A 54,803-nucleotide genomic window follows, 5' to 3' on the forward strand; every position below is an offset into this window, starting at 1 on the left:
CCATCACCTGGGCGCATCACGCGATGCTGCTGAACGACCGGCGCTCCGTCACCTTCGCGCTGATCCTGACGGTGCTGCTGGGGCTGCTGTTCACCAGCGTGCAGGTCTTCGAATACAGCGACGCGCCCTTCGCCTTCAAGAACAGCATCTACGGCTCGACCTTCTTCATGGCGACCGGCTTCCACGGTTTCCACGTGGTCATCGGCACGATATTCCTGGCGATCTGCCTGGTTCGGGCGTCCAACGGACAATACACGTCGCGCCGCCACCTCGGCTTCGAGTTCGCCGCCTGGTACTGGCACTTCGTGGACGTGGTGTGGCTGTTCCTGTTCGTGGCCATCTACGTTTGGGGCTCGTGGGGCGTGGCGACGACCGGCGCGGCGGGCTGAGCCCATCATCGTCGACGGGGCGGCCGCTCGGCCGCCCTGCCCGTATCCGGGGATCGATCACCATGGCGCTCGCCGACCATCCCGCCGTGTCCCCCGGGCCCGCCGGGCTGCGCGGGCGCTGCCCGCACTGCGGCCGCGGCAAGCTGTTCCGCGGCTTCATCGACGTCGCCGAGCGCTGCACCGTGTGCGGGCTGGGCTACGGCTTCGCGGATGCGGGCGACGGGCCGGCGTTCTTCGTGTCCTTCGCGGCGCTGATCGTGGTGGTGGGGCTGGCGCTCGTCATCGACGCCGCCTACGAGCCTCCGACATGGCTGCTGATGCTCATCCTCCTGCCGCTGGCGCTGGCGCTCTGCCTGGGGACGCTGCGCCCCGTCAAGGGCCTGATGATCGGCCTGCAGTACCGCAACAAGGCCGAGCAGGGCCGGATCGCGAAGTGACGCGGGTCGCCGTCGCGCGGCGCCCGGCCGCGCGTTGGACGAGCCTGATCCCGCCCGCCATCGTGACGCTGGCCGTGGCGGCGGGGCTGGTCGGGCTCGGCGTCTGGCAGCTGCAGCGCCTCGCCTGGAAGGACGCGCTGGTCCGCACCGTCGAGCAGCGCACCGTGGCGCCCCCCGTCCCCCTGCCCCCGCGCGCCGAGTGGGCCGCGCTGAAGCCCGACGCCTACGAGTACTGCCGCGTCGCCGCCACCGGCACCTTCGACCACGCGCGGGAGGTCCACGTCTACCGCCCGCTCGTCAGCGCGCGCGGTCCCCAGCACGGCCTGGGCGACATCGTCCTGACGCCGTTCCACCTGGCGTCCGGCGGCACCGTGATCGTGAACCGGGGCTTCGTGCCGAGCGAGCGGCTCGACCCCGCGACGCGCGCCGCCGGGCAGGTCGCCGGCCCGGTGACGATCACCGGGCTGATGCGCTCGCCCCAGGAGCGCAACGCCTTCACGCCCGCCGACGACACGGCCCGAAACCAGTGGTTCACCGCCGACCCGGCCGCCGTGGCGCGGTTCCACGGCATCGGCGACGCCGCGCCCTTCACCGTCGACGAGGACGCCGGCCAAGCCCCGGGCGGCCTGCCGCAGGGCGGCGAAACCGTGCTCGATTTCCCCAACAGCCACCTCCAATACGCGCTGACGTGGTTCGGGTCGGCGCTCGCCCTGCTCGGGGCCTTCGGCGCCTGGGCGTGGCGGCAGGTGAAGGGCACCTGAAGGCTTCCGGCTCCGGCGGCGCCCGTTCTCGACCGACCGGGCGCCCCGCCGCCGCGCGATGCCGGGCCCACCCCGCCCGCATCGGTCCACACGTTCCATCTTGACGAAAATTCGGAAGATGTGTTTCATCTCGGCATGAACGGGACTGCCGGGCTCGCGCCCGGCGCCACCCGTCGCGCATCCCGGGAGGGCCGCCATGGCGCAGCCGACACTCGACGTCATCACCATCGGCCGTTCCTCCGTCGACCTCTACGGCGCCCAGGTCGGCGGCCGGCTGGAGGACATGGCGAGCTTTTCCAAGGCGGTCGGCGGCTGCCCGGCCAACATCGCTATCGGCACCGCCCGGCTCGGCCTGCGCTCCGGCCTCGTCACCCGCGTCGGCGACGAGCACATGGGCCGTTTCGTCCGCGAACAGTTGGCCCGCGAGGGCGTCGACACCGCGGGCGTCCACACCGACCCCGAGCGGCTGACGTCGCTGGTGCTGCTCGGCATTCGCGACGAGAAGCGCTTCCCGCTGATCTTCTACCGCGAGAACTGCGCCGATTCCGCCCTGTCCCCCGAGGACATCGACGAGGCCCACATCGCTTCCGCGGCCGCGATCGTGGTGACGGGCACGCATTTCGCCAAGGCTTCCACCGCCGCGGCGCAGAGCCTCGCGATCCGCCACGCCAGGGCGCACGGCCGCAAGGTCGTGTTCGACGTCGACTACCGCCCGAACCTGTGGGGCTTGGCCGGCCACGGCGCCGGCGAAGAGCGCTTCATCGCTTCCGACGCGGTGTCGGCCCACCTGGCCCCCGTGCTGGCGGACTGCGACGTCATCATCGGCACCGAGGAGGAGCTGATGATCGCCGGCGGCACCGAAGAGCCGCTCGACGCCATCCGCGCCATCCGGGCGCTCAGCCCCGGCGCCCTGATCGTGTGCAAGCGCGGCCCGATGGGCTGCGTCGCCTTCGACGGCGCCATCCCGGACGCGATCGACGCCGGCATCCGGGGGCCCGGGTTCCCGGTCGAGGTCTACAACGTGCTCGGCGCCGGCGACGCCTTCATGTCGGGCTTCCTGCGCGGCTACCTCCGCGGCGAGCCGATCGAGACCGCGCTGGCCTTCGCCAATGCCTGCGGTGCCTTCGCGGTGTCGCGGCTGCTGTGTTCGGCCGAATATCCCACCTGGGACGAGCTGCAGCACTTCCTGCGCCACGGGCCCGCGACCCGGCAGCTGCGGTTCGACCGCGCGTTGAACGACCTCCACTGGGCGACGACGCGCGACGCCCGCACCCCCGAGGCCGCGCATCCCCGCTCCGTCATGGCCTTCGCCATCGACCACCGCATGCAGCTCGAAGCCATGGCGGACGAGGCCGGCGTCCCCCGCGACCGCATCCGCCACCTCAAGGTGCTGGCCGTCGAGGCCGCGGCGCGCGTGGCGGCGGGGCGGCCGGGCTTCGGCATGCTGATCGACGGCACCTACGGCCGCGAAGCCCTGTTCCGCGCCGCCGACCACGGGTTCTGGATCGGCCGCCCCGTGGAACAGCCGGGATCGCGCCCGCTCGACATCGACGGCGGCGGCTCCCTGGCGGCGAAGCTGATCGAGTGGCCGGTCGACCATTGCGTCAAGTGCCTGTGCTTCATGCACCCGGACGATCCCGCCGAGCTCCAGGCGCGCCAGGAACGCGAGCTCGCCCGCCTTCAGGACGCGGCCCGCACGGTCGGCCGCGAACTGCTCGTCGAGATCATCGCGGGCAAGCACGGCCCCCTCGCCGACGACACTGTGGCCCGCGTGATCGCCCGCCTCTACGCCGTTGGCATCCGCCCGGACTGGTGGAAGCTCGAAGGCCAGCCTTCCGCCGCCGCCTGGGCGGGGGTGGCGGCGACGATCCGCGAACACGACCCGCGCTGCCGCGGCATCATGCTGCTCGGGCTCGACGCGCCGTCCGACGCCCTGCGCGACCAGTTCCGGCTGGCGGCGGACTGCGACCTCGTGCGCGGCTTCGCGGTGGGCCGCACGATCTTCGGCGAACCCGCGCGGGCGTGGCTCGGCGGAAAGCTGGACGACCGCGACGTGGTCGCCCGCATGGCGGAGCGCTTCGCCGGGCTCGTCGACGGCTGGACGGCGCTCCGCCCGGACGCGACGGCCTGATCCCGGCCGGACGAAGCCACCGAGGGGAGGACAGCATGGGTACGATCCGCTTGACGGCCGCGCAGGCCCTGGTGCGCTTCCTCGCCGCGCAGGCGACGGAGGTGGACGGGGAACGCCTGCCGCTCTTCGCCGGCTGCTGGGCCATCTTCGGCCACGGCAACGTGTCGGGGATGGGGGAAGCGCTTCACGGCGCGCGCGACAGCTTCCCCACCTTCCGCGCCCACAACGAACAGGGCATGGCCCACGCCGCCATCGCCTTCGCCAAGGCGAGCCGGCGGCGGCGCATGATGGCCTGCACGACGTCGATCGGCCCCGGCGCCACCAACATGGTCACGGCCTGCGCGCTGGCCCACGTCAACCGCCTGCCGGTGCTGTTCATCCCCGGCGACGTCTTCGCGTCCCGCCGCCCCGACCCCGTGCTGCAGCAGGTCGAAAGCTTCGCCGACGGCACCGTGACGGCTTCGGACTGCTTCCGCCCCGTGTCGCGCTATTTCGACCGCATCACGCGGCCCGAGCAGATCATGCCGGCGCTGGAGCGGGCGATGGCGGTCCTCACCGACCCGGCGGAGTGCGGCCCCGTCACGCTGTCCTTCTGCCAGGACGTCCAGGCGGAAGCCTGCGACTATCCGGAAGCGTTCTTCGCGCCGCGCCTGCGCCGCATCCGCCGCCCCGCCCCCGACGCCGGGGAGCTGGAAGCCGCCGCCGAGGCGCTCCGCCGGGCCCGGCGCCCGGTGGTGGTGTCGGGGGGCGGCGTGCTCTACGCCGGGGCCGAAGATCTCCTCGGCGGCTTCGCGCAACGGCACGGCCTGCCCGTGGTGGAAACCCAGGCCGGCAAGTCGGCGCTGCCGGACGACCACCCCCATTGCATGGGGGCCGTGGGCGTCACCGGCACGGGGGCCTCCAACGCGCTGGTGGCCGAGGCCGACCTCATCCTCGCGGTCGGCACCCGGCTCGCCGACTTCACCACGGGCTCGGCGGCGCTGATCGGCGGCACGCCCGCCGACATCGTGATGCTCAACGCGGCGGGCTTCGACGCGGGCAAGTTCGGCGCCCTGCCGCTCGTCGCCGACGCCCTCGTGGGGCTCGAAGCGCTCGACGCCGCGCTCGGCCAGCACCGCGCCCCCGCGGCCTGGACCGACCGCATGGCCCAGGAGAAGGCCGCCTGGGCCGGAACGGCCGCCGGCTTCACGGCCCCGACGGACGCCGCCCTGCCCTCGGACGCCCAGGTGATCGGCGCCGTGCAGCGCGCCGGGCGCCCGTCCGACGTCGTGGTCTGCGCCGCGGGCGGGCTGCCGGGCGAACTGCACAAGCTGTGGAAGACGGGAAACGCGCTCGGCTACCACGTCGAATACGGCTACTCCTGCATGGGATACGAGATCGCCGGCGGCCTCGGCGTCAAGATGGCGCTGCCGGACCGCGAGGTGGTCGTGATGGTGGGCGACGGCTCCTACCTGATGATGAACTCCGAGATCGCCACCTCGGTGATGCTGGGGCTGAAGCTGACGATCGTGCTGCTCGACAACGGCGGCTACGGCTGCATCAACCGCCTGCAGGCGGCGTGCGGCGGTGCGCCGTTCAACAACATGCTGGCGGACAGCCGCCACGTCGCCCTGCCCGCCATCGATTTCGTCGCCCACGCCCGCAGCCTCGGCGCGGAAGCCCGCAAGGTGTCGGGGGTGGCGGAGCTGGAAGACGCCCTGGCGGAGGCGCGCCCGCGCGCCGTCACGCAGCTGATCCTCGTCGACACCGACGCCGGGCCGTCCACGGGCGCGGGCGGCCATTGGTGGGACGTGGCGGTGCCGGAAGTTTCGGTGCGGCGCGACGTCGACGCCGCGCGCGAGCGCCGCGAAGCGCAGCTGCGCTTCCAGCGCTTCGCCAACTGACACGGGCGGTCGAAAGCCTCGGCCGCCGGCCATCGCGAACCCGCGCCGCCGCCCGTGCGGCGCGACCCGACAGGAAGACCCTGAGATGACGATCCGCATCGGCGCCAACCCCATCGGCTGGACCAACGACGACCTGCAGCACATCGGCGGCGACACGCCGCTGGAAACCTGCCTCGCCGAAGCCCGGCAGGCGGGCATCGAGGGCATGGAGCTCGGCCACAAGTTCCCGCGCGAGCCCGAAGCCCTGAAGGCCGCGCTGGCGCCCTTCGGCCTCGCCTGCGTGGCGGGCTGGCACTCGATCGAGCTGCTGAACCGCTCCGCCGAGGAGGAGTTCGCGCTGGCCAAGCCCCATCGCGACCTGCTGCGCGCCATGGGGACGGACGTGTTCATCGTCGCGGAAACGTCGAACTGCATCCACGGCCTGAGGGACGTGCCGCTGTCGCGCCGCCCGAAGCTCGCGCCGGGCGACTGGGCCGGCTACGGGGCGCGGATCACGCGGCTCGCGGAGCTGCTGGCCGCCGAAGGGCTGCGGCTGTGCTACCACCACCACATGGGCACGATCGTTGAGACCGAGGCCGACATCGACGCCTTCATGGCGCACACGCGGGCGCCGGCGCAGCTGCTGCTCGACACCGGCCACGCCACCTGGGGCGGCGCCGACCCCGCGGCGCTGGCTGCGCGCTACCGCGACCGAATCGGCCACGTCCACGTCAAGGACGTGCGCCGTGACGTGATGACCCGCGCGCGCGCCGAGGACTGGAGCTTCCTCGACGCCGTGCTGGGCCCGGGGGCGGAGATCGGCATCTACACGGTGCCGGGCGACGGCATGGTGGACTACCCGGCGGTGTTCCGGGCCCTGCCGGATTACGCGGGCTGGGTGGTGATCGAGGCGGAGCAGGACCCCGCGAAGGCGGATCCGCTGCGCTACGCCACGATGGGGGTCGAGAACCTGAAGCGCTTCCTCGCCGAAGCGGGGCTGCGCTGACGCCTTTGGCGCCCGCCTCGGCGCGCGTCACCACCCCTGGGTTTGTGCCTCCGCGGGCACGTCACGCGATCGTGTGACGCGATCCGATCGCGATCTCCCCCGAGTGCACCGAGCCGGGCAGACGGTCCACCGTCTGTCCGGCTCGCGCCGGTGCACCGCCCATGGGCCGATGGGCCGACGTGTCCGGACGGACGGATCACCCGTTCGGGGCGGATCGCCGGCGGCGCCGCGCCCGCGGGGCCGGGGCGGCCCGCAAAGCAAACCCGGTCTTCGAAAATACGCCTCGGCGCCTCCGCGGCCGCATTGACCGCGCCTTCGGATCCGTGACACCCTTCCGCCAACGCCGCGCCGGAACCGCCCCATCGAGAGGCGGGCGGGACGGGGGAGGACAGGGCCGACGCCGCTCCGACGGGGCGATGCGCGCGGCCGCGCGGGGGCGGGATGTGCTCTTCTTCCAGCAGGTCTTGAACGGGCTCACGATCGGCTGCGTCTACGCCCTCGTGGCGCTGGGCCTGACGCTCGTCTACGGCATCCTGCGCATCCCCAACTTCGCCCACGGCGCGCTCTACACCGTGGGCGCCTACGCGGCCTTCGCGCTGATCGGCCGGCTGGGCGCCAACTTCTGGCTGGCGCTCGCCGGCGCCGCCGCCGTGTCGGCCGGCCTCGCGGTGCTGAGCGAACGGCTCGTCTTCGCGCGCCTGCGCGCCGCCCCCCCGCTGCACGACATGATCGCCGCCATCGCGCTGCTGCTCTTCTTCGAGGCCGGCGTGCAGGCGGTGTTCGGCGCCGGGTTCTTCCGCATCGCCCCGCTCTTCCCGCAGATCCTGCGCTTCGCGGGCCTGACCGCGCCGGCGCAGCGCATCCTCATCGTCGGGGCGGCCTTCGCCCTGATGGCCGGGCTGCACCTGTTCCTCGACCGCACCTGGACGGGCGCCACCATCGTGGCCTCGGCGCAGAACCGCACCGGCGCGGCGCTGGTCGGCATCGATGCCGACCGCGTGTCGATGCTCACCTTCGCGATCTCGGGCGCGCTGGCCGCCGTGGCGGCGGTGCTGTTCGCCCCGATCGCGCTGCTGTCGCCCGCGATGGGCGAACTCGTCATCACCAAGGCCTTCGTGATCATCATCCTCGGCGGCATGGGCAGCGTGGCGGGCGCCATCGCGGGCGGCCTCGTCATCGGCTTCGCGGAAAGCTTCGGCGCCTTCTACGTGTCGACCGACTTCAAGGACATCATCGCCTTCGGCCTGCTCACCCTCATCCTGTCGGTGCGGCCGCAGGGCCTGTTCGGGAGGATCGCGCGGTGAGCGCCCGCCCTTCCCCCTTCGCGCTGGCGAGCTTCGCCCTGCTGGCCTCCGCGGCGCTGTTCCCGGTGCTGACGCCGAACCCCTACTACCTCGGCGTCATGGCGCTGGCCTTCGTGGGCGCGCTGTCGGCGCTGGGGCTGAACCTCGTCGCCGGCTACGCGGGCCAGCTCAACCTCGCCCACGCGGGCTTCGTCGCCATCGGGGCCTACACGGTCGGCATCCTCACGGTGGACCACGGCGTGCCGTTCTGGATCGCCTTCGCGCTGGCGGGCGTCGTGTCGGCCGCCGCCGGCGCCGCCGTCGGCCTCGTGTCGCTCAGGCTGCGGGGCGACACGTTCGCCATCTTCACGCTCTGCGTCGGCTTCATCCTCTACCTCGGGATCGAGAAGTGGGACGGGCTGACGCGCGGCGTCGTCGGCCTGATGGACATCCCGGCCCCGCCCGGCATCGGCCCCGTCTCCTTCGCGACGGACCGGGGGCAATATTACCTCGCCCTCGGGGTGCTGGCCGTGGGCGTGTGGCTGATGCGCCGCATCACGGCCTCGCTGGTCGGCCGCTCGTTCCTGGCCATCCGCAACGGCGAAGCGCTGGCGCAGGCGCTGGGGCTGAACCCGATGCGGACCAAGCTCACCGCCTTCGTGATCTCGACCTTCTACGCCGGCATCGCGGGCGCGCTCTACGCCGGCCAGGTGCGGTTCCTCGGGCCCGACATCGCGCGCGAAACGCGCACCTTCGACGCGCTGATCTTCGCCGTGGTGGGCGGCATGGGCACGCTGCTCGGGCCCGTCGTCGGCGCGGTGGGGATGAGCTGGGCCATCCAGGCGCTGCAGGGCCTGCAGGACTACCGCATGGTGGTGTTCGGGCCGCTGCTGGTCCTGTGCATCATGTTCTTCCCGGCCGGGATCGTCGGCGCCCTCGAGGCGCGCTTCGCCCGCCGCCGCGCGGCGCTCGCCGAAAAGCGCCTCGCCGAGGCCGCGCCGGTGCCGGGCGCCGCGCCGCGGGGCTCCCATGCTTGAGGTCCGCGGCCTCACCAAGCGCTTCGGCGGGCTCGTCGCCATGCGGGGGGTCGACGCCGCCTTCCCACCCGGCAAGATCAGCGCCGTCATCGGCCCCAACGGCGCCGGCAAGACCACCTTCTTCAACCTCGTGTCCGGCACCTACGCGCCGACCGCGGGGCGCGTGCTGCTCGGCGGGCGCGACGTGACGGGGCTCCGCGCCGACGCGATGGCGCGGCTCGGGGTGGCGCGCACCTTCCAGGCCACGGCGCTGTTCGACGGCGCCAGCGTGCGCGACAACCTGATCATCGGCCATCGCCTGCGCACGCGCGCGACGCTGTGGGACGCGCTGGTCGGCTCGCGGCGCCTCGCCGCCGAGGAGCGGGCCTGCCGCGACAAGGCCGAAGCGGTGCTCGACCTCGTCGGCCTGTCGCGGATCGGGCACCGCCTCGCGGGCGGCATCACCCAGGAGGAGCGCAAGCGCGTCGCCTTCGCGCTGGCGCTCGCCACCGAGCCCCGCATCCTGCTCGCCGACGAGCCGGCGGGCGGCGTCAACCCGGGCGAAACGGCGGGGCTCGCCGAGCTGATGCGCAGGATCGTCGCCTCGGGCGTGACGCTCTGCCTGATCGAGCACAAGATGGACATGGTCATGCGGCTCGCCGACCACGTCGTGGTGCTCGACCACGGCGAAAGGATCGCGGCGGGGACGCCGGCCGAGATCCGGGCGGACCCCAGGGTGATCGAGTCCTACCTCGGCGTCGACGCCGCGGGGATGCCGCCATGAGGGGCGCCATGCTCACGCTCGATGAGGTGTGCCTCGACTACGGCGCCTTCCGGGCGCTCGACCGCCTGAGCCTCGCCGCCGCCGAAGGGGCGCTCGTGGTGCTGCTCGGCGCCAACGGGGCCGGCAAGAGCTCGATCTTCCGCGCCGTGTCGGGCCTCCACCGCCTGGCGGCGGGCCGCATCAGCCTCGGCGGGCGCGACCTCGCCGGCGTGTCGCCCGCGGGCGTGGTGCGGGCAGGGCTCGTCCACTGCCCCGAGGGGCGCATGCTGTTCCCCGCCATGACGGTGGAGAAGAACGTCCGGCTCGGCGCCTACGTGCACCGGCGCGACCGCGCCGGGGTGAAGCGCGGCCTCGACGAGGTGATGGCGATGTTTCCCGTGCTGGCCGAGAAGCGGCACCAGCCGGCGGGGTCGCTGTCGGGCGGCCAGCAGCAGATGGTGGCGCTGGGCCGGGCCCTGATGGGCCGGCCGAAGGTGCTGCTGCTCGACGAACCGAGCCTGGGGCTCGCGCCGCTCGTGGTGCGGCAGATGTTCGACGCCGTCGCGGCCGTCAACCGCCGCGGCACCACGGTGCTGCTGGCCGAGCAGAACGCCCATGCGGCGCTCGGCATCGCGTCCCACGCCTACGTGGTGGAGGGCGGCCGCATCGTGCTCGACGGGCCGCCCGACGCGCTGCGCAACGACGACCGCGTGCGGCGCGCCTACCTGGGCGGCTGACACCGAGACCGGACGTCCCGAGGACCGTCGGTCTTCGGGATCCGGACCAGAACCGAGACGGCAACGGGGGGAAGACGCGATGATCACGAGACGCACGTTCGGCGCCGGCGCGGCGGCGCTCGTCCTGGCCGGCCCGGCCCGCGCGGCCGACGGCGACACGGTCAGGCTCGGCTACACCGGCCCGCTCAGCGGCGGCGCGGCACTGTACGGCAAGAACTGCCTGTCCGGCCTGCAGATGGCGGTGGCCGAGATCAACGCGGCGGGCGGCCTCGCCGTCGGCGGCAAGGCGCTGAAGGTCGAGCTCGTCGTGCTGGACGACCGCTATTCGCCGCCCGAGGCCGCCGTCAACGCCAAGCGCCTCGTGCAGCAGTCCGGCGCGCCGGTGGTGTTCACCTCGCATTCGGGCGGCGCGCTCGCCATCGAGGCCTTCAACGGGGACGAGGGCTTCCTGCTCGGCGCCTACACGAGCTCGCCCGCCGTGACGGAGCGCGGCGACCCGCTGGTGCTGCGCATCCCGCCCTCCTTCGCGTCCTACATCGCGCCCTTCGTGGCCTACGAGATGAAGCGCTTCGGCGGCAAGCTGGCCCTGGCGGGCGGCGACCACGAATACGCCAAGGCCTGGGCCGCCCTGTTCGGCCCGGCCTGGACGAAGCACGGCGGCACGATCGTGGCCGACAACCCGATGAGCTACAACAAGGACGCGGACTTCTATTCCGGCGTCGGCAAGGTGCTATCCGCCGGGCCGGACGTGCTGTTCGTCGGCGGCGCGTCGGAGCCGACCGGCCTCGTCATCCGCCAGGCCCGCGAACAAGGGTTCGCCGGCGGCTTCGCCATCATGGACCAAGCCAAGATCGACGAGATCGCCAAGGTCACGGACGGGCTCGACATGCTCGACGGCGCGGTCGGCATCCTGCCGCTGGCCTACGACGAGCGCCCCGCCGCGGCGGATTTCGCCGCCCGCTACCGCGCCATGTTCAAGGCCGACGCGGGCTCCGACGCGGCGCTGAACTTCACCGGGTTCAACGTGGTGGCGGAAGCCATGCGCCTCGCCGGCACCGTCACCGACGCCAGGGCGATCCGGGCCCAGGCCGAGGCCGCCGCGAAGGCCCTGACGCCGAAGCAGAACCCCACCGCCCTGACGGGCATCGACGTGCGGGGCGGCTTCCTGCAGGCGGCGCCCATCTGCGCGGTCGAGAAGGGCAAGATCGTGCCCCTCGACGCCGCGGCGCTCGGCGGCTGACGGCGCGGGGGGCGACCACGCCGCTTCCCGGTCCGCCGGGCGCGGCGCGTGGGGGCACGCCGCGGCGGGATTGACGCTCGCCATCGCGACGGCCGACCATGGCGGGCGCCCTCCTCCCGGGCGCGCGCCGAGGTGAACCCGCCGTGCCCGACCTCCAAGCCGTCGTCCAGGAGATCGCCGCCGAGATGGCGCAGCGGCCCGACCGGGGCGAGGTCGCCCACTACATCCCCGAGCTCGCCCGCGTCGACCCGCAGCTCTTCGGCATCGCCGTGATCGACGCCGACGGGCGGGCGGCCGTCGGGGGTGACGCCGACGTCCCCTTCTCCATCCAAAGCATCTCCAAGGTGTTCACGCTCACGCTGGCGCTCGGCATGATCGGCGACCGGCTGTGGCAGCGGGTCGGGCGCGAGCCCTCCGGCAACCCGTTCAACTCCATCGTGCAGCTCGAACGCGAGCGCGGCGTGCCCCGCAACCCCTTCATCAACGCCGGCGCCATCGCGGTCACCGACGTCATCGCTTCCGGGCACCAGCCGCGGGAATCGCTGGGCGAGATCCTGCGCTTCATGCAGTCGCTGGCCCGCGACCCGACGATCACGATCGACGGCGCCGTGGCGGCCTCCGAAAAGCGCACCGGCTTTCGCAACACCGCGCTCGCCAACTACATGAAGTCCTTCGGCGTCGTGGAAGGCCCCGTGGACTACACGCTCGGCGTGTACTTCCACCATTGCGCCATCGCGATGACGTGCCGGCAGCTCGCCACCGCGGGGCGCTACCTCGCCCATTCGGGGCGCGACCCCGCCACCGGCTATTCGGTGGTGCCGGCCGAGCGCGCCAAGCGCATCAACGCGCTGATGCTCACCTGCGGCCACTACGACGGCTCCGGCGAGTTCGCCTACCGGGTGGGCCTGCCGGGCAAGAGCGGCGTGGGCGGCGGCATCCTGGCGGTGGCGCCGGGCAAGGCGTCGATCGCCGTGTGGGCGCCGGGCCTGGACGCGGCGGGCAATTCCCATCTGGGCCGCATCGCGCTCGAGCGCCTGACGAAGCGCATGAGCTGGTCCATCTTCGGCGATTGATCGGGCAGATCGCCTATTTCGTGTGCAGCTGCTTCACCGCGTGCCGCCCGTCGGCGATGCAGCCGCCGCAGGGCGATCCGGCGTGGCCGCGGGCGCCCGGCGGCGGGCCGCCGCGGTGGCATGGGAGATGCTTCGGCGCCTGCGCCCGAAAGAGGCTGAGCGCCTCGGTGGGCCGCCTCGGGCCCCACCGCGTCGCACCGAATGAGAGGAACGCGAATGACGAAATACAAGCTGGAATACCTCTGGCTCGACGGTTACACGCCGGTCCCGAACCTCCGCGGCAAGACGCAGCTCAAGGAATTCGACGCCTACCCGACGCTGGATCAGCTCCCGCTGTGGGGCTTCGACGGCTCGTCCACCAAGCAGGCCCCGGGCGGCAGCTCCGACTGCGTGCTGAAGCCGGTCCGCCATTTCCCCGACAGCACCCGCAAGAACGGCATCCTCGTCATGTGCGAGGTCATGATGCCGGACGGGTCGCCGCACGAATCCAACAAGCGCGCCACCATCCTCGACGACGAGGGCGCGTGGTTCGGCTTCGAGCAGGAATACTTCTTCTACGAGAACGGCCGCCCGCTCGGCTTCCCCGAAAGCGGCTATCCGGCGCCGCAGGGCCCCTACTACACGGGCGTGGGCTATTCCAACGTCGGCCCGGTCGCGCGCGAGATCGTCGAGAAGCACCTCGACCTGTGCCTCGACGCCGGCATCAACCACGAGGGCATCAACGCCGAGGTGGCGAAGGGCCAGTGGGAGTTCCAGATCTTCGGCAAGGGCTCCAAGCGCGCCGCCGACGAGATGTGGGTCGCCCGCTACCTGCTGCAGCGCCTGTGCGAGGGCTACGGCATCGACGTCGAGTATCACTGCAAGCCGCTCGGCGACACCGATTGGAACGGGTCGGGCATGCATGCCAACTTCTCGACCGAACACATGCGCACGGTCGGCGGCAAGGACTACTTCGAAGCCCTGATGAAGGCCTTCGACAAGAACCTGCAGGACCACATCGCGGTCTACGGGCCCGACAACGACAAGCGCCTCACGGGCAAGCACGAGACGGCGCCCTGGAACAAGTTCTCCTACGGCGTGGCGGACCGCGGCGCCTCGATCCGCGTGCCGCATTCCTTCGTGAACAACGGCTACAAGGGCTACCTGGAGGATCGCCGCCCGAACTCGCAAGGGGACCCCTACCAGATCGCTTCGCAGATCCTGAAGACGATCTCCGAGGTGCCCACCGAGGGCAGCGCGATGAAGCAGGCGGCCGAGTAACCTCGGCCGATCCCCGTCCACACGCGACCGGCGCCGGCGAACCATCGCCGGCGTTTCGCGTCGTGGCGGGGACGGGATCGGACGCGAATTCCCGGCGGCTCCCCGATGCCGCGACGAAAACGCGACGGACGACGCGAAGCACCGGAACGACGGAGCCGACCGGGCGTTCAATCACCAGTGCCGCGGGCGTCCGTCGCCGCGCTTTCCCGGGCCGCGCCGCCATGATCACCCTCATCGACATCGAGCGCGCCGCGAAGGCCCTGGCTGAAGCGCGCGTGCCGGGCAGCACCCGCCCCGGCGGCCATTACCACCTCAGCGAAGCGTGGCGCGCATTGATCCAGCGGCAGGCCCGCGCCGACCTCGAACGGGCGGCGTCGCCCCCGCCGGCCGACGCGTCCTGGGCGGCCTGACCTCCCCGCCCTCGCCGTCCAGCAGGGACGCCACGGCGTCCACCACCGCATCCGGGTGGGCGTGGTGCAGCATGTGGCCCGCTCCCGCCAGCCATCCGATCCGCGCCGTGGGGATCAGCGCCGCCGCCGGCCCTCCCTGGGTGAACCCGTTCACCACGATGTCGGCCGTGCCGCACAGGATCCGCACCGGCGCGCGGCATCCCGCGTAGCCCATCGCGCTGCGAAGGAGGTCGGGCCACAGCGCCATGGCGTTCTCGCCCGCCGACACGGTCTGGCCCGGGCGCGCCGCCTGGGCGAAGGGGAAGGCCGCCGCGAAGTCGCGGGGCATCGCCTGCGGCAGGAACATGGCCCGGCACAGAGCCCGAAGCAGCGCGGGATCGAGCGTGGCGCCCATCGCGCGGGACAGGAGGTCGCCCGCGACCGGGACGGCCCGGGGGCCGAACAGCACCTGTTCCAGCCGGGGCTCGGGGAAGCAGATGGGCGCCAGGGCGACGGCGCCCGCGATCTCGTCCGGATGCGCCATGGCATAGGCCAGCGCCACGGCACCCCCGAACGAATGGCCGCAGATCACCGGCCGTTCGAGCCCGAGCGCCCGGACGGCGCCGCGCAGGGTCTCCATCTGTCCCCACAGCGACTCGTCGGCGCCGCGGCGGTGGTCGCTCCAGCCGTGACCCGGGCGGTCGAAGGCGACGCAGCGGGACGAGCGGGCCAGCGCCGGCATCGGGCCGAGGCGCATGTCGTCGGCCGTCAACAGGGCGCCGTGGACCAGCACGACGTCGCGGCCCGCCCCGCCTTCGACGTAGGCGAGGCGGCGCCCCTGCGCGGTGTGGACGAAGCGGCGGTCGGCCGGAACGGGCCTTTCCGGGCGCGGCAGCGCGGCGCGGGGGAACGGCACCGAGGCCGCGGCGGCCGTCACGGCGTCAGCGCCGGCGACCGAGCAGCACCGCCGCCGCCAGCGAGGCGCCCGTCGCCAGCAGCGTCGTGGTGACGGGGTTGAGCCCGGCGCGGGTGTAGGCGCTGCGCAGCACGGGGCCGGGATAGTCGCCCCGCACCTGGCCGGCGTTCTTGGGCCCGTGCAGCGCGCCCGCGGGGTCGCGGGGCTTCTCGCCCTTCCGCTCGAAGGCCGAGATGGCGGGGGCGAGCAGGTCGTAGGCGCCGGGCGCCACCGTCTTCAGGCTCGACAGCGCCGACGCGGCACCGCCGACGTAGATCTCGCGCCGCGGGTGAACGGCGGCGTGGAGCACGGCTTCCGCCACCTCCTCGGGCCGGTACAGGGGCGGCGGCAGGGTCGGCTCGCGGTCCATGTAGTTGCGGGCGCGGTGCGGCAGCGGCGTGTCGATCGAGGCCGGCTTGACCAGCGTGACGCCGATCGGCGCGCCGTCCTGCAGCAGCTCCATCCGCAGCGCGTCCGTGAACCCCTTCACGGCGTGTTTGGAGGCGCAGTACATGCCCTGCAGCGGGAAGGCGAGGTCGGACGCGACGCTGCCGACGTTGACCAGGGCGCCGCCCTTGCCGCGCAGGTGCTCGACGGCCACCAGCGACCCGTTGACCGTGCCCCAGAAATTGGTCCGCATCAGCCGCTCGTGGTCGCGCTCCTCGACCCGCCACAACTCGCCGTAGATCGTGATGCCGGCGACGTTGATCCAGGTGTCGAAGCCGCCGAAGCTGTCCACGGCGGTCTGCGCCGCGGCCGCGACGGCGGCCCGGTCGCCGACGTCCGCCACCGCCACGGCGACCCTGCCGCCTTCCGCCGACAGGCGGGCCGCCTCGGCTTCCAGCGCGGCCTCGTCGCGCGCCACCATGACGACGCGCGCCCCGCGCCCGACGGCCATGCGGACGGTGGCGAGGCCGATGCCGGAGGACGCGCCGGTCACGACGATCGTCTGCTGGGCCAGGGGTTTCAGGGACGCGGTCATGGGCACCTCGGCGGGCGCCGCGGAGAAAAGTGGGCGCCGTCTCGAGGGCACAACGATGCACCCCGGCAAAGCGCGCTGCGGCCGAACCGCGCGAAACGCGAAACCCGGCGGCGCGCCGCCCGCCCGGGCCGCCCGTCCCGGCTCGGACGAGCTCGCCCGCGGCGGAACGGGGGCGGGATTCCCCCCCGAGCAAGTGCCTGCAATTGGTTGAGAATGCAGGCTCGCCTTTCGGCGGATTTCCTGCCACAGGTCGGTCGCGGTCGCGGCTTCGCCGGGCTCCCCCGGACGACGGCGACCTCGCCGGCCCGGCGCGGGACGGGGAAGGTGGAGCGCACCTGCACGCGGCCTCCCCGGAGGGGGGCGCTCGATCTCGGACGTGAGGGCCTTCCCATGACGACCCAGCAGCCCGGCGCGGCTCTTCCCGCCGCCGCCCAGCCCGACGACGACCTGCGCACGGGCAACAGCGTCGAAGCGCTGCGCGGCGCCGTGATGGCCAAGCTCGCCTACGCGGTCGGCAAGGTGCAGGCGGACGCCAGCGACCGCGACTGGTTCCTGGCCACGGCCTTGGCGGTGCGGGACCGCGTCGTGCAGGGCTGGCAGCGGTCCTACCACACGACCAACACGGGCGGGACCAAGCGCGTCTACTACATGTCGCTGGAGTTCCTGATCGGCCGGCTGATGTTCGACGCGCTGACCAACCTCGGCCTGACGGACACGATGCGCGAAGCCCTGTCGGGCCTCGGCGTCGACCTCGACAAGCTGCGCGAGGTCGAGCCCGACGCGGCGCTGGGCAACGGCGGCCTCGGCCGCCTCGCCGCCTGCTTCATGGAAAGCATGGCGACCCTGGCGGTGCCGGCCTACGGCTACGGCATCCGCTACGAGAACGGCCTGTTCCGGCAGGTCGTCAAGGACGGCTGGCAGCAGGAATACCCGGAAAACTGGCTCAGCTTCGGCAACCCGTGGGAGTTCGCCCGGCCGGAGATCGCCTACGACATCGGCTTCGGCGGCCATGTCGAGACGCACCAGGTCGACGGCGCCCCGCGCTACGAGTGGTTCCCGTCCGAAACCGTCGAGGCCGTGGCCTACGACACCCCGGTGGTCGGCTGGCGGGGCCACCACGTCAACACCCTGCGGCTGTGGTCGGCGCGCGCCGGCGACCCGCTGCGGCTCGACGCCTTCAACGAGGGCGACCACGTCGGCGCCATGGCGGACCGCGTCAAGGCCGAGGCCATCTCCAAGGTGCTGTACCCGTCGGACGCGACGCCGGCCGGCCAGGAGCTGCGGCTGCGCCAGGAATACTTCTTCGCCGCCGCGTCGCTGCAGGACCTCGTGCGCCGGCACCTGAAGAAGTACCCCGACCTGTCCAACCTCGCCGACCAGGCCGCCATCCAGCTCAACGACACCCACCCCGCCATCGCGGTGGTCGAGCTGATGCGCCTCCTCGTCGACCTGCACGGCATGGCCTGGGACGATGCGTGGCGCATCACGCAGGCGACCTTCGGCTACACCAACCACACGCTGCTGCCCGAAGCGCTGGAAACCTGGCCGGTGCCGCTGATGGAGCGGATGCTGCCGCGCCACATGCAGATCATCTACCTCGTCAACGCGCTCCACCTCGACAAGCTGCGCGCCGAAGGCCACAGCGACGTCGACGTGATGCGGTCCGTGTCGATCATCGCGGAAGGCTGGGGTCAGCAGCGGGTCAAGATGGGCACGCTGGCCTTCATCGGCTCGCACCGCATCAACGGCGTGTCGGCGCTGCACACCGACCTGATGCGGCAAACCGTGTTCCGCGACCTCAATGCCATCTACCCGGACCGCATCAACAACAAGACCAACGGCATCACCTTCCGCCGCTGGCTGATGGAGGCCAACCCGGCGCTGACCGCCATCCTGGTCGACGTGCTGGGCAAGGCGGTGCTCGACGACCCGTCCCACCTGGAAAAGCTCGCCCAGCACGCCGGCGACCCCGCCCTGCAGGCGCGCCTCAAGGCCGCCAAGCGCGACAACAAGGCCACGCTGGGCGGGATCATCGCGGCGCGCACCGGCATCCAGGTCGATCCGGACGCGATGTTCGACATCCAGATCAAGCGCATCCACGAATACAAGCGCCAGCACCTGAACCTGCTGGAAACCATCGCGCTCTACAACGCCATCCGGGCCGAGCCCTGGCGCGACTGGGCCCCGCGGGTGAAGGTGTTCGCCGGCAAGGCGGCGGCGAGCTACCACACCGCGAAGCTGATCATCAAGCTCGCCAACGACGTGGCGCGCGTGGTCAACGACGACCCGACGGTGCGGGGCAAGCTGAAGGTCGTGTTCCTGCCGAACTACAACGTCAGCCTGGCCGAGCGCATCATCCCGGCCGCGGATCTCAGCGAGCAGATCTCCACCGCCGGTATGGAAGCGTCGGGCACCGGCAACATGAAGCTGGCGCTGAACGGCGCGCTCACCATCGGCACGCTCGACGGCGCCAACGTCGAGATCAAGGAGCGGGTGGGCGACGACAACATCTTCATCTTCGGCCTCACCGCCGAGGAGGTCGCGGCGCGCCACCGCTCGGGGCTGTCGGCCCGCGAAACGATCGCGAACTCGCCGCGCCTCGCCGAGGTGATGGAAGCGGTGTCGTCGGGCGTCTTCTCGCCGGACGACACGGACCGCTACCGCGATTTCGCGAACGCGTTGCGCGATCACGATCATTTCCTCGTCACCGCGGATTTCGACGACTATTATGCGGCGCAAAGGCGAGTCGACGCGTTGTGGCGGGACCAGGCGGCGTGGTGGCGCGCGTCGATCATGAACACGGCCCGCGTCGGATGGTTCTCGTCCGACCGGACCATCGGCGAATACGCCCGGGACATCTGGGACGTCCCGGTCCGGGCGGCGGAATGAAACCAGCCGTCGGGCGGCGCGGACGGGCCGTCGTCGCCGGCCCCCGGGGCCGGGACGGGGATCACGAGCCCGCGCGGCGGATGGGGGGAGGCGGGTTTCCGGGTCGCGGCGCGATCGGGCGGGAACCGTGAGCGAGGGAGACACCATGGCGGGCAGCGGCTGGCAGGCGAGCGACGGTGATGTCGCCGCCATCTTGGCCGCGCGCCATGGCGACCCCTTTGCGATCCTCGGGCAGCACGCCACGCCCGACGGGACCGTGGTGCGGGCCTTCGTGCCCTACGCCGAAACCCTCCACGCGCTCGACGCCGACGGCCGCGAAACCGAGCTCGCGCCCCGGCCCGGCGCCGAAGGCTTCTTCGAAGGGCTGGTGGCGGACGGGCACCGGCGCCACCGCCTGCGCGCCGGCAACGCCGGCGGCACCTGGGACTTCGAGAACCCGTACGGCTTCGGCCCCGTGCTGGGCGCGCTCGACGACCACCTCTTCGTCGAAGGGACCCATCGGGAGCTGTACCGCCAGCTCGGCGCCCACCCGCGCCGCCACGAGGGCGTCGACGGGGTGCATTTCGCCGTGTGGGCACCCAACGCCAGCCGCGTTTCCGTGGTCGGCGACTTCAACGACTGGGACGGCCGCCGCCTCGCCATGCGCCGCCGCATCGAAAGCGGCCTGTGGGAAATCTTCGCGCCCGGCGTCGCGCCCGGCACGCGCTACAAATACGAGGTGGTGAGCCGCGACGGCGCCCTGCTGCCGCTCAAGGCCGACCCGGTCGGCTTCCAGGGCGAGTTGCGCCCCTCGACGGCGTCCGAGGTGGTGGACCCGACGCCCCACGCCTGGACGGACGCGGCCTTCCTGGCCGAGCGGGGGCGCGGCGACAAGCGCCGGCTGCCCATGTCGACCTACGAGGTCCACCTCGGCTCGTGGAAGCGCCCCGACGGCGGCGGCTTCCCCACCTACGACGCGCTCGCCGACGAGCTCATCCCCTACGCGGTCGACCTGGGCTTCACCCATCTCGAGCTGATGCCCGTGTCCGAGCACCCGCTCGACGCCTCCTGGGGCTACCAGCCCGTGGGGCTCTACGCCCCCACCCGCCGCTTCGGCGACGCCGCCGGCTTCGCCCGCTTCGTCGACCGGGCGCACGCGGCCGGCCTCGGCGTCATCGTCGACTGGGTGCCGGCGCATTTCCCCGTCGACGTCCACGGCCTCGCCAAGTTCGACGGCACGTCGCTCTACGACGACGCCGACCCGCGCCGCGGCTTCCACCCGGACTGGAACACCGCCATCTACGACTTCGGGCGGCCGGAGGTGGCGGGCTTCCTCGCCGCCAACGCGGTCTACTGGCTCGACGAGTTCCACGTCGACGGGCTGCGCGTCGACGCGGTGGCGTCGATGCTCTACCTCGATTATTCGCGCAAGGCCGGGGAATGGGTCCCCAACGTGGACGGCGGCAACGACAACCGCGAAGCCGTCGACTTCCTGAAGCGCGTCAACGCGCTCGTCTACGCCACCCACCCCGGCGCCGTGACGATCGCGGAAGAATCCACCTCCTGGCCCGGCGTGTCGCGCCCCGTCCACGCGGGCGGGCTCGGCTTCGGCTTCAAGTGGAACATGGGGTGGATGCACGACACGCTGGAGTTCATGGCGCAGGACCCGGTGCATCGGCGCTGGCACTACGATCGCATGACCTTCGGCCTGCTCTACGCCTTCTCGGAGAACTTCGTCCTGCCGCTGAGCCACGACGAGGTCGTGCACGGCAAGAAGTCCATCGCGTCCAAGATGCCGGGCGACGAATGGCAGAAGTTCGCCAACCTCCGCGCCTATTACGGCTTCATGTGGGGCCACCCGGGCAAGAAGCTGCTGTTCATGGGTTCGGAGTTCGGCCAGACCGCCGAATGGAACTTCGACGGGAGCCTCGACTGGCACCTGCTGCGATACGACGTCCACCGCGGCGTGCAGGACCTGGTCCGCGACCTCAACGGGATCTACCGGGACACGCCGTCGCTCCACGCGCGGGACTGCGAGCCCGAGGGCTTCCGCTGGGTGGTGGCGGACGACCACGCCAACTCGGTGCTGGCCTGGCTGCGCTTCGGCGAGCCCGGGGACGCCCCGGTGCTGGTCGTGTGCAACTTCACGCCGGTGCCGCGCACCGGCTACCGCCTGGGCCTGCCGTTGGCGGGCCGGTGGCGGGAACTGCTCAACACCGACGCGGGGCGCTACGGGGGATCGAACCTCGGGAACCTCGGGGGCGTTACCGCCAAGGCCGAGCCGTCGCACGGGCTGCCGGCCTCCGCCGAGGTGGTGCTGCCGCCGCTCGCCACGGTGTTCTTCACATTCGCGGGTGACGGGGCGCGTTGAACGCCCCGCATCCTGCGAAGGTTCGATAAACAAGGGGCCGCGGCGGCGATCGGCGCAGCGGCAATCCGCGAGTCCGGGGGGAAGACGATGTACGACAGACCGACGGGACAGGCTCCGATCTCCCGCACCGCCATGGCCTACGTGCTGGCCGGGGGGCGGGGCTCGCGCCTCCTGGAGCTGACCGACCGGCGCGCCAAGCCCGCCGTGTATTTCGGCGGCAAGACCCGCATCATCGACTTCGCGCTGTCCAACGCGCTGAACTCCGGCATCCGCCGCATCGCGGTGGCGACGCAGTACAAGGCCCACAGCCTCATCCGCCATCTCGGCCGCGGCTGGAATTTCCTGCGCCCCGAGCGCAACGAAAGCTTCGACGTGCTCCCCGCCTCGCAGCGCGTCGACGAGAACATGTGGTACCTCGGCACCGCCGACGCCGTGTACCAGAACATCGACATCATCGAGTCCTACGACCCGAAATACATGGTCATCCTGGCGGGCGACCACGTCTACAAGATGGACTACGAGAAGATGCTGCAGCAGCACGTCGACTCGGGGGCCGACGTGACGGTGGGCTGCCTCGAGGTGCCGCGGCTGGAAGCCGTGGCGTTCGGCGTGATGCACGTCGACGCGTCGAACAGGATCATCTCGTTCCTCGAGAAGCCCAAGGACCCGCCCGCCATGCCGGGCAAGCCCGACGTGGCGCTGGCCTCCATGGGCATCTACGTCTTCGAAACCAAGTTCCTGATCGAGGCGCTGAAGCGGGACGCCGCCAAGCCCGACTCGCAGCGCGACTTCGGCAAGGACATCATCCCCGAGATCGTGGCGCAGGGGAAAGCGGTGGCGCACCACTTCTCCCAGTCCTGCGTGCGCTCGACGCACGAGAACGAGGCCTATTGGCGCGACGTCGGCACGCTCGACGCCTATTGGGAAGCCAACATCGACCTCACCGCGGTGGTGCCGAGCCTCGACCTGTTCGACCAGGACTGGCCCATCTGGACCTACAACGAGCTCACCGCGCCGGCGAAGTTCGTCCACGACGCCGACAACCGCCGCGGCGTCGCGATCTCGTCGCTGGTGTCGGGCGGGTGCCTCGTGTCGGGCGCCGGCATCCACAATTCGCTGCTGTTCACCGGGGTGCGGGTGAACTCCTACAGCCACGTCGACCGGGCCGTGATCCTGCCCTACGTCAACGTCGGCCGCGGCGCGCGCCTGCGCAACTGCGTGGTCGACAGCGGCGTGCAGATCCCGGACGGCATGGTGATCGGCGACGACCCCGAACTCGACGGCCGCCGCTTCCGCCGCACCGAGAAGGGCATCTCCCTCGTCACGCAGTCGATGCTCGACCGCATGAACACCTGAGAGCCGGTCCCGGCGCGCCCCGGCCTTCCGCGGGGCCCCGGGCCCGCCTCCCGGGCCCCGCCCCGGACCCCGCCGAAGGCCGGTGGCCTTCGGAACCCGATCCCCCGAGTGATCCCCCATGTCCATGGCGAGCACCACACCAGCGACGACGGACCGCCGGCCGACGGCCGGGCTCGACGCGGAGCGCGACGACGGCGTCGCCGAGCTGACGCGCACGCTGACGATCCGCGTGCTGTCGGTCGCCTCCGAGGTCCATCCGCTGGTCCGCACGGGCGGCGCGGCGGGCGGCCTGGCAGACGTCGTCGGCGCGCTGCCGGCCGCGCTCGCGCGCGAAGGCGTGGCGGTCCGCACCTTGGTGCCGGGCTACCCCGCCGTGGTTGAGGCGCTCGGCGGTGCCGAAACCGTGGCCGAGATCCCCGACCTGTTCGGCGGCCCCGCGCGCGTGCTGGCCGGGGTGGCGGCCGGGCTCGACCTCCTCGCCATCGACGCCCCCCACCTCTATGATCGCCCCGGCAACCCGTATCTCGCGCCGGACGGGACGGACTGGCCCGACAACGCCGCCCGCTTCGGCGCGCTCGGCCTCGTGGCGGCGCGGATCGGCACGGGCCTGATCCCGGATTACCGCCCCGACATCGTCCACGGCCACGATTGGCAGGCCGGCCTCGCCCCGGCCTACCTGCATTTCGCGCAATACCCCAAGCCCCGCACCGTGGCGACGGTCCACGGCCTCGCCTTCGCGGGCCAGTTCCCGGCCCCGACCCTGGCGGCGCTCGGCCTGCCGGAGGAAGCGTTCCGCACCGAGGGCGTCGAATACCACGGCACGCTGAGCTTCCTGAAGGCGGCCCTGTTCTACGCGGACCGCGTCACCGCCGTGTCGCCCGGCTACGCCGCCGAGATCATGACGCACGAGAGCGGCATGGGCTTCGACGGGCTGCTGCGCGCCCGCGCCGCCACCGTGACGGGGATCCGCAACGGCATCGACGACGCCGTGTGGGACCCGGCGAACGACCCCGACATCGCGGCGCCCTTCGGCGTCGGCGACATGGCGGGCCGCGCCGCCAACAAGGCCGCCCTGCAGGAGCGGTTCGGGCTCGACCCGTCGCCCGACGCGCCCTTGTTCGGCGTGGTGAGCCGGTTGAGCGGCCAGAAGGGCCTCGACCTCGTGCTCGACGCGCTGCCGCTCCTGGTGGCGCTCGGCGGCCAGCTCGCCCTGGTCGGCGAGGGCGACCGCTGGTTCGAGGATTCGTTCCGCGCCGCCGCCGAGCGCCACCCCGGCACCGTCGGGGTGGTGATCGGCGAGGACGAGCGGCTCGCCCACCTCCTGCAGGCCGGCGCCGACGCCGTGCTGGTGCCGTCGCGGTTCGAGCCCTGCGGCGTCGCGCAGCTGTGCGCCCTGCGCTACGGCGCCGTGCCGGTGGTGGCGCGCGTGGGCGGCCTCGCCGACACGGTGGTGGACGCCAACGAGATGGCGCTGGCGGCGGGCGCCGCCACGGGCGTGATGTTCGCGCCCGCCACCCTGCCGGCGCTGGAAACGGCGCTGCGCCGCACCGTCGAGATCTTCCGCGACCCGGAGGACTGGGCCGGCATGGTGGTGGCCGGCATGGCCACCGACGTGTCCTGGCGCCGCCCCGCCCGCAAGCTCGCCGCCCTGTACCGCGACCTCCTCGTCTCCGACGCCGGAACCCTGCCATGACCGCCGCCATGACCGCCGCAACGATCACCACCGTCGCCACCACGCCCTTCGCCGACCAGAAGCCCGGCACCTCGGGCCTGCGCAAGAAGGTGCCGCACTTCCGCCAGCCGCATTACGTCGAGAACTTCGTGCAATCGATCTTCGACGCGCTCGACGGCTTCGCGGGGGCGGACCTGGTGATCGGCGGCGACGGCCGCTTCTTCAACCGCGAAACGATCCAGACCGCGATGAAGATGGCCGCCGCCAACGGCTTCGGCCGCGCCATCGTGGGGCGCGGCGGCATCCTGTCGACGCCCGCGGCCTCGAACCTCATCCGCGTCCGCGGCGCCTTCGGCGGCATCATCCTGTCGGCCTCCCACAACCCCGGCGGGCCGGACGGCGACTTCGGCATCAAGTACAACGCGTCGAACGGCGGCCCCGCGCCGGAGAAGACCACCGACGCCATCTTCGCCCGCACGAAGAGCATCTCGGACTACAGGATCCTCGACGCGCCGGACGTCGACCTCGATGCCGTCGGAGAAACCAGGCTCGGCGACATGGTGGTCGAGGTCGTCGACCCCGTGGCCGAATACCAGGCCCTGATGGAGAAGCTGTTCGACTTCCCCCGCATCCGGGTCCTGTTCGCCGGCGGCTTCCGCATGACCTTCGACGCCATGTCGGCGGTGACGGGCCCCTACGCGACCGCGATCCTGGAAGGCGCGCTCGGCGCCGCCCCCGGCACGGTGATCAACGGCACGCCCCTGCCCGACTTCGGCGGCCACCACCCAGACCCGAACCTCGTCCATGCGAAGTTCATCTACGACCTCGCCATGGGGCCGGACGCGCCCGACCTCTGCGCCGCCTCGGACGGCGACGGCGACCGCAACCTCATCATCGGCCGCGGCATCTTCGTCACACCCTCGGACAGCCTCGCGGCGCTGGCCGCCAACGCCCACCTGGCGCCCGGCTACGCGGCGGGCCTGAAGGGCATCGCCCGCTCCATGCCGACGAGCGCCGCCGCCGACCGCGTGGCGGAAGCCAAGGGGCTGAAGGCCTACGAGACCCCCACGGGCTGGAAGTTCTTCGGCAACCTGCTCGACGCCGGCCTCGCCACCATCTGCGGCGAGGAAAGCGCCGGCACCGGCTCCGACCACGTCCGCGAGAAGGACGGGCTGTGGGCCGTGCTGCTGTGGCTCGACATCCTGTCGGCGCGCAAGCAATCCGTGCTCGACATCATGCGGGACCATTGGCGCACCTACGGCCGCAACTACTACGCCCGCCACGACTACGAGGAGGTGGCAGCCGAGGGCGCCAACGCCCTGATGGCGGGGCTGCGCGGCCAGCTGAGTACCCTGCCCGGCCGGAGTTTTGGGGCGCTGACGGTGAAGAGCGCCGACGACTTCAGCTACCACGACCCCGTGGACGGCTCGGACTCGGCCCACCAGGGCGTGCGGGTGCTCTTCGAAGACGGGTCGCGCATCGTGTACCGGCTGTCGGGGACCGGCACCGCGGGGGCGACGCTGCGCGTCTACATCGAGCGCTACGAAGGGGACAGGCTCGACCTGGAGACGGGGGAGGCGCTGAAGGACCTGATCGCGCTGTCGCGGGAGCTGGCGGGGATCGAGCGGCATACGGGGCGGACGGAGCCGTCGGTCATCACCTGAGGGGGTGGGGCGCCCGGCTCGGGGGAAAGGGCCGGGCGGAAGGGCTGGGTTGTGCCAGGAGCGGACGATGGTTGGTCACCTGATTCCGGACATTCAGGCCTGATCGTCAAACCGGCCGCAGTCGACCCAACTCGGTAGGTTCAGCAATCGACGACCTCGCTTCGAGGCAGACGTTCGGGGCGCATCGCTCTGAGTGTCCGTGCGATAAGGGCAAGGTACGTTGAAAACCGATGTGTATCGACGCCGAGCGCAGCAACCGTTGCGCCCGGCGCGAGCACGCTGATGTCGTCGATCGGCCCCAAAAGCTTGGGTTTAACGGAACCCTTCGAACTTAGGCTCAGAACACGTCACATGTGACTTTACGCTCAAATTAGGTACTTGCTCGGCAGTCCTGAGGTATCTAAATTGGTGCAGTCTGCGAGAGCGTGCGTGGCTGATGGATTCGTACCTAGAGATCGCACAGCACGTCCTTCGAGCTTCCCGGCGCCCGATGACGGCTCTCGGCATACTCGAAGCTGCCTATGCAGCATCCATCGTTCCCCGCCACCTGTTTGGCCATACGCAGGAAAAAACGCTGCAGGCTCGTCTAAGCGAGGACATCTTGAGAAGCGCGCACTCCGCTTTTTTCAGAACGGAGCCGGGCTACTTCTTCCTTTATGAGTTGATGACCGACCCTGCGATCCCCGTCCAGTATAAGGAGAAATTTGAAGCACGGCGGCGTACCCGCGATTTGCATATTTCACCATTCCTAGCAGTAGACCAAGACTACTTTGCCAAGTGCGACCACAAGCTTCGGCATGACTGGCACGAGTTTGTCCGTGCTGCGGAGACGTGCAACGCCATCCACTACCTTCAGCACAAGAAGGATAATGAAGCGGCTCTCGTTGTCTGGACTTTCTCGATCGTCAGGCGAGGCACAGAGGTGCTATCATACAGAACCGGCCGCTATCGCAATGATACTGACACGTTTGCCAATAAACGCACAATAGGCTTTCCAGGCGTTGTCAACTTCTTCGACTGCACGCTGTTTTCAGATGGCGACTACGGCGCCAAGGAAAACGCTTTGGGAGCGATCATCGCCGATCTCGACATCTCTGCCATAGCTATGCATGGCGAGAAGCTCCCGGAACCAGAGCCGCGCTGCACTCTGCGAGTGAAGAGAGACGGCGATCAGGAAGTTCTACTGTTGGTTATGGAATGGAAGTGCCCGGCATGGTTTGAACCGACGACACGTCGTCTTTCATTGAACGACCCGCGCTGGCTTGACCTGCGCACCCAAAATCATTTTAACGACTTCGAGCCTTGGACAAAGGCCACTCTAGACGCGCTTTGTGAAATTTAAGTCTTAAAGTGGCTGTAATCTCACCGGGAAGAACCGCCTTCCTCAAATTCGAACTCGATCATGGCGATGCCTGGCGCAAAAAATCCGCGCTTCAGGAAATCAGCCGGCTATATCGTCGTGGAGATAGGTTCAGCGCCTTCAGTCGAAGGTCGTTCGAGACAACGATCAACGGTATGGTGCTAGCGGACAGGGACCGCAAGGTCGTTCGTTGGTGCCTCAATACTCTCGCGCGACTAGGAACGAGAGACGGCTGCGAGAGCTATGTTGTAGCGACTCTGAGGATGTACGAGGAAGACCCCGAGATCGTAGCGGCAGCGGTCGCGGCGCTCGCATTTATCTACCGCGGAAAGCTCGACGAGGTGGTGGCGCTCGGCACCGTTGATCCGGCTATCCGGGTGCTCGCAGCAATGCAAACCGCGGATGTAGCAAACCTCGACATCTCTGGCCTCAGCATCGACATCGATAAATCCGATGTCGAGGTACTCAAACTTGCCTTGCTGACCGTTGGGCTCAACAGAGACATCCAGAACCTTCTCCACCCGAGACACGCAAACGGAGTCATCGTCAAACAGCTCGGGCAGCACCCAGATCGGATCGTAAGACAGTACAGCGTCTGGTGTGTGATGGAAAATAGACAACTCACACTGCAGGATTTGGGTATTCCGTTCGCCTCGATGGACAGCCAACCTCCTAACGTACAGGCCAAGTTGTTGCAGTTGGGGGCGGAGCGCGAACCTGATCCCAAGGCTCGACATCAGCTCATCCACAGCGGATCTTTCATAACGCACCCTGAAGCGCGCATCGGTCTGGCGAAAGGACTGACGCATGCCTTTTATGATGGCCTTGAGGGGCTAACGATCGGCTGGTATGACGTTGAGCGTGATCCCGCCGTGCAGGCCCTCATAGCTGAGCACTTTGCCCGCTTCTCGGATGCGTGCGCGCCCTATGCTGATAAAGCTTTGGAGATCGTCGAAGCAGATCCCAATCTTCGGGAGCACATTCTGTTGGGAGCTGAAGGCAAAAAGCTCTACGGTCAGGTCCGCGTTATAGGTGCTTGGAGTGGGATGGGCGATCTTTTCGGGCGCCCCGCCGACCTTGGGGCCATGTTTCAGAACACCACGGACCTCGCGAAAAAGGCTCGATTGATGAAAGCCCTATTCCTTGCCGCCAACCCTGCGGACCAAACGGGGCTCCGTATCGACATAGAAGCCAGAGACTTGCGGGAACAGCTCGCTCTCGTGAAGGATGCAAAGGCCGTCATCGAAGTCGAGCACGCCTGGGCGGTGAGAACGGACCAGATTCAACGGGAAATATTAAATATTCGACCTGAGCTACTCCATTTCAGTGGCCATGGGGCAAATGGCATTCTCGCGTTTGAGGATCATTCAGGAAACGCTGTGCAGGTATCGGGCGAAGCGCTCGCCGAGCTGATCTCCCTCTCCCCGTCAATCAAATGCGTTGTTCTGAACTCATGCTTCTCTAATTCAATCGCAATCTTGGTCGCGCCTCATGTCGACGCCGTCATCGGGTGCGACGTGTCAGTGGGCGACGAGGCAGCAACTTTCTTTACAAGAGCGTTCTATCGCGCTCTTGCGCATGGCGAATCAATCGAAACCGCATTTCGATTGGCGAGGAACGAGCTTGCCCTCTCCAACCGAAATACAGAGGGGGAGAAATACAAAATACATGTGAAGCCCTAATATTTTTAACATCAAACAACTTAAGTTTCTACCCGAGATTTTTAGAAGCGAATTAAAATCTTGATCATTTGAAAATTCTGATATTTTCCACACCACCCGGAATGGTAGATCTCCGACCCCAAAAAATATTGAAATCTCAAAATAATTTTTGGACAGACAATAACCATTAACTCGTGGATATGAGGAACAACGGATAATGTTCGAGACATTTGAATGTCCGGCGGATGAGTCGCGGAGTGCGTAGGGCGCGCTCATTCGAGCATTGGTGGTTCAGAGCGACATTCAGACCGTTTTCCACCAGCGCGAGAGCGATGTCCGCCCCGATCTCCCAATCTCCCGACAGCCAGTCTTGAGGACACGTTTTCCGGTGAACGGCTGCATTTTCGTGTCACCTACTCGAAAACCATCGTTCTTTTTTAGGATATATTTAGATTTTCAGACCAGGTCAGTATAATCGCCACGAAGCCGACCTTTTGAAAATCAGCAACGGCTGAGAAGCAGCTTTTCATCACCGCCGCCACGCGATCACCCCTCACTTCTTACCTTTACGCGCGCGCGCTCTCCGCCGTGCTATCGCCCCGCAGGCGCCCCTTCGCACCCCCAGCACCTCCCGGCCCGCACCGCCGCGACCGAAGCTTGTCCCTCCCGGATGTCCAACCCCGGCAGGGCGATGCTGACCGACGGACAGACCGACATCCACCACGGCGCCATCCCGGCCCGCAGCCCGGCACCCGCTCGGACCGCAAGCCGGCGGCCATGGAAGCCCCGGACCGACCAGCCGACACGCCTGGGGCGGGCCCGCGATGTCGACGCAGCCCCGGCGATCGGATCCTTCCCCTCACCCCACCGCCGACGATGTCGGCCCGATCTCCCTGGCGCGAGGTCAGGCCGCGAGCGCGTAGGGCGCCACGAGCAGTTGGATAGGGATGTGCCAAGCCGCGCTGATCTTCTGCGCGACCGCGAGGGAGATGCGGCGTTTGGCCCGTAGAAGCTCGGACGCCATGGGGCGGGAACCGAGAAGCTCGGCCCATTCGGCCTGGCTGTGGCCCATGTCGGTCACAGCATGGAGCAGGATCTCAGCCGGCGTGCAGTCCCGCCGGGGCCAGCGCTGGGTCTCGTAGACCTCGACGAGCGTCGCCAGCACGTCGAGCTTGTCGTTCTCGGGGCTGTCGTCGGGATAGGCCCACAGGCGCTCGATCTCCACCAGGGCGTCGCGGTGGTCGTCGTCGGTGCGGATGGGTCGGATGTCCATCGTTTCGCTCCAAAGGGCTCAGAACTGGGAGACGGTCAGCGCATCGATGCGGTCCTATTCGGCATGCGTGCCGATGGATTCGACGAAGACGAGCCTGTTCTTGAACTTGAAGGACGCGACCAGGCGATAGTCTCCCCCCGAGATCTCGAAGCGCACGCGGTGTCCATCGAGCACCTCGGCCTTCGAGAACAAGGCCTGCACCTCGGCGGTCGTGCCGCAGTCGGCTCCCTTCATCACCGCAGTCCATCGCTCCAAAGCTGTCCGCGCGTCCGGATGCCGAGCCCAGAACGCCGACAGGTCGGCATGTGCGATGATCCGCATCTCCCCGCAGATAGCATGTTCCAACGGCGTGAACAAAGCTCGCCCGAAGGGGCTCGCGTCCCGGCAGGCCGTCACGGCGCGATCGCTCCCCGCCCGAACCTTCCGCTGTGCACCGCAGCGATGCTAAGGCTGGCGCTTCGAGGATCTACCCAGGCAGGGCGATGCTGAACGACGGACAGGCCGACATCTCCGCGGCTTCCACGGTGCACCCCGGCCCCGGGCGGCCCGAGCCGCTCGGCGTCGTGCCGGTCGCGGGCGGGGTCAACGTGGCGGTGTTCTCGGCCCACGCGGAGGCGATCGTGATCTGCCTCTACGACGCGGCGGGCGAGATCGAGCAGTCGCGCTTCACGCTGCCCGAGCGCACCGGCGACGTCCACCACGGCTTCATCCCCGGCGTGCAGCCCGGCGCCCGCTACGGGCTGCGGGCGCGCGGCCCCTGGGCGCCGGGGCGCGGCCACCGCTTCAACGCGGCGAAGCTGCTGCTCGACCCCTACGCGACCGCCATCGACCGTCCCTTCGCGCTCGACGACACGATGTTCGACGCGCCCCCGGGCTCGGCAGAGCCCGACGGGCGCGACAGCGCCGCCGCCATGCCGAAGGGCATTGTGGCGCAGCCCGAGGCGGCGCCGGCGTGGGGCGGCGCGCCCGCCTGGGAGCGGACCACGATCACGGAGGTCCACGTCCGCGGCTTCTCCAAGCTCCACCCCGGCGTGGCCGAGGAGCTGCGCGGCACCTTCGCCGGGCTGGCGTCGCCGGCCGGCATCGCGCATTTCAAGGCGCTCGGCATCACCACCGTCGAGCTGATGCCCGCCATGGCCTGGGCCGACGAGCGGCACCTGGGGCCGCTCGGCCTCACCAACTATTGGGGCTACAACCCGGTCGCCCTGCTGGCGCCGGACCCGCGGCTGGCGCCCGGCGGCTGGGACGAGGTGCGGGCCGCCACGGGGGCGCTGCACGCGGCCGGCATCGAGGTGCTGCTCGACGTCGTCTACAACCATTCCGGCGAGGGCGACGAGCACGGCCCGACGCTGAGCTTCCGCGGGCTCGACAACGCGTCCTACTACCGGCTCGACGCGTCCGACCCGTCCCGCTACGTCAACGACGCCGGCTGCGGCAACGTGTTCGACGCCGAACACCCCGCCGTGGTGCGGCTGGTGCTGGATTCGCTGCGCGCCTGGGCGCGGCACGGCGGCATCGACGGGTTCCGCTTCGACCTCGCGCCCGTGCTGGGCCGCCGCCGCATGGGCTTCGACCCCCACGCCCCCATCCTCGCCGCCATCGCGCAGGACCCCGTGCTGCGCGAGCTGAAGCTCGTCGCGGAAGCCTGGGACATCGGCCCCGGCGGCTACCAGGTCGGGCAGTTCGACGGGCTGTGGGGCGAGTGGAACGACAAGTTCCGCGACGGCGTCCGCGGCTTCTGGACGGGCCGCGCCGGCCCGGCCGAGCTGGCGAAGCGCGTGGCGGGCTCGGCCGACGTGTTCGGCGCCAAGCGCCACCCGTCGCGCGCGGTCAACTTCGTCACCGCCCACGACGGCTTCACGCTGCGCGACCTCGTCAGCTACGATGCCAAGCACAACGAGGCCAACGGGGAAGGCAACCGCGACGGCCGCGACGACAACGCGTCCTGGAACCACGGCGTCGAGGGCCCCACGGAGGACCGCGCCGTGCTGGCCGCCCGCGCGCGGGACGCCCGCAACCTGCTCGCCACGCTGGTCCTGTCGCGCGGCACCCCCATGCTGGGGCCCGGCACGGAGCTCGACGCCACGCAGGGCGGCAACAACAACGCCTACAGCCAGGACAACGCCACCGCGTGGCTCGACTGGTCGGCGGCGGACGGCCCCATGCTCGGCTTCGCGCGCCGCCTGCTCGACCTGCGCGCCGCCCACCCGGCGCTGACGCGCGACCGCTTCCCTTCCGGCGCCCCCCTGCCCGGCCAGGATCCATCGCAGGGCGGCCTCCCCGACATCGCGTGGCGCCTGCCGGACGGGCGCACGCCCGAGGCGGGGGACTGGGAGAACCCGCGCAGCGCCACCCTGGTGGGCGTTCTGGCGGCCCCCGGCGCCCTCCCCGGCACCCCGGCCGACCGCGTGCTCGCCGCCTTCCACGCCGGGGCCGAGCCCGTGTCGGTCGTCCTGCCCGAGCCGCGCCCCGGCTGGCGCTGGACCCGCGCGCTCGACACCGCGGTCGACGGCACGCCCCCCCGGCCGGACGAACACGGCGAAGCGGCGCTGGAGCCGCGCTCGGTCGTGCTGCTCGTTGAGCGCGAAGGCGCCGCGCCCCGCCCCGTCAAGCGGCCGTCCGCCGACGAGGTGGTGGCGATCCTGGCGGAATCCGCCGGTATCGCGCCCGAATGGTTCTCCGCCACGGGCACCCGCAACCGCGTGTCGCCCGATTCCAAGCGCGCCATCCTGCGCTCCATGGGGCTCGACGCCGGCACCGACGGGGAAGCGCGCGACAGCCTCGCCCGCCTGTCCGACCGCCGCCTGCGCCCCCTGCCGCCCACGATGGTGGGCCACACGGGCGCGACCGTGTCGCTGGAGATGGTGGTCGACGGCCTGTCGGGCCGCCACGACGTCGCGGTGCTGCGGGAGGACGGCACGGTCGACCGCCACAACCTCGACGTGGACGGCGGCGAGCGCGGCGCCTTCAACGCGCCGGACGGGCGCCGCGGGCTGCGCACGCGCCTCGCCCTGCCGCCCCAGCCCGCCGGCCGCCACCGCGTGGTGCTCGACGGCGACGAGGCGAACGCGTCCCTGCTGACGGTGGCGCCGCGCCGCTGCTTCATCCCCGCCGAATACCGCGAAGGCCGGCGCGGCTTCGGCGTCGCGGCGCACCTCTACACACTGCGGCGCGAGAACGACGGCGGCGTCGGCGACTTCACCACGCTGGGCGTCTTCGCCGAGGAAACGGCGCGCCACGGCGGCGACTTCGTCGGGCTGAACCCGATGCACGCCCAGTTCGCCGCCGACCGCGGCCGCGCCAGCCCCTACAACCCGTCCGACCGGCGCTTCCTCGACCCCGTCTACATCGACGTGGCGCTGCCGGGGGTCGCCGGGGCCTCGCCCGAGGCCGCCGCGATGCTGTCGTCCCAGGCCGGCGCGCTCGCCGACCTGCGCGCCACGGCGGCGGTGGACTACGTCGGCGCGTGGGCGGCGAAGTCGGCCGTGCTGGAACTCGCCTTCGCGGGCTTCGACGCGCGCGGCGGAGACCCGGCCTTCGACGCCTTCGTGGCGGGCGGCGGCGACGCGCTTCGCCGCTTCGCGATCTTCGAGTCCATCGCCGAAACGGTGCCGCGCCTGCCCTGGCAGCTGTGGGACGCCGGCCTGCGCGAGCCCACCGGCGCCGGCATCGCGGGCTTCGCGGAAGCCCACGCGGCCCGCGTGCGCTACCACCTGTGGCTGCAATGGACCGCGTCGGAGCAGTTCGCCGCCGCGGCGGCGCGGGCCGGGGCGGCGGGGCTGTCCCTGGGGTTCTACCGCGACATCGCCGTCGGCACGGCGCCCGACGGGGCGGAATCCTGGGCCGAGGCGGGCAATTTCGCCCGCGGCGTGTCGGTGGGGGCGCCCCCCGACCCCTTCTCGGCCACCGGCCAGGTGTGGAGCCTGCCGCCGCCGAACCCCGTGGCGGACGCGTCCACCATGTTCGCCACGCTGCTCCAGGCCAACATGCGCCACGCCGGCGCGCTGCGCATCGACCACGCCATGGGGCTGCAGCGCCTGTTCTGGGTGCCGGACGGCGCCAGCGGGGCGCAGGGCGCCTACGTGGGCTACGACCTCGAGCGCAACCTCGCCGACGTGGCGCTGGAATCGCACCGCGCCCGCTGCCTCGTCATCGGCGAGGACCTCGGCACGGTGCCGGACGGCTTCCGCGACCGGCTCGACGCCGCCGACGTGCTCAGCTACCGGGTGATGTTCTTCGAGCGCGATGGGCTGAACTTCATCCCGCGCGAACAGTACCCCGCCAAGGCGGTGGCCTGCGTGGCGACCCACGACCTGCCGACGCTGGCGGGCTGGTGGGCCGGCGCCGACTATGCCGAGCGCAGCGCCATCGGCCACATGACGGCCGAGGATGCCGCGCAGGCCGAGGCCGACCGCCGGGAAGAGCGGCACCGCTTCGCCGAAGCCGTCGGGGTGACGTCGCTGGAAGGGGACGCGGGCGTGCCGCGCGAGATGCTGGCCGCCGCCAACCGCTTCGTCGCCGAAACGCCCTGCATCCTGGCGGTGGCGCAGGCCGAGGACCTCGTCGGCGAAACGGTGGCGGTCAACCTGCCCGGCACCAGCCACGAGCGGCCGAACTGGCAGCGCAAGCTGTCCATGGACGTGACGGACATCTTCGCCCGGGGCGGCGGGGCGCTGCCGGAGCGCGGCCGGGGGGACGGCATCGACCTGTAGCGCCCCGGGGAGCCGCTGGAGCGGGATCGCGGGGGGCCACCGACGGGGGGGTGCCGGACCGGCGGCCTCCGCCGGCGGCCCACCCCCGCGGCGCCCGCTTCGGCCGGGGGTGCGGGGCGCGAATGTCGGCCGCCAACCTTCCGGATGTCGTCATCTCGGCCCTGACGACACCAGCAGCGCGGCGTGCTCGATCGCCCTCGTGCGGCGGTGCCGCGCGTCAGCTGCCCAGCACGGTGTGGAGCTTCGCCGCCAGGTCTTCGCGGAGGTAGGGCTTGCGCAGCAGCGGCACGCCGCGGGGCAGCTCGCGGGTGCCGCCCGTCGCCGTGGTGGTGTAGCCCGAGGTGAGCAGCACCTTCAGCCCCGGGCGGATCGCGCCGGCCGCGGCGGCGAGCTGCGCGCCGTTCATGCCGCCGGGCATCACCACGTCGGAGAACAGGATGTCGATGCGCGCATCGCCGCGCAGCACGTCCAGCGCCGCCCGGGCGTCGCAGGCCGTGAGCACGCGGTAGCCGAGCGCGCCCAGGCTTTCGGCCGCCATCTCGCGCAGGGCGTCCTCGTCCTCGACGACGAGCACCACCTCGCCGCCCGCGGCGCGGCGCAGCGGCACGCCGGCGGCGGCGGGCGCCGCTTCGGCGCCGGCTTCGGTCGAGCGCGGCAGGCAGATATCCACCGCGCAGCCTTCCCCGGGGGCGGTGCGCAGCCGGCAGAAGCCGCCGGCCTGCCGGGCCGAACCGTAGACCTGGCTCAAGCCCAGCCCCGTGCCCTTGCCGATCTCCTTGGTGGTGAAGAAGGGCTCGAACACCCGCGCCGCCGTTTCGGCGTCCATGCCGGTGCCGGTGTCGGCCACCGTGACGACGAGGTGGGGACCGGGCGCCGCCTCCGGCACGTCGCGCAGGTCGTCCTCGCCGAACGTCGCGTTGCGGGTGGAGACCGACAGGGTGCCGCCGTCCGGCATCGCGTCGCGGGCGTTGCCGGCGAGGTTGAGCACGGCCGCCTGGAACTGGCCGGGGTCGAGCCGCACGGGGTCGAGCCGGGGGTCGAGATCGAGCGACACCTCGACGTCTTCGCCCACGGCCCGGTGCAGCAGCGGCTCCAGCTCCGACAGGATGCGGTTGAGGTTGACCACCTCGGGGTTGACCACCTGGCGGCGCGAGAAGGACAGCAGCTTTTCGGTCAGCTCCGTGCCGCGCCGCCCGGCCGCGAAGGCGTTGCGGGCGAGCCGCTCGACGCGCGCGGCGTCGCCCGGCTTGCGGGAGATCATGTCGAGGCTGCCGAGGATCACGGTCAGGAGGTTGTTGAAGTCGTGCGCCACGCCGCCCGTCAGCTGGCCGATCGCTTCCATGCGCTGGGCTTCGCGCAGCCGGTCGTCGGTGAGCCGGCGCTCCGTGACGTCGGCGACGCAGCCCGCCAGGGTCGCGGGCCGCCCTTCCTCGTCGCGGTAGGTGCGGCCCTGGACGGCGATCCAGCGGACGCGCCCGTCGTCGACGCGGCGGATGCGGCATTCGAAGCGCAGCTCGCTGCCCGCCAAAGCCCCCGCGATGGCCCGCTCGACGATCGGCCGGTCCTCCGGCACGACGTGGTCGAGCATGCGGGCGCTGGACCAGCGGCGCTGCGGCTCGCCGTAGCCGAAGATGCGGTCGTGCCGCAGGCTCCGGCGGGACTGGTCGGTCCGCAGGTCGAGCTGCCAGTCGCCCATGCCGGACGCGTCGAGGGCGATCTCGAGGCTGTCGCGGGCCGCCTCGGCTTCCCGCCGCGCGCCTTCGCTGGCGGAAGCCGCCGCGCTGGCCTGCCGGTACAGGTCCGCCACCTCGGCGAGGTAGATGCCCAGCACCACGAGGCCGGAGATCAGCGCCTCCACCCGGCCCGTGAACCAGCCCATCGTGGCGCGGGCCGCGCCGATGTCGGTGATGACGTTGTCGAGCATCAGGATGAACAGCGACACCGCCAGCCACAGCTGCAGCACCCGCCGGAGCCGCGTCGCCGCCACGAGCACGACGAGCGCGACAGCGTTGAGGGCCACCGAAAGCGGGCCGACGCCGGAGCGCGTCAGCGCGCGGTAGCCGCCGTCCGGGTCGGCGACGGCGGGTAGCCGGGCGGCGTAGCGGGCGCAGACGGCGGCGGTGACCAGCGCCGCCGCGACCGCGAGGACGACGGTGCCCCAGGTGGCGGCCCGCACCCGCGACGCCGGCATCTGCCGGGGCCCGGGCCGGCTCTCGATGATCGCGTAGGGCAGCGCCACGGCGGGGATGCCGACGTGCCAGAAGGTCCACAGCCACGTCAGGGTGGCGGGCCCATGGCCAACGACCAGCCCCGGCCCCAGCATGTCGGGGAAAGCGACGAGCTGGGCCAGCACCACCAGGGCGGTGAACAGCATGCCGCCCGCCAAGGCCAGCATGGCGGCGCAGCGCGCGCGGGCCACCTGCGAGAACAGCAGCCAGGACGTCACCCCGTAGACGACCAGCAGGGCGCCCTGGTTCAGCGCCAGGAACCCCGGAAAGGCCGGCATGGGCCTGGACGCCGACGGCACCACCGCCAGGGTGGCGGCCAGCACGACGGCGCAGAACAGCGCGGCCGCCCAGCGCTGGCCGGCCGAAGCCTCGGCCGTCGCCAGCGTCGTCGGCTCCGTCCGGCCCGGGTTCCGGGATGGCCGGCGGTCGGCAACGGACAGGCTCGTCAAGATCTCGATCCCCATGGACGTTCCGCGCGGCCCCGCCGATGCCGGAGCCGCCGCTCCGCACAGCGCGCCTTCGGGAACTTGCGACGCGCCCGCGGGTTCCTGCCGCCGGTCGTCGTGCCCGCGTCGCGCCCGGGCCAGAATGGCGCGGCTTGAGCAACGTCCTGGCGAACCGCGCTGGTAGGCTGAGGCCCACCGTCAATCCCGCCCGCGCCACCCCGCGGGCCGTCATGGGATCCCGCCATGAGCCCCCACCAGACCATGCTGGCCGCCGTCGAGGCCCACCGGCCCGGCTACACGCTCGCCCGCGACTTCTACTGCGACCCCGCCTTCTTCCGGCTCGACCTCGAGAACATCCATCACCGGGACTGGCTGTTCGCCGGCCACGATTGCGAGATCAAGAGGGCCGGGCAGTTCTTCACGCTGCAGATCGGCGACTACCCGGTCGTGGTGGTGCGGGGGAACGACGGCGCGATCCGCGCCTTCCACAATTCCTGCCGCCACCGCGGCTCGCGCGTGTGCACGGCGGAGCACGGCCGCGCCAAGCGGCTCGTGTGCCCCTACCACCAATGGTCCTACGACCTCGACGGCACGCTCGCCCGGGCCCGCCACATGGAAGGCGAGATCGACAAGTCGCAGTTCGGGTTGAAGCCCGTCCATTGCCGCAGCGTGGGCGGTTACGTCTTCGTCTGCGTCGGGCGGGACGCGCCGGACTGGGACGCGTTCAGCGCCACCGTGGCGCCCTACCTCGCGCCGCACGACCTGTCCGACACGGTGGTGGTCCATTCCTCCACCATCGTCGAGAACGGCAACTGGAAGCTCGTGTGGGAGAACAACCGCGAATGCTTCCATTGCGCCGCGAACCACCCCGAGTTGTGCCGGTCCTATCCCGAAGCGCCGACCGCCACGGGCGTCGACGCCGTGTTCAGCGATCCCGCCATGGTGGAGCACTGGGCGCGCTGCGAGGCCGTCGGGCTGCCGTCGCGCTTCGCCATCGCCGACAGCGGGCAATACCGCGTCACCCGCGCGCCGCTGATCGAGGGCGTCGAAAGCTACACGATGTCGGGCCGCAAGGCGGTGAAGCGCCAGCTCACCCCGCGGGTGACGGAGCCGCTGATCGGCACGCTGCTGCTGTTCCACTACCCGACGACCTGGAACCACGTGCTCGGCGACGTCGCCACCACCTTCCGGGTGCTGCCGATCGACGCCACCCACACCGAGGTGACGACCAAGTGGCTCGTCAACAAGGATGCGGTGGCGGGCGTGGACTACGACATGGACGAGCTCACGAAGGTGTGGCTCGCCACCAACGACCAGGACAGGCGGGTGGTGGAGGAGAACCAGCGTGGGATCCTGTCGCCGGCCTACGAGCCCGGGCCCTACTCGTTGGAACACGAGTCGGGCGTGATGCAGTTCGTCGACTGGTACCTCGGCGCGACCCGCCGGGCGCTCCAGGGCGAGCCGAAGCTGCGCCGCGTGGCGTGACCCCGCGGGCGGGCGCCCGCGCGCCCGCTCAGCGCGCCCGCGGGTCGAAGGCGTCGCGCAGCCCGTCGCCGAGCAGGTTGAAGGCCGTCACGGCGAGGAACACCGCGACCCCGGGAAACACGGCCAGCCAGGGCGCCAGCGTCATGAAGCGCTGCGCCGCGTTCAGCATCGAGCCCCAGCTGGCGTCCGGCGGCTGCTGGCCGAGGCCGAGGAAGGACAGGCTCGCTTCCGCCACGATCGCGATCCCCATGGCCAGCGTCGTCTGCACCAGCAGCGCCGGGGCGATGTTGGGCAGCACGTGCCGGAACGCGACCCGCCACGGCGGGTTGCCGAGCGACACCGCCGCCTCGATGTAGCCGTTGGTGGCGACGTCCATGGCGGCGCCCCGCGCCACCCGCACGAAAGCCGGCGCCGCCGACACCCCGATGGCGATCATGGCGTCGGTCAGGCTCGGGCCCAGGAAGGCGGCGAGCGCGATGGCGAGGATCAGGAACGGCACGGCCAGCATGGCGTCGACCACCCGGCCGATCACGGCGTCGATCCACCCGCCGGCGAGGCCGGCCAGCATGCCGAGCGGCACGCCCGCCGCGGCCGCGATGGCGGCCGACAGGGCGGCGGCCAGCATGGAGGCCCGCGCGCCGTAGACCACGCGGGACAGCACGTCGCGGCCGTTCTCGTCCGTGCCCATCCAGTGGGCGAGGCTCGGCGCCTTGCGCACCGCCGACCAGCTCGTGGCGTCGGGATCGTAGGGCGCGAGCAGCGGCGCCGCGAGCGCGACCGCCGCGAAGGCCGCCACCACGGCGAGCCCCGCGACCGCGGCCGGCCGCGCCACGAACTTGGCGAGGGCGCGCCGCCGCTCGCCGCTTTCCCCGGGGCGCGGCGGCGGGACGGCTTCGACGCGCTCCGGCGGCGCCGACGAGGGCCCCGCCGGCAGGGCGGCGTGGGGGCCGGCTTGGACGGGTTCGGCGCTCATGCGTCGCGCAGCCTCGGGTTGATCGCGAGGTAGAGCGCGTCGGCGACGAGGTTCAGGGCGATGAAGAGCGCGGCGGTCACCATCACGACGCCCTGGACGACCGCATAGTCGCGGTTGAACACGGAATCGACCACGAGCTTGCCGAAGCCCGGGATGGAGAACACCTGCTCGATCAGCACGGCCCCCGACAGCAGCGTGCCGAACTCCAGGGCCCCCAGCGTCACCACGGGGACGAGGGCGTTGCGCAGCGCGTGGCGCATCACCACGGCGCGCTCGCCGAGGCCCTTCGCCCGCGCGGTGCGGACGTAATCCTGGTCGAGCGCGGTCAGCATGGCGCTGCGGGTGTGGCGCATGAGCGTCGCGGCGATGTTGGTGCCGAGCACGAAGGCCGGCAGCACCGTGGTGGCGAGGGACAAGCGCCAGTCTTCCGTGAGCGGCACGTAGCCGGAAGGCGGCAGCCAGCCGAGGTCGACGCAGACCAGGAGGATGAGCAGGATGCCGATCCAGAAGTTCGGCACCGAGATCCCGGCGAGGCCGACCACGTTGGCGGCCCAGTCCCAGGCCGTGTCGCGCTTCACCGCCGACACGATCCCGGCCGGGATGCCGATGCCGATGCCCACCGCGAAGCCCATGGCGGCCAGCTGCAGCGTCACCGGCAGTTTCTGGGCGATCAGCGCCGCGACGGGCTCGCCGATGCGCCAGCTGAAGCCGAGGTCGCCGCGCAGCAGCCCCCAAAGCCAGTGCAGGTATTGGAACGCCACCGGCTGGTCGAGCAGGAGCCTGTGGCGGATCTCGGCGATGACGGCGGGATCGGGCTGGTCCCCGGCCAGCACCACGGCGGGGTCGCCCGGCAGCAGGCGCTGCAGGCCGAACACCATCAGGCTCACCAGCAGCAGCGTCGGCACCGTTTGGGCCAATCGCGGCAGGAAGCGATCGCGCGTCACCAGGCTGCGCCTTTCCGGATCGGAGAACAGGGGGAGATGTCGCGGCTCCTCGGCTGGACGTGCCGTCGCGTCGCCGCATCCGGACACTGTCCCCGAACGCGTCCGCCGGCCTCGAAAGCTGTGGGTCGCAACATGCATGCCAGCGCGGCCGGCGACGGGACGGCGTGGCACGTGGATTGCGTGCATGTCGGGGGTGGACGGGACGGCGGGGGGTTTCCATGCGGCGGACGATGGCGGCAGGTTTGGGGATCCTGGCGGCCTGTGGCGCTTTCTGCGCCACCGCGCTGCCGGCGCGGGCGCAAACGCTGCGCGTCGCGCTGCGCGGCGACGTCGACACGCTCGACCCCGCCCTGTCGCAGACCTTCATGGGCACGGTCGTCTACACGGGCCTGTGCGACAAGCTCTTCGACATCGACGAGCACCTGAACATCGTGCCGATGCTGGCGCTGTCGCACGAATCCCCCGACCCCAAGACCGTGGTGATCCACCTCCGGCCCGGCGTGCTGTTCCAGGACGGCGAGCCGATGGACGCCGCGGCGGTGAAGTTCAGCCTCGACCGCGACCTCGACCAGCCCGGCAGCTTCCGCCGCAGCGAGGTCGCCATGGTGGACCACGTCGACGTGGTGGACCCGCTCACCGTGAGGGTGGCGCTGAAGCAGGCTTCGGCTCCCTTCGTGGCGCAGCTGACCGACCGGGCGGGCATGATGGTGTCGCCCAAGGCCGTGCGCGAGCAAGGCGCCGGCTTCGCGCTGCACCCCGTCTGCGCCGGGCCGTTCCGCTTCGTCGAGCGCGTCGCCCAGGACCACATCACGCTGGAGCGCTTCGACCGCTACTGGGACGCCAAGGACGTCCACTTCGACAGGGTGGTCTACCAGATCATGCCGGACAGCACGGTGCGGCTGACCAACCTGCAGGCCGGCGCCACCGACCTCGTCGAGCAGATCGCCCCCACCGACGTGCCGGCCGTGGAAGCCTCGCCCAAGCTCAAGATCGTCAAATCCGACTCGCTCGGCTACCAGGGCCTGACCTTCAACGTCGGCAACGGCAAGGGGGCTGACTCCCCCATCGGACGGGACGCGCGGGTGCGGCGCGCCTTCGAGCTGTCGATCGACCGGGACGCGCTGATCGGCGTGGTGTTCAACGGCCTCTACGAGCCCACCGCGCAGGCGATCTCGCCCGTCAGCCCCTTCAACCTGCCGGGGCTGAAGCCGCCGGCGCGCGACGTGGCGGCGGCGAAGAAGCTCTTGGCGGAGGCGGGCGTCACCGGCCGGGTGCCGGTGTCGCTCGGCATCATCAACAGCCCCCTGAACCGGCAGGTCGGCGAGGTCATCCAGTCCATGGCGGCGGAGGCGGGGTTCGACGTCAAGGTCGTGGCGATGGAGATCGGATCGGGGCTCGCGGCGCTGCACAGCGGCGACTTCCAGGTGTTCCAGATCGGCTGGTCGGGCCTGCTCGACCCCGACAGCGACACCTGGGCCTTCCTGCACGGCGGCGGCCCGATGAACTACGCCGCCTTCGCGAACGCCGACGTCGACCGCCTGCTCGACGAGGCCCGCGCCACCGACGACGTCGCCAAGCGCCGCGCCCTCTACGGCGCGGTCTGGAAGATCGTCGGCGTGGAAGAGCCGATCGTGTATCTGTGGACCACCCGCAACATCGCCGGCCTGGCCAAGCGCGTGGCCGGCTACCGGTCCCTCGCCGACGGGCTCGTGCGGCTGCAGGGCGTGTCCTTCTCCAACTGACCGGAGCCGCCATGGCGTTCCACAGGCTCGCCGCCACGCCCGACACCGTGCGGGTGGGCGTCTTCGACGCCGCGATCCCGCCCGTCCTGACGGTCGCGTCCGGCGACACGGTCGAGATCGAGACCGTCAACGGCGCCCGGCGGGTGTTCCCGCCACCGGGCTCGCCCTTCGCGCCCACGCCCGCCATGCTGGCCATCGACGCGGCGGAGATCCACCGCGCGCCGGGCCACATCGTCACCGGCCCGGTCGCGGTGGCGGGCGCCGAGCCGGGCGACACGCTGGAGGTCCGGATCGACGCCGTCGCGCTCGGCGCCGATTGGGGGTTCTGCGGCTTCCGCCCGCTCGCCGGCACGCTGCCGCACGATTTCGAGCGGCCCTTCCTCACCCACATCGCGATCGACCGGGCGCGCCGCACCTGCCGCATGCCCTACGGGCTGGAGCTGCCGCTGGCGCCCTTCTTCGGAGTCATGGGCGTGGCGCCGCCGCCCCGCTACGGGCGCATCTCGACCGTGGAGCCGCGGGAACACGGCGGCAACATCGACTGCAAGGAGCTCGTCGCCGGCACGAGCCTGTTCCTGCCCGTGTGGGCGCCGGGCGGGCTGTTCTCGACGGGGGACGGGCACGGGCTGCAGGGGGACGGCGAGGTCTGCATCAACGCGCTGGAAACGTGCCTGACCGGCACCTTCACGTTCGTGCTGCACCGCCGGGCCGAGGGGGCCGCGCCCCTGCTCTACCCCCGCGCCGAAACGCCGGGGCATTTCATCTCCCTGGGCCTGGACGCCGATCTCGACGAGGCCATGCGGAAGGCCCTCCGGGAAATGATCGCCTTCATCTGCGCCCGCAGCGCCCTGTCGCGGGAGGAGGCCTACCAGCTCTGCTCGCTCGCCGTGGATTTCCGGGTGACACAGACGGTGAACGGCGAGAAGGGCGTGCACGGCCTGCTGAAGCGCGGCCTGTTGTTCTGATGCGGCGCGGCGGGAGGGCACGAGGATGACGGACGGGACGATCGACGTGGGCGCCATCGCGGGCGCCGAAACCGTCGCGGGCGTGCGCTACACGGAAGCCGAACGCGCCCTGATGGCCGACAACCTCCAGGCCCAGGTCGACATGGCGATCCGGCGCCGCCGCGTGCCGCTGCCCCACGACCTGCCGCCCGCCCTGCGCTTCGACCCCCGCCCGCCGGGCTTCGCCATGCCGGCCGCGGCGCCCTTCCGCCCCCTGGCGGTCGACTCCGGTCCCCTGCCCGACCGCGACGAGGACATCGCCTTCGCGCCGGTCGGGCGCCTCGCCGGCTGGATCGCGTCCCGCGCCCTCACCTCCGAACGCTTGACCAGCCTCTACCTCGACCGGATCGCCCGCATCGGCCCGCGGCTCGAATGCGTCGCGCTCGCCACGCCCGAGCTGGCGATGCGGCAGGCGAAGGACGCCGACGTCGCCCTGGCGGCGGGCCGCCACCTCGGGCCGCTGCACGGCATCCCCTATGGCGCCAAGGACCTGCTCGACACCGCCGGCATCGCCACCGAATGGGGGGCGGAACCGTATCGCGGCCGCGTGCCGGACGCCGACGCCGCCGTGGTGCGGCGCTTGGCGGAGGCCGGCGCCGTGCTGGCCTGCAAGACCACGCTCGGGGCGCTGGCCTACGGCGACATCTGGTCGGGCGGCGTCACCCGCAACCCGTGGAACCCGCGCGAAGGCTCGGGCGGGTCTTCGGCGGGCTCGGGCTCGGCGACGGCGGCCGGGCTCGTCGGCTTCGCCATCGGCACGGAAACGCTGGGCTCGATCGTGTCGCCGTCGATGCGCTGCGGCACGACGGGGCTGCGGCCGACCTTCGGCCGCGTGGCCCGCACCGGCGCCATGCCGCTGTGCCCGAGCCTCGACAAGGTCGGCCCCATGTGCCGCTCCGTCGCCGACACCGCGCTGGTGCTCGCCGCGATCGGAGGTGCCGACCCCGGCGACCCGTCCTCGATCGCGGCCCCCTTCGGCTACGACGCGGCCGAGCCCGTCGCCGGCCTGCGCCTCGGCTGGTTCCCGGCCGACTTCGCGGCGGAAGGCGTCGACGACCTCGACCGCGCCGCGCTGGACCACGCCCGCGCGCTCGGGCTGGAGCTGGTGGAGCTCGCGCGGCCGGACCTGCCCTACGACGCCCTGATGGCCGTGCTCTACGCCGAAGCGGCGGCCTCCTTCGAACGGCTGACGCTCGACGGCGACGACGACAGCCTGGCCTGGCAGGACGCCGGCGCCTGGCCGAACAGCTTCCGCAAGGCGCGCTTCCTGTCCGCGGTGGACCTCGTCGGCGCGGATCGCCTTCGCAGCCTCGTGATGCGCGACACCGACGCGCTGTTCGGGCGGGTCGACGCCATGATCGGGCCCTGCTTCGCCGGGCCCATGCTGACGATCACCAACTTCACCGGCCACCCCTGCCTGGCGCTGCGCGCCGGATTCCGCCGGTCCCCGACCCGCCGCCGCCTGTCGCTCGCCGAAGGGCGGCTCGACCAGGGCGAGGACGGCACCGGCGCGCTGTTCCGCGTGCCCCATGCCGTCAGCCTCTACGGCCGGCTCTTCGACGAGGGCACGGTGCTGCGCATCGGCGCCGCCCTCGAAGCGCGCTTCGACGTCGCCTCGGAGCGCCCGCCCTCCGCGGCGTGACCGGGCGGGGGCGGCCGCTTCACGCACCCTGTCCCGCCCGCCGGAGCCGATCCGGCATCCTCGCTCGGCGAAACCCCTCGGCGAAACCCTTCGCGACGGCGTCCCGCCCGGGACCGCGCCGGCGCGCGCCCGACACGGGGCGCCGCCGTGCCCCACCGCGCGGGAATCGGCTTGCAGTTTGGAACTGATCCAGTCTATAACCATTCCAGACAACGACGGGCCGCGGCCCTCGCGTTCTGGAGACCACACCATGATGACCAAGTCCGGTTCCTGCGGCGCCTGCGCCTTCTTCGACGAACACAACGCTGCGGCGCAGTCGGGCCAGGAAGGCCTATGCCGCTTCAACCCGCCGGTCTCGCAGCCGACCGCCGACGCCCATGGCCTGTGGCCCGTCGTGACCGAGAAGGACTGGTGCGGCCACTTCGCCCCCGAGGCCGTCGCGGGCGCCGTCGCGGCCGAGTGATCCGCGGCCCGCGGGTCGCAGGAAAAGTCTGGAACAACTCCAGACTGGATGAGTTCTAGAAACAGACGGGCCGGTGGCCCGAGGATTTCCGGGAGAGCACCATGGTTTCGGCTTCGAGCGCTTGCGGTAACTGCGCCTTCTTCGACGAGCATCACGGCAACAGCGCCGCGGCCACGCAGGACGGCGGCCTGTGCCGCTTCAACCCGCCCGTGACGCAGCCGACCGCCGATGCCCACGGCCTGTGGCCCGTGGTGTCCGAGAAGGACTGGTGCGGTCATTTCGCCCCCGAAACGGCGGGCGGCATGACGGCAGCCGAATGATCGGCTGATCCATCTCCGACGATCGGAAGAGCCCGGCCCCGTGCCGGGCTTTTTCGCGTCCGGCGATTGCCCCGCCGCGCGGATCGGGGCAGGACAGGGCGACGTTTTCCGTGGTTTGCCTGTCGACCGGCGACGATCCGTCCGGCGCGGCGCGGACCGCGGGGCAGAAGCGGCCCATATGGCAGGGACGCGCGGGGCATCCCCCCGCGCCCCCGCAACCCAGTTCAGGGACACCAAGACGCATGACCGCGGCCGACCCGTTGCCCACGACAGCCACCGTCGCGCCGGCCGAGGCCGACCGGACCCACATCCTCAACCTGTCCTGCACGGACCGCCCGGGCATCGTGGCGCGCGTCACGACCTCGATCGCCGCCATCGGCGGCAACATCGCCGAAAGCGCCCAATATTGGGACCGGTCGACGGACCGCTTCTTCATGCGGATCCTGTTCACCGCTCCGGCCGAGGTCGGCCACGGGGTGATCCACGGCGCCCTGAAGAGCGCCATCGACGGCTTCGGCATGACGTTCAGCCTGACGGACGGCGACACGGTGCCGCGCATCCTGATCCTGGTGTCGAAGTTCGACCATTGCCTGCTGAACCTGCTTTACCAGATCCGCGTCGGCTGGCTGCGGGCCGAGGTGGCCGCGATCGCGTCCAACCATCCGGACGCGCGCGCCATCGCGGAACAGCACGGCGTGCCGTTCCACCACTTCCCCGTGACCAAGGCGACGAAGCCCGAACAGGAAGCGCAGGTGCTGCGGCTTTACCGGGACACGGGGGCCGACCTCGTGGTGCTGGCGCGCTACATGCAGGTGCTGTCGAACGAGCTGTCGACGGCGCTGTCCGGCCACGCCATCAACATCCACCACTCGTTCCTGCCCTCGTTCAAGGGCGCGAAGCCCTACCACCAGGCGCACGAGCGCGGCGTGAAGCTGATCGGCGCCACCGCCCACTACGTCACGCCCGACCTGGACGAGGGCCCGATCATCGAGCAGGAAACCGAGCGCGTCACCCACGCCCTGTCGGCCGACGACCTCGTGGCGGTCGGGCGCGACGTCGAAGCGCGCGTGCTGGCGCGGGGCGTGAAGCTGCACCTGGAACGGCGCGTGCTCCTGAACGGCCACAAGACCGTGGTGTTCTGACACGAGCCGACATCCAACCTTTTTCCGAAGGGCTTCGTCCCTTCGCGGGGCTCGGGGCGGAGCCCCGTCGTAGAGCTTCCCGGGGCTCCGCCCCGAGCCCCCGCCAGAGGACCAGCCCTCTGGACAGCCGACGGGGCGTCCCATGTCACAGGCCACCATCATCGACGGCAAGGCGGCCGCGGCCGCCGTCATCGACACCGTGAAGGCGGGCGCGGCGGCGCTCGAAGCCCGCACCGGCGTCAGGCCCGGCCTCGCCGTGGTGATCGTCGGCGAGGATCCGGCGAGCCAGGTCTACGTCGCCTCGAAGGGCCGCATGGCCGAAGCCTGCGGCTTCAAATCGGTGAAGCACGCCCTTCCGGCCGACACCGCGCAGGCGGAGCTCGCGGCGCTCGTGGCCTCGCTCAACGCCGACCCGACGATCCACGGCATCCTGCTGCAACTCCCGCTGCCGAAGCCGCTCGACCCGCTGCCGATCATCGCCACCATCGCGCCGGAGAAGGACGTCGACGGCTTGAACGAGGTCAACGCCGGCCGCGTCGCGCTCGGCGACTTCGGCCGCGCCTTCGTGCCCTGCACTCCGGCGGGCTCGATGGTGCTGATCCGCTCCGCCATGCCCGACCTGCGCGGCAGGCACGCCGTGGTGGTCGGCCGCTCCAACCTCGTCGGCAAGCCCATCGCGGCGCTGCTCCTGGCCGCCGACTGCACGGTGACGATCGCGCATTCCCGCACGCGCGACCTGCCCGCCCTGTGCCGCACCGCCGACGTGCTGGTGGCCGCCGTCGGCCGGCCCGAGATGGTGAAGGCCGACTGGGTCAAGCCCGGCGCCGTGGTGATCGACGTGGGCATCAACCGCGTGCCCGCGCCCGAGAAGGGCGAGGGCAAGACGCGCCTCGTGGGCGACGTGGACCTGGACGGCGCGCGCGCCAACGCCGCCGCGGTGACGCCGGTGCCGGGCGGCGTGGGCCCCATGACCATCGCCATGCTGATGGAGAACACGCTGGTGGCGGCGACGCGCGCGGCGGGGTGAACCGCGATCCGGCCGGGCGGGCGACCGACGGTTCGGAGCGCCTGAGCTTCGCGAACGCGCCGATGGCACGATCTCCGATGGCGCGATCTCCGATGCGCCGGGGTCATGCTCGGCGTCCGGAGTCCGCGGCTTCGAGAGTCTAGTCGACGCGATCGCAACTATGATGAACAGTGTATCAACGCAGTCCTTCGCCTTCGACGCGGCACATTTACCGAATTCATTTCGATCTTTCAGCAACGCATTGATCTCGATTCCGTCAATCTGGGCGGCATGGAATCCGCGGCATTTCGCGATCGCGTTATCGCGTTTCGCAATCGATTCAGCGGTCGCGCACGGGCTCCTGTCTTCGCCCGATCACGCCCCGTTCCCGTCCGCCGGTCGCTCTCCATCGTTGAGCAAGCTGTAACGTATGACGTGAGATGAGTTCAGTGGGAGCCGGATCGAGGTCTGGTGGCATGACGCCTCTCCCAGTCCATCATGGGCATCGACTGCAACAGATCCCGACGAGATGTCGGGTCCGTGCGTCATCCACAGCTCCATGAGACGGACTTGCGACATCATGCTGGTGATGCTTGTCGACGACAGCAGGAGCAGCCTGCTTCATCTGAAGAACCTTCTCGAAGGCTGCGGCGGCGTTGAGGGCAGCCTGTACGAGGACCCGCACCTGGCCCTCGACGCCGCGGACCGGCAGCATTTCGACCTCGTCATCGTCGACCACGTCATGCCGAAGATGGACGGGATCGAGTTCACGCGGCGGCTCCGGGCCATGCCGAGCTACGCCCAGGCCCCGATCGTCATGCTCACCGCCAGTTCGAGCCAGGCTGTCCGCCTGGCGGCCCTGGAAGCCGGCGCGACCGACTTCCTGCCGAAGATGTCGAACTGGATCGAGCTCAGCGTCAAGCTGCGCAACCTCATCACCCTGTCGAGCGCCGTGCGGGCCCGCGACGACCAGGCCGCCCGCCTGGCCCGCGAGGTCGAGGTCGCCACCCGCAAGCTGCACGACCGCGAGGAGGAGATGATCTTCCGCCTGTCGCTCGCGGTGGAATACCGGGACAGCGACACGGGCGAGCACACGCTGCGCGTCGCCCGCTACAGCCGCATGATCGCCGAGGAGCTCGGCCTTCCGCCGGAAGACTGCCGCGGCATCTACCTCGCGGCGCCGCTGCACGACGTCGGCAAGGTGGCCGTGCCCGACAGCGTGCTGCTGAAGCCCGGCCGCCTGACCGCCGACGAGACGGAGGTCGTGCGCACCCACGCGGCCGTGGGCGAGCGCATCCTCGGCGACAGCGGCTCCGACCTGATGCGCCTCGCCGCCGAGATCGCCGGCAACCACCACGAGCGCTGGGACGGGACGGGATACCCGCGGCGGCTGGCGGGCGAAGCGATCCCGCTCAGCGCCCGCATCGTCGCCGTGGCCGACGTCTTCGACGCCATGACGACGGAACGCCCCTACAAGGCGGCCATGCCGGCCGCGACCGCGCTCGACACGCTCGCGGCGGAGCGGGGCCGGCACTTCGACCCGCGCTGCGTGGACGCCTTCCTGGCCGCCCAGAAGCGCGTCCTCCCCGGCCCTCCCCTGACGCGACGCGACCGCGACGCGCCAAACCCGACGGCGGCGCTTTCGCCGACGCCCTCCAGCGTCGTCGCCTTTCCCCGCCGCTGCGCCTGCTGAACTCCTGCCCTCCCCGTTCGAGCTTCACCATGACCGACGACGTCCACACCGAACTCATCACGGGCGACGCGCTGCTGGCCGGCGCCGACGACCTGCAGGGCCGCCTCGGCGCGCTCCTGGCCACCGGGCGGCCGATCCGGCTCGACCTGTCGGGCGTCACGGCGGCGGACGTCAGCTTCGTCCAGCTGATGGTGTCGGCCTCGCTCACGGCGGAGCGGGCCGGGCAGTCGCTGGTCCTGACCGGCTTCTCGCCGAAGCTCCGCGTCACCTTCGAAAAGGCCGGGGTGCCGGTCGACCCGACGGCCGGCCGCATCACGCTCAACTGAGGATCCCCCAATGGCCACAGTGCTCACCGTGGACGACTCCCCGAGCGTCCGCCAACTCGTCCGCATCGTCCTCGAAGGCGCCGGCTACACCGTCCTGGAGGCCGAAAACGGCCAGGACGGCCTGGCGAAGGCCAAGGCCACCCCGCCCGACCTCGTCATCACCGACCTCAACATGCCGGTGATGAACGGGCTCGACTTCATCCGGGCCCTGCGGGCCACCCCCGCCGTGCTGGGCGTGCCGATCGTGTTCCTGACCACCGAGTCGAACGACGCCCTGAAACAGGAAGCCAAGGCGGCCGGCGCGACGGGCTGGATCACCAAGCCGTTCAAGCCCGAGCAGGTCCTGGCCGCCGCCGCCAAGCTGGTGCGCAAATGAGCGCCCTCGATCCAGCCGACGTTTTCCGCCAGGAAGCCGCCGAGCTCCTCGACAGCCTCGAAGTGACGCTGCTCGACCTCGGCCACGACCCGGACAACCGCGACCTCGTGGACGCGGCCTTCCGCGCCATGCACACCCTGAAGGGCTCGGGCGCCATGTTCGGCTTCGACCGGCTGGCGGCCTTCACCCATGATTTCGAGACGGCCTTCGACCTCGTCCGGCAGGGCAAGGTCGCGGCGAGCCAGAGCCTGGTCCAGGTGGCGCTGGCGGCCCGCGACCACATGCGGGCGCTGATCGAGGACCCCGACGGGGCCGACGCCGTGATCGGCCGATCGATCCTCGACAACCTGCAGGTGCTCGTGGATCCCGCCTCGGCCGCCCCGGCCCCCGCGCCGTCGCCCTCCGTCGCTCCCGCCGCGGCGGCGGCGCGCGGATGGCGGCTCGCCATCCGGTTCCGGCCCGACGTCCTGCGCAACGGCACCAACCCGCTCGCGCTGATGGACGAGTTGCGCGACCTCGGCCCTTGCACGGTGCGGGCTGTGCTGGGCAGCGTGCCGGTGCTCGACGCCCTCGACCCCAAGGACCTGCACATCGGCTGGACGGTCGATCTGGAGGGCGGCTGTTCGCGGCAGGCGATCGACGACGTGTTCGTCTTCTCGCTCGACGACATGGAGCTCGACGTGACGCCGCTCGGCGCGCCCGCCGCCCCGAGCCCGGCGCCGCAGGCTTCGGCCCCCGCCCCGGCCCCCGCGCCCCAGGCCGCCGCGGTCGAGCCGGCCGCCGCGGCGGACGCGGCCGACGAGCGGCGCGACCGGCCGCGTCGCGGCGAAGACCGCCCGTCGAGCAGCGTGCGCGTGCCGGCCGAGCGGCTCGACGAGCTGATGGACCGGGTGGGCGAGCTCGTCATCGCCCAGGCGCGGCTGTCCCAGCTCGCCCACGGCCGCATCGACCCCAACGTCAAGGCCGTCGCCGAGGAGATCGAGCGGTTGGCGGCGGGCCTGCGCGACATCACCATGGGCATCCGCATGGTGCCGATCGGGTCCCTCTTCGCGCGGTTCCGCCGCCTGGTCCACGACCTGTCGCGCGACCTCGGCAAGCCCGTCGTGCTGGTCACGGAGGGCGAGGACACCGAGCTCGACAAGACCATGATCGAGCGCCTCGCCGACCCGCTGGTGCACGTGATCCGCAACGCCGTCGACCACGGCCTGGAGTCTCCCGAGCGCCGCGCCGCGGCCGGCAAGCCCGCCGCGGGCCGCATCGCCCTCACGGCGCGCCACGTCGGCACCCAGGTGCTCATCACCGTGGAGGACGACGGCGGCGGCCTCGACACGAAGCGCATCCGCGCCAAGGCCGAGGAGCGGGGCCTCGTCGCCCCGGGCGCGTCGCTGAGCGACGCCGACATCCACCAGATCCTGTTCCAGCCGGGCTTCTCGACGGCCCAGACCGTGTCGGCCCTGTCGGGGCGCGGCGTCGGCATGGACGTCGTCAAGCGCAACATCGAGGCCATGCGGGGCACGATCGACCTGTCGAGCGAGGCGGGCCGGGGCACCCAGGTGACGCTTCGCCTGCCGCTGACCCTCGCCATCATCGAGGGGCTGCTGATCCGGGTCGGCGAGGGCCGCTACATCGTGCCCCTGTCGGCCATCGAGGAATGCATCGAGCTGCCGGCCGGCCAGGACGCGCGCAGCCGCGGGCGCGACCGCCTCGACGTGCGCGGCCGCCTCGTGCCCCTGCTGAGGCTGCGCGACCTGTTCGACGCCGAAGGCGCGCCGGACGCCCACCAGAAGGTCATCATCGTGTCGGTGGGCGACACGCGCGTGGGCCTCGTGGCCGACGCCATCGTGGCCAGCCACCAGACGGTGATCAAGTCGCTGTCGAAGCTCCACGCGGACGCCACGATGTTCTCGGGCGCCACCATCCTGGGCGACGGCAGCGCCGCCCTGATCCTCGACGTGGCGCAGCTCGTCGCCTTGGGCGAGCCCCGCTCCGACACGGCGAACGCCAAAGCTTCCAGCGCCAGGGTTTCCAGCGCCAGGGTTTCCAGCGCGATGAGGGCCGCATGACCGACACCGTTGCGAACGACGCCCCCCTGCGGGTGCTGATGATGGGCCTCGGCGACGAGATCTTCGCCATCGAGGCCGGCATGGTGCGCGAAATCATCGACCCGGTCCCGGCCACGCGGGTGGCCGGGGCGAAGCCCCACCTCCCCGGCGTCGTCAACGTGCGGGGCAACGTGATCCCGCTGGCGGACATCCGCGTCCGCTTCGGCATGGAGCGCGGCCCCGCCACCGCCGACACCCGGATCGTGGTGATGGAAGTCGAGATCGACGGCGACCCCGTCGTGGTCGGGGTCATCGCCGACAAGGTGCACGACGTCACCGAGATCATGCCCTCCGACTGCCAGGAGGCGCCCCGCATCGGCCTGCATTGGCGGCCCGAATACATCCGTTTCATCGCCCGGTGGAACGACGAGTTCATCGTGATCCCCGAGATGGACCGCATCCTCAACTGAAAAGCCTCGACCGAGAGACACGACAATGCGGTTTACGATCAAGACTAAGCTCGGCCTCGCCTTCGGCGGCATCCTCGTGTTCACGGCGGCTGCCGGAGGGCTCGGCATCTCCAGCTTGTCCTCCAACAACGCCACGATGGAAGACTTCGCGCGACGCCCCTTCAATCAGGTGCAGAGAGTGGGCGAGCTTCAAACCGACATGTTCAACTCGGCGCGCCTGCTCACACGAGCCGTCGCCGATAGCTCCGACGCCAGCAAGGAGTCGAGCCGCAAGCAGTTCGAGGCCACGAAGAACGACTTCGAAAATGTGCTCCAACAATATTCCGCTCTAGTGCCAGCCGATGAACGCGAGGCTCGCGTGTCGCCGGTTCGCACCGCCTGGTCGAACTATATCGAGCAGACCACCAAGGCCTGGGCTCTGACGCTCCAGAACAACAATATCAAATCGCGCGATCTCGCTTTCGCCAAAAGCAAGCCGGCAGTGGATGCGATCCTTGCGGCCTACCAGCCGCTCGTGGCCTTCGCCAAATCGACGTCTCCCAGGTCTTCCGCGGAAGACAATCTGATCGATTTCCGGCTCAACCTCGAGTCCATGCGGCTGCAGCGCTACAAGGTCATCGCAGCCAGCGACGATGACGCGATCCGTCAGATGGCACAGGCCTACGATGTGACGTTGTCACGCGCTCAAGCCGATCTGTCATCCGTCATCCAGGATCTCGAACAAAGCATGCCGACGCAGGTCGCGGCCCTTCGCTCGGCCTTCGACGCCTACATCGGCTTCGACAAGGAGGTGCTGCGGCTCGCCACGCTGAACACCGATGGCGTCGCCATCGGCATGCTGACGAGCGGTGGGGTCAAGACGACGCGCGACACGCTCGGCGACAATCTGGCGAAGCTCAAGACCTATGAAAGCGAAGTGGCGGCCACGTTTCTGTCCGAAGCGCATGCGTCCTACGCCTCGACGCGCGACATCCTGATCGGGGTCGTGGCCAGCGCCGTCCTCTTGGGCCTGGCCATGGCGTTCTGGATCGCCCTGTCGATCTCGCGCGGCCTGTCACAGTCGGTCGCCTTGGTCGAAGCTGTTGCGGCGGGCGATCTCACCAAGAACATCGACGCCCGTGGCCGGGACGAGATCGGCGACCTGCAGCGCGCCATGAAGCGCATGGCGGACAAGCTGCACGAGGTGGTGGGCCAAGTGTCGGTGGCGGCGCGGAACGTGTCGTCGGGCAGCCAGGAGCTTTCGGCGTCGGCCGAGCAGCTGTCGCAGGGCTCGACCGAGC

42 protein-coding genes (1 of these 42 running past the window's edge) are annotated in these 54,803 nt (G+C 71.0%); 35 read left to right on the forward strand and 7 right to left on the reverse strand.

Features of this window, described 5'->3' with window-relative positions; all coding sequences use genetic code 11:
- The 13 genes from D3273_RS10370 to D3273_RS10430 all read left to right on the forward strand — a co-directional run.
- Positions 1–389: the 3' end of a cytochrome c oxidase subunit 3 gene (locus D3273_RS10370; RefSeq protein ID WP_129226205.1), read on the forward strand. 481 nt of this gene lie to the left of the window's left edge; only the last 389 of its 870 coding nucleotides appear in the window; the start codon falls outside the window, past its left edge; the stop codon is at positions 387–389.
- A gap of 62 nt (positions 390–451) precedes the next feature.
- On the forward strand, positions 452–826 hold the full coding sequence (locus tag D3273_RS10375) for a DUF983 domain-containing protein (RefSeq protein WP_129226207.1): 375 nt from the start codon (positions 452–454) through the stop codon (positions 824–826).
- On the forward strand, positions 823–1,587 hold the full coding sequence (locus D3273_RS10380) for an SURF1 family protein (RefSeq protein ID WP_207210754.1): 765 nt from the start codon (positions 823–825) through the stop codon (positions 1,585–1,587). Before D3273_RS10375 ends, D3273_RS10380 begins: the two co-directional genes overlap by 4 nt.
- 196 nt (positions 1,588–1,783) lie before the next feature.
- Positions 1,784–3,718 carry a bifunctional 5-dehydro-2-deoxygluconokinase/5-dehydro-2-deoxyphosphogluconate aldolase gene (locus tag D3273_RS10385; RefSeq protein ID WP_129226209.1) on the forward strand — a complete coding sequence of 645 codons (1,935 nt, stop codon included), beginning with the start codon at positions 1,784–1,786 and terminating at the stop codon, positions 3,716–3,718.
- A gap of 35 nt (positions 3,719–3,753) precedes the next feature.
- Positions 3,754–5,601 carry a 3D-(3,5/4)-trihydroxycyclohexane-1,2-dione acylhydrolase (decyclizing) gene (gene iolD, locus D3273_RS10390; protein WP_129226211.1) on the forward strand — a complete coding sequence of 616 codons (1,848 nt, stop codon included), beginning with the start codon at positions 3,754–3,756 and terminating at the stop codon, positions 5,599–5,601.
- An 85-nt stretch (positions 5,602–5,686) separates the two neighbouring features.
- On the forward strand, positions 5,687–6,586 hold the full coding sequence (gene iolE, locus D3273_RS10395) for a myo-inosose-2 dehydratase (RefSeq protein ID WP_129226212.1): 900 nt from the start codon (positions 5,687–5,689) through the stop codon (positions 6,584–6,586).
- Positions 6,587–7,002: 416 nt separating this feature from the next.
- Positions 7,003–7,890 (forward strand): branched-chain amino acid ABC transporter permease, encoded by an 888-nt coding sequence (locus D3273_RS10400; protein ID WP_129226214.1) that lies wholly within the window; start codon positions 7,003–7,005, stop codon positions 7,888–7,890.
- Positions 7,887–8,906 carry a branched-chain amino acid ABC transporter permease gene (locus tag D3273_RS10405; RefSeq protein ID WP_207210755.1) on the forward strand — a complete coding sequence of 340 codons (1,020 nt, stop codon included), beginning with the start codon at positions 7,887–7,889 and terminating at the stop codon, positions 8,904–8,906. Before D3273_RS10400 ends, D3273_RS10405 begins: the two co-directional genes overlap by 4 nt.
- Positions 8,899–9,669 carry an ABC transporter ATP-binding protein gene (locus tag D3273_RS10410; RefSeq protein WP_129226216.1) on the forward strand — a complete coding sequence of 257 codons (771 nt, stop codon included), beginning with the start codon at positions 8,899–8,901 and terminating at the stop codon, positions 9,667–9,669. Before D3273_RS10405 ends, D3273_RS10410 begins: the two co-directional genes overlap by 8 nt.
- 8 nt (positions 9,670–9,677) lie before the next feature.
- Complete coding sequence (locus D3273_RS10415; protein WP_129226218.1) at positions 9,678–10,385, forward strand: ABC transporter ATP-binding protein; 708 nt, start codon at positions 9,678–9,680, stop codon at positions 10,383–10,385.
- A 79-nt stretch (positions 10,386–10,464) separates the two neighbouring features.
- A complete protein-coding gene (locus D3273_RS10420) occupies positions 10,465–11,625 on the forward strand; it encodes an ABC transporter substrate-binding protein (protein WP_129226220.1) in 1,161 nt (386 codons plus the stop codon).
- Between the two features lie 143 nt (positions 11,626–11,768).
- Positions 11,769–12,698, forward strand: coding sequence for a glutaminase (locus tag D3273_RS10425; protein ID WP_129226222.1), 930 nt, complete (start codon positions 11,769–11,771; stop codon positions 12,696–12,698).
- Positions 12,699–12,914: 216 nt separating this feature from the next.
- Positions 12,915–13,958 (forward strand): glutamine synthetase beta-grasp domain-containing protein, encoded by a 1,044-nt coding sequence (locus D3273_RS10430; protein ID WP_129226224.1) that lies wholly within the window; start codon positions 12,915–12,917, stop codon positions 13,956–13,958.
- A 312-nt stretch (positions 13,959–14,270) separates the two neighbouring features.
- On the opposite strand, the gene D3273_RS10435 is transcribed toward D3273_RS10430, so the two are convergent.
- Positions 14,271–15,284 (reverse strand): alpha/beta fold hydrolase, encoded by a 1,014-nt coding sequence (locus tag D3273_RS10435; protein ID WP_129226226.1) that lies wholly within the window; start codon positions 15,282–15,284, stop codon positions 14,271–14,273.
- Positions 15,285–15,288: 4 nt separating this feature from the next.
- A complete protein-coding gene (locus D3273_RS10440) occupies positions 15,289–16,284 on the reverse strand; it encodes an SDR family oxidoreductase (RefSeq protein ID WP_129226228.1) in 996 nt (331 codons plus the stop codon).
- Between the two features lie 390 nt (positions 16,285–16,674).
- Here D3273_RS10440 and D3273_RS10445 point away from each other — a divergent pair, with 390 nt between their 5' ends.
- The 7 genes from D3273_RS10445 to D3273_RS10475 all read left to right on the forward strand — a co-directional run bounded on the left by D3273_RS10445 (position 16,675) and on the right by D3273_RS10475 (position 29,257).
- Entirely contained in the window at positions 16,675–19,173 is a 2,499-nt protein-coding gene (locus D3273_RS10445) for a glycogen/starch/alpha-glucan phosphorylase (RefSeq protein WP_129226230.1), read from the forward strand.
- Positions 19,174–19,318: 145 nt separating this feature from the next.
- A complete protein-coding gene (gene glgB, locus D3273_RS10450) occupies positions 19,319–21,523 on the forward strand; it encodes a 1,4-alpha-glucan branching protein GlgB (protein ID WP_129226297.1) in 2,205 nt (734 codons plus the stop codon).
- Between the two features lie 87 nt (positions 21,524–21,610).
- Positions 21,611–22,879, forward strand: coding sequence for a glucose-1-phosphate adenylyltransferase (glgC, locus tag D3273_RS10455; RefSeq protein WP_129226232.1), 1,269 nt, complete (start codon positions 21,611–21,613; stop codon positions 22,877–22,879).
- A gap of 118 nt (positions 22,880–22,997) precedes the next feature.
- Positions 22,998–24,572, forward strand: a complete 1,575-nt coding sequence (glgA, locus tag D3273_RS10460) for a glycogen synthase GlgA (protein ID WP_245501098.1) — start codon at positions 22,998–23,000, stop codon at positions 24,570–24,572.
- Positions 24,569–26,215, forward strand: a complete 1,647-nt coding sequence (locus D3273_RS10465; protein WP_245501099.1) for an alpha-D-glucose phosphate-specific phosphoglucomutase — start codon at positions 24,569–24,571, stop codon at positions 26,213–26,215. Before glgA ends, D3273_RS10465 begins: the two co-directional genes overlap by 4 nt.
- Before the next feature lie 436 nt (positions 26,216–26,651).
- On the forward strand, positions 26,652–27,557 hold the full coding sequence (locus D3273_RS10470) for an HTH domain-containing protein (RefSeq protein ID WP_129226233.1): 906 nt from the start codon (positions 26,652–26,654) through the stop codon (positions 27,555–27,557).
- 281 nt (positions 27,558–27,838) lie between these two features.
- Entirely contained in the window at positions 27,839–29,257 is a 1,419-nt protein-coding gene (locus tag D3273_RS10475) for a CHAT domain-containing protein (RefSeq protein WP_165359452.1), read from the forward strand.
- A gap of 883 nt (positions 29,258–30,140) precedes the next feature.
- Here D3273_RS10475 and D3273_RS10480 read toward each other — a convergent pair.
- Positions 30,141–30,509, reverse strand: a complete 369-nt coding sequence (locus D3273_RS10480) for a helix-turn-helix domain-containing protein (RefSeq protein WP_129226237.1) — start codon at positions 30,507–30,509, stop codon at positions 30,141–30,143.
- A gap of 54 nt (positions 30,510–30,563) precedes the next feature.
- Positions 30,564–30,830 (reverse strand): type II toxin-antitoxin system HigB family toxin, encoded by a 267-nt coding sequence (locus tag D3273_RS10485; protein WP_129226239.1) that lies wholly within the window; start codon positions 30,828–30,830, stop codon positions 30,564–30,566.
- A 161-nt stretch (positions 30,831–30,991) separates the two neighbouring features.
- On the opposite strand from D3273_RS10485, the gene glgX reads away from it, so the two are divergent.
- On the forward strand, positions 30,992–35,221 hold the full coding sequence (glgX, locus tag D3273_RS10490; RefSeq protein ID WP_129226241.1) for a glycogen debranching protein GlgX: 4,230 nt from the start codon (positions 30,992–30,994) through the stop codon (positions 35,219–35,221).
- A gap of 217 nt (positions 35,222–35,438) precedes the next feature.
- Here the strand turns inward: glgX and D3273_RS10495 are convergent, their stop codons facing one another.
- Positions 35,439–37,913: an MASE4 domain-containing protein gene (locus tag D3273_RS10495; RefSeq protein WP_129226243.1), complete on the reverse strand. Its 2,475-nt coding sequence runs from the start codon at positions 37,911–37,913 to the stop codon at positions 35,439–35,441.
- A 225-nt stretch (positions 37,914–38,138) separates the two neighbouring features.
- On the opposite strand from D3273_RS10495, the gene D3273_RS10500 reads away from it, so the two are divergent.
- Positions 38,139–39,380 carry an aromatic ring-hydroxylating oxygenase subunit alpha gene (locus tag D3273_RS10500; protein ID WP_129226245.1) on the forward strand — a complete coding sequence of 414 codons (1,242 nt, stop codon included), beginning with the start codon at positions 38,139–38,141 and terminating at the stop codon, positions 39,378–39,380.
- A 28-nt stretch (positions 39,381–39,408) separates the two neighbouring features.
- On the opposite strand, the gene D3273_RS10505 is transcribed toward D3273_RS10500, so the two are convergent.
- Both D3273_RS10505 and D3273_RS10510 read right to left on the reverse strand, forming a co-directional pair.
- A complete protein-coding gene (locus D3273_RS10505; protein ID WP_129226247.1) occupies positions 39,409–40,353 on the reverse strand; it encodes an ABC transporter permease in 945 nt (314 codons plus the stop codon).
- Complete coding sequence (locus D3273_RS10510; RefSeq protein WP_428977768.1) at positions 40,350–41,297, reverse strand: ABC transporter permease; 948 nt, start codon at positions 41,295–41,297, stop codon at positions 40,350–40,352. The genes D3273_RS10505 and D3273_RS10510 overlap by 4 nt, the downstream gene beginning before the upstream one ends.
- Before the next feature lie 230 nt (positions 41,298–41,527).
- Here D3273_RS10510 and D3273_RS10515 point away from each other — a divergent pair, with 230 nt between their 5' ends.
- The 13 genes from D3273_RS10515 to D3273_RS10575 all read left to right on the forward strand — a co-directional run.
- Positions 41,528–43,039 (forward strand): ABC transporter substrate-binding protein, encoded by a 1,512-nt coding sequence (locus tag D3273_RS10515; RefSeq protein WP_129226251.1) that lies wholly within the window; start codon positions 41,528–41,530, stop codon positions 43,037–43,039.
- Between the two features lie 11 nt (positions 43,040–43,050).
- Positions 43,051–44,004 carry an acetamidase/formamidase family protein gene (locus D3273_RS10520; RefSeq protein ID WP_129226253.1) on the forward strand — a complete coding sequence of 318 codons (954 nt, stop codon included), beginning with the start codon at positions 43,051–43,053 and terminating at the stop codon, positions 44,002–44,004.
- Between the two features lie 25 nt (positions 44,005–44,029).
- The gene (locus D3273_RS10525; RefSeq protein WP_129226255.1) at positions 44,030–45,685 is read left to right on the forward strand and encodes an amidase; all 1,656 of its coding nucleotides are present in this window, start codon (positions 44,030–44,032) and stop codon (positions 45,683–45,685) included.
- Between the two features lie 250 nt (positions 45,686–45,935).
- On the forward strand, positions 45,936–46,148 hold the full coding sequence (locus D3273_RS10530; RefSeq protein ID WP_129226257.1) for a hypothetical protein: 213 nt from the start codon (positions 45,936–45,938) through the stop codon (positions 46,146–46,148).
- A 101-nt stretch (positions 46,149–46,249) separates the two neighbouring features.
- Positions 46,250–46,468: a hypothetical protein gene (locus tag D3273_RS10535; RefSeq protein WP_129226259.1), complete on the forward strand. Its 219-nt coding sequence runs from the start codon at positions 46,250–46,252 to the stop codon at positions 46,466–46,468.
- Positions 46,469–46,710: 242 nt separating this feature from the next.
- Positions 46,711–47,610 (forward strand): formyltetrahydrofolate deformylase, encoded by a 900-nt coding sequence (purU, locus tag D3273_RS10540; protein ID WP_129226261.1) that lies wholly within the window; start codon positions 46,711–46,713, stop codon positions 47,608–47,610.
- 142 nt (positions 47,611–47,752) lie between these two features.
- Positions 47,753–48,637 carry a bifunctional methylenetetrahydrofolate dehydrogenase/methenyltetrahydrofolate cyclohydrolase FolD gene (gene folD, locus D3273_RS10545; protein ID WP_129226263.1) on the forward strand — a complete coding sequence of 295 codons (885 nt, stop codon included), beginning with the start codon at positions 47,753–47,755 and terminating at the stop codon, positions 48,635–48,637.
- A 559-nt stretch (positions 48,638–49,196) separates the two neighbouring features.
- Positions 49,197–50,309, forward strand: coding sequence for an HD-GYP domain-containing protein (locus D3273_RS10550; RefSeq protein WP_129226265.1), 1,113 nt, complete (start codon positions 49,197–49,199; stop codon positions 50,307–50,309).
- A gap of 29 nt (positions 50,310–50,338) precedes the next feature.
- A complete protein-coding gene (locus tag D3273_RS10555) occupies positions 50,339–50,635 on the forward strand; it encodes an STAS domain-containing protein (protein ID WP_129226267.1) in 297 nt (98 codons plus the stop codon).
- Positions 50,636–50,645: 10 nt separating this feature from the next.
- On the forward strand, positions 50,646–51,011 hold the full coding sequence (locus D3273_RS10560) for a response regulator (protein WP_129226269.1): 366 nt from the start codon (positions 50,646–50,648) through the stop codon (positions 51,009–51,011).
- Positions 51,008–53,074 carry a chemotaxis protein CheA gene (locus tag D3273_RS10565; protein ID WP_129226271.1) on the forward strand — a complete coding sequence of 689 codons (2,067 nt, stop codon included), beginning with the start codon at positions 51,008–51,010 and terminating at the stop codon, positions 53,072–53,074. Before D3273_RS10560 ends, D3273_RS10565 begins: the two co-directional genes overlap by 4 nt.
- Entirely contained in the window at positions 53,071–53,523 is a 453-nt protein-coding gene (locus D3273_RS10570; protein ID WP_129226273.1) for a chemotaxis protein CheW, read from the forward strand. Before D3273_RS10565 ends, D3273_RS10570 begins: the two co-directional genes overlap by 4 nt.
- A gap of 25 nt (positions 53,524–53,548) precedes the next feature.
- Positions 53,549–54,803 (forward strand): HAMP domain-containing methyl-accepting chemotaxis protein (locus D3273_RS10575; protein WP_165359453.1); only part of this gene is annotated, 1,255 nt, incomplete at its 3' end.

Origin of the sequence: Lichenibacterium minor (assembly GCF_004137685.1) — a bacterium.
GTDB classification, from domain to species: domain Bacteria; phylum Pseudomonadota; class Alphaproteobacteria; order Rhizobiales; family Beijerinckiaceae; genus Lichenihabitans; species Lichenihabitans minor.

What these genes read in the sequence shown, in the direction of transcription:
- D3273_RS10445 (WP_129226230.1), top strand. Translation starts at nt 16,675, where the DNA reads ATGACGACCCAGCAGCCCGGCGCGGCTCTTCCCGCCGCCGCCCAGCCC.
- D3273_RS10440 (WP_129226228.1), bottom strand. Translation starts at nt 16,284, where the DNA reads ATGACCGCGTCCCTGAAACCCCTGGCCCAGCAGACGATCGTCGTGACC.
- D3273_RS10420 (WP_129226220.1), top strand. Translation starts at nt 10,465, where the DNA reads ATGATCACGAGACGCACGTTCGGCGCCGGCGCGGCGGCGCTCGTCCTG.
- D3273_RS10470 (WP_129226233.1), top strand. Translation starts at nt 26,652, where the DNA reads ATGGATTCGTACCTAGAGATCGCACAGCACGTCCTTCGAGCTTCCCGG.
- D3273_RS10500 (WP_129226245.1), top strand. Translation starts at nt 38,139, where the DNA reads ATGAGCCCCCACCAGACCATGCTGGCCGCCGTCGAGGCCCACCGGCCC.
- glgA (WP_245501098.1), top strand. Translation starts at nt 22,998, where the DNA reads ATGTCCATGGCGAGCACCACACCAGCGACGACGGACCGCCGGCCGACG.
- D3273_RS10400 (WP_129226214.1), top strand. Translation starts at nt 7,003, where the DNA reads ATGCGCGCGGCCGCGCGGGGGCGGGATGTGCTCTTCTTCCAGCAGGTC.
- D3273_RS10515 (WP_129226251.1), top strand. Translation starts at nt 41,528, where the DNA reads ATGGCGGCAGGTTTGGGGATCCTGGCGGCCTGTGGCGCTTTCTGCGCC.
- D3273_RS10505 (WP_129226247.1), bottom strand. Translation starts at nt 40,353, where the DNA reads ATGAGCGCCGAACCCGTCCAAGCCGGCCCCCACGCCGCCCTGCCGGCG.
- D3273_RS10465 (WP_245501099.1), top strand. Translation starts at nt 24,569, where the DNA reads ATGACCGCCGCCATGACCGCCGCAACGATCACCACCGTCGCCACCACG.
- D3273_RS10520 (WP_129226253.1), top strand. Translation starts at nt 43,051, where the DNA reads ATGGCGTTCCACAGGCTCGCCGCCACGCCCGACACCGTGCGGGTGGGC.
- D3273_RS10560 (WP_129226269.1), top strand. Translation starts at nt 50,646, where the DNA reads ATGGCCACAGTGCTCACCGTGGACGACTCCCCGAGCGTCCGCCAACTC.
- folD (WP_129226263.1), top strand. Translation starts at nt 47,753, where the DNA reads ATGTCACAGGCCACCATCATCGACGGCAAGGCGGCCGCGGCCGCCGTC.
- D3273_RS10530 (WP_129226257.1), top strand. Translation starts at nt 45,936, where the DNA reads ATGATGACCAAGTCCGGTTCCTGCGGCGCCTGCGCCTTCTTCGACGAA.
- D3273_RS10430 (WP_129226224.1), top strand. Translation starts at nt 12,915, where the DNA reads ATGACGAAATACAAGCTGGAATACCTCTGGCTCGACGGTTACACGCCG.
- D3273_RS10535 (WP_129226259.1), top strand. Translation starts at nt 46,250, where the DNA reads ATGGTTTCGGCTTCGAGCGCTTGCGGTAACTGCGCCTTCTTCGACGAG.
- iolE (WP_129226212.1), top strand. Translation starts at nt 5,687, where the DNA reads ATGACGATCCGCATCGGCGCCAACCCCATCGGCTGGACCAACGACGAC.
- glgB (WP_129226297.1), top strand. Translation starts at nt 19,319, where the DNA reads ATGGCGGGCAGCGGCTGGCAGGCGAGCGACGGTGATGTCGCCGCCATC.
- iolD (WP_129226211.1), top strand. Translation starts at nt 3,754, where the DNA reads ATGGGTACGATCCGCTTGACGGCCGCGCAGGCCCTGGTGCGCTTCCTC.
- D3273_RS10485 (WP_129226239.1), bottom strand. Translation starts at nt 30,830, where the DNA reads ATGCGGATCATCGCACATGCCGACCTGTCGGCGTTCTGGGCTCGGCAT.
- D3273_RS10475 (WP_165359452.1), top strand. Translation starts at nt 27,839, where the DNA reads ATGTACGAGGAAGACCCCGAGATCGTAGCGGCAGCGGTCGCGGCGCTC.
- D3273_RS10570 (WP_129226273.1), top strand. Translation starts at nt 53,071, where the DNA reads ATGACCGACACCGTTGCGAACGACGCCCCCCTGCGGGTGCTGATGATG.
- glgC (WP_129226232.1), top strand. Translation starts at nt 21,611, where the DNA reads ATGTACGACAGACCGACGGGACAGGCTCCGATCTCCCGCACCGCCATG.
- glgX (WP_129226241.1), top strand. Translation starts at nt 30,992, where the DNA reads ATGCTGAACGACGGACAGGCCGACATCTCCGCGGCTTCCACGGTGCAC.
- D3273_RS10410 (WP_129226216.1), top strand. Translation starts at nt 8,899, where the DNA reads ATGCTTGAGGTCCGCGGCCTCACCAAGCGCTTCGGCGGGCTCGTCGCC.
- D3273_RS10565 (WP_129226271.1), top strand. Translation starts at nt 51,008, where the DNA reads ATGAGCGCCCTCGATCCAGCCGACGTTTTCCGCCAGGAAGCCGCCGAG.
- D3273_RS10495 (WP_129226243.1), bottom strand. Translation starts at nt 37,913, where the DNA reads ATGGGGATCGAGATCTTGACGAGCCTGTCCGTTGCCGACCGCCGGCCA.
- D3273_RS10385 (WP_129226209.1), top strand. Translation starts at nt 1,784, where the DNA reads ATGGCGCAGCCGACACTCGACGTCATCACCATCGGCCGTTCCTCCGTC.
- D3273_RS10525 (WP_129226255.1), top strand. Translation starts at nt 44,030, where the DNA reads ATGACGGACGGGACGATCGACGTGGGCGCCATCGCGGGCGCCGAAACC.
- D3273_RS10415 (WP_129226218.1), top strand. Translation starts at nt 9,678, where the DNA reads ATGCTCACGCTCGATGAGGTGTGCCTCGACTACGGCGCCTTCCGGGCG.
- D3273_RS10550 (WP_129226265.1), top strand. Translation starts at nt 49,197, where the DNA reads ATGCTGGTGATGCTTGTCGACGACAGCAGGAGCAGCCTGCTTCATCTG.
- D3273_RS10555 (WP_129226267.1), top strand. Translation starts at nt 50,339, where the DNA reads ATGACCGACGACGTCCACACCGAACTCATCACGGGCGACGCGCTGCTG.
- D3273_RS10480 (WP_129226237.1), bottom strand. Translation starts at nt 30,509, where the DNA reads ATGGACATCCGACCCATCCGCACCGACGACGACCACCGCGACGCCCTG.
- purU (WP_129226261.1), top strand. Translation starts at nt 46,711, where the DNA reads ATGACCGCGGCCGACCCGTTGCCCACGACAGCCACCGTCGCGCCGGCC.
- D3273_RS10375 (WP_129226207.1), top strand. Translation starts at nt 452, where the DNA reads ATGGCGCTCGCCGACCATCCCGCCGTGTCCCCCGGGCCCGCCGGGCTG.